General features: G+C 60.7%; 53 protein-coding genes (2 of these 53 cut by a window edge). 22 read left to right on the top strand and 31 right to left on the bottom strand.

Translation table 11 applies throughout. The annotated features are described in order from the left end of the window. Positions 1-2,017, bottom strand: the 5' portion of a protein-coding gene (gene dinG / locus BLV67_RS03880; protein ID WP_069786258.1) for an ATP-dependent DNA helicase DinG. 128 nt of this gene lie to the left of the window's left edge; the window shows 2,017 of its 2,145 coding nt (coding positions 1-2,017); the start codon lies at positions 2,015-2,017; its stop codon lies off the left edge, out of view. Positions 2,018-2,116: 99 nt separating this feature from the next. Between dinG and BLV67_RS03875 the strand changes: the two genes are divergently transcribed. Beyond that, positions 2,117-2,581, top strand: coding sequence for a CopD family protein (locus tag BLV67_RS03875; protein WP_065929007.1), 465 nt, complete (start codon positions 2,117-2,119; stop codon positions 2,579-2,581). A 172-nt stretch (positions 2,582-2,753) separates the two neighbouring features. Here the strand turns inward: BLV67_RS03875 and BLV67_RS03870 are convergent, their stop codons facing one another. The 3 genes from BLV67_RS03870 to BLV67_RS03860 all read right to left on the bottom strand — a co-directional run bounded on the left by BLV67_RS03870 (position 2,754) and on the right by BLV67_RS03860 (position 4,626). After that, positions 2,754-3,512 carry a hypothetical protein gene (locus BLV67_RS03870; RefSeq protein ID WP_056857500.1) on the bottom strand — a complete coding sequence of 253 codons (759 nt, stop codon included), beginning with the start codon at positions 3,510-3,512 and terminating at the stop codon, positions 2,754-2,756. Then, positions 3,505-3,798 carry a DUF1145 domain-containing protein gene (locus tag BLV67_RS03865; protein WP_065929006.1) on the bottom strand — a complete coding sequence of 98 codons (294 nt, stop codon included), beginning with the start codon at positions 3,796-3,798 and terminating at the stop codon, positions 3,505-3,507. Before BLV67_RS03865 ends, BLV67_RS03870 begins: the two co-directional genes overlap by 8 nt. Before the next feature lie 132 nt (positions 3,799-3,930). Then, positions 3,931-4,626 (bottom strand): PA1041 family peptidoglycan-binding anchor lipoprotein, encoded by a 696-nt coding sequence (locus BLV67_RS03860; protein WP_065929005.1) that lies wholly within the window; start codon positions 4,624-4,626, stop codon positions 3,931-3,933. A gap of 190 nt (positions 4,627-4,816) precedes the next feature. Here BLV67_RS03860 and BLV67_RS03855 point away from each other — a divergent pair, with 190 nt between their 5' ends. The 4 genes from BLV67_RS03855 to BLV67_RS03840 are packed head-to-tail and all read left to right on the top strand — an operon-like array spanning position 4,817 to position 6,514. Continuing rightward, positions 4,817-5,314: a DUF6231 family protein gene (locus BLV67_RS03855; RefSeq protein WP_065929004.1), complete on the top strand. Its 498-nt coding sequence runs from the start codon at positions 4,817-4,819 to the stop codon at positions 5,312-5,314. Between the two features lie 4 nt (positions 5,315-5,318). Beyond that, the gene (locus BLV67_RS03850) at positions 5,319-5,789 is read left to right on the top strand and encodes a YchJ family protein (RefSeq protein ID WP_056857503.1); all 471 of its coding nucleotides are present in this window, start codon (positions 5,319-5,321) and stop codon (positions 5,787-5,789) included. Between the two features lie 21 nt (positions 5,790-5,810). Then, on the top strand, positions 5,811-6,293 hold the full coding sequence (locus tag BLV67_RS03845; protein ID WP_065929003.1) for an LEA/WHy family protein: 483 nt from the start codon (positions 5,811-5,813) through the stop codon (positions 6,291-6,293). Beyond that, positions 6,290-6,514 carry an SEC-C metal-binding domain-containing protein gene (locus BLV67_RS03840; protein WP_074854407.1) on the top strand — a complete coding sequence of 75 codons (225 nt, stop codon included), beginning with the start codon at positions 6,290-6,292 and terminating at the stop codon, positions 6,512-6,514. Before BLV67_RS03845 ends, BLV67_RS03840 begins: the two co-directional genes overlap by 4 nt. A gap of 124 nt (positions 6,515-6,638) precedes the next feature. Here the strand turns inward: BLV67_RS03840 and BLV67_RS03835 are convergent, their stop codons facing one another. Further along, a complete protein-coding gene (locus BLV67_RS03835) occupies positions 6,639-8,024 on the bottom strand; it encodes an ATP-binding protein (RefSeq protein WP_069786257.1) in 1,386 nt (461 codons plus the stop codon). Continuing rightward, entirely contained in the window at positions 8,021-8,731 is a 711-nt protein-coding gene (locus tag BLV67_RS03830) for a response regulator (protein ID WP_069786256.1), read from the bottom strand. Before BLV67_RS03830 ends, BLV67_RS03835 begins: the two co-directional genes overlap by 4 nt. Positions 8,732-8,928: 197 nt before the next feature. Between BLV67_RS03830 and BLV67_RS03825 the strand changes: the two genes are divergently transcribed. The 15 genes from BLV67_RS03825 (at position 8,929) to pdeM (ending at position 28,213) form a co-directional block, all read left to right on the top strand. Next, positions 8,929-11,313 carry a TonB-dependent receptor gene (locus BLV67_RS03825; protein ID WP_069786255.1) on the top strand — a complete coding sequence of 795 codons (2,385 nt, stop codon included), beginning with the start codon at positions 8,929-8,931 and terminating at the stop codon, positions 11,311-11,313. Positions 11,314-11,338: 25 nt separating this feature from the next. Continuing rightward, on the top strand, positions 11,339-12,454 hold the full coding sequence (locus BLV67_RS03820; RefSeq protein WP_069786254.1) for an ABC transporter substrate-binding protein: 1,116 nt from the start codon (positions 11,339-11,341) through the stop codon (positions 12,452-12,454). Between the two features lie 74 nt (positions 12,455-12,528). Then, the gene (locus BLV67_RS03815; protein ID WP_069786253.1) at positions 12,529-13,587 is read left to right on the top strand and encodes a FecCD family ABC transporter permease; all 1,059 of its coding nucleotides are present in this window, start codon (positions 12,529-12,531) and stop codon (positions 13,585-13,587) included. Continuing rightward, positions 13,584-14,369 (top strand): ABC transporter ATP-binding protein, encoded by a 786-nt coding sequence (locus BLV67_RS03810; protein ID WP_069786252.1) that lies wholly within the window; start codon positions 13,584-13,586, stop codon positions 14,367-14,369. The genes BLV67_RS03815 and BLV67_RS03810 overlap by 4 nt, the downstream gene beginning before the upstream one ends. Positions 14,370-14,462: 93 nt before the next feature. Continuing rightward, positions 14,463-15,107 (top strand): glutathione binding-like protein, encoded by a 645-nt coding sequence (locus BLV67_RS03805; protein ID WP_069786251.1) that lies wholly within the window; start codon positions 14,463-14,465, stop codon positions 15,105-15,107. Between the two features lie 193 nt (positions 15,108-15,300). After that, entirely contained in the window at positions 15,301-17,742 is a 2,442-nt protein-coding gene (locus BLV67_RS03795) for a penicillin acylase family protein (RefSeq protein ID WP_069786250.1), read from the top strand. 236 nt (positions 17,743-17,978) lie between these two features. Next, positions 17,979-18,983 (top strand): ligase-associated DNA damage response exonuclease, encoded by a 1,005-nt coding sequence (locus tag BLV67_RS03790; RefSeq protein WP_065928994.1) that lies wholly within the window; start codon positions 17,979-17,981, stop codon positions 18,981-18,983. Next, entirely contained in the window at positions 18,980-20,614 is a 1,635-nt protein-coding gene (locus BLV67_RS03785) for an ATP-dependent DNA ligase (RefSeq protein WP_069786249.1), read from the top strand. Before BLV67_RS03790 ends, BLV67_RS03785 begins: the two co-directional genes overlap by 4 nt. 229 nt (positions 20,615-20,843) lie before the next feature. Next, on the top strand, positions 20,844-21,623 hold the full coding sequence (locus tag BLV67_RS03780) for a transporter substrate-binding domain-containing protein (protein ID WP_017137173.1): 780 nt from the start codon (positions 20,844-20,846) through the stop codon (positions 21,621-21,623). Between the two features lie 60 nt (positions 21,624-21,683). Next, complete coding sequence (locus tag BLV67_RS03775) at positions 21,684-22,412, top strand: ABC transporter permease (protein WP_017137172.1); 729 nt, start codon at positions 21,684-21,686, stop codon at positions 22,410-22,412. After that, positions 22,409-23,119 carry an ABC transporter permease gene (locus tag BLV67_RS03770; protein WP_017137171.1) on the top strand — a complete coding sequence of 237 codons (711 nt, stop codon included), beginning with the start codon at positions 22,409-22,411 and terminating at the stop codon, positions 23,117-23,119. The genes BLV67_RS03775 and BLV67_RS03770 overlap by 4 nt, the downstream gene beginning before the upstream one ends. Before the next feature lie 9 nt (positions 23,120-23,128). Next, positions 23,129-24,247, top strand: coding sequence for a succinylglutamate desuccinylase/aspartoacylase family protein (locus BLV67_RS03765; RefSeq protein ID WP_069786248.1), 1,119 nt, complete (start codon positions 23,129-23,131; stop codon positions 24,245-24,247). A gap of 13 nt (positions 24,248-24,260) precedes the next feature. After that, positions 24,261-25,025: an ABC transporter ATP-binding protein gene (locus BLV67_RS03760; RefSeq protein ID WP_017137170.1), complete on the top strand. Its 765-nt coding sequence runs from the start codon at positions 24,261-24,263 to the stop codon at positions 25,023-25,025. A gap of 57 nt (positions 25,026-25,082) precedes the next feature. Next, positions 25,083-27,563, top strand: coding sequence for a ligase-associated DNA damage response DEXH box helicase (locus BLV67_RS03755; RefSeq protein WP_069786247.1), 2,481 nt, complete (start codon positions 25,083-25,085; stop codon positions 27,561-27,563). Beyond that, complete coding sequence (gene pdeM / locus BLV67_RS03750; RefSeq protein ID WP_069786246.1) at positions 27,563-28,213, top strand: ligase-associated DNA damage response endonuclease PdeM; 651 nt, start codon at positions 27,563-27,565, stop codon at positions 28,211-28,213. Before BLV67_RS03755 ends, pdeM begins: the two co-directional genes overlap by 1 nt. Positions 28,214-28,238: 25 nt before the next feature. Here the strand turns inward: pdeM and BLV67_RS03745 are convergent, their stop codons facing one another. Next, complete coding sequence (locus BLV67_RS03745) at positions 28,239-28,439, bottom strand: hypothetical protein (protein WP_017137167.1); 201 nt, start codon at positions 28,437-28,439, stop codon at positions 28,239-28,241. 107 nt (positions 28,440-28,546) lie between these two features. Continuing rightward, complete coding sequence (dcd, locus tag BLV67_RS03740) at positions 28,547-29,113, bottom strand: dCTP deaminase (RefSeq protein WP_017137166.1); 567 nt, start codon at positions 29,111-29,113, stop codon at positions 28,547-28,549. A gap of 389 nt (positions 29,114-29,502) precedes the next feature. Between dcd and BLV67_RS03735 the strand changes: the two genes are divergently transcribed. Further along, positions 29,503-29,712, top strand: a complete 210-nt coding sequence (locus tag BLV67_RS03735; RefSeq protein ID WP_002554837.1) for a cold-shock protein — start codon at positions 29,503-29,505, stop codon at positions 29,710-29,712. A 261-nt stretch (positions 29,713-29,973) separates the two neighbouring features. On the opposite strand, the gene rpoS is transcribed toward BLV67_RS03735, so the two are convergent. The 8 genes from rpoS to BLV67_RS03690 all read right to left on the bottom strand — a co-directional run bounded on the left by rpoS (position 29,974) and on the right by BLV67_RS03690 (position 37,106). Continuing rightward, positions 29,974-30,984, bottom strand: coding sequence for an RNA polymerase sigma factor RpoS (gene rpoS, locus BLV67_RS03725; RefSeq protein WP_056857520.1), 1,011 nt, complete (start codon positions 30,982-30,984; stop codon positions 29,974-29,976). Positions 30,985-31,090: 106 nt separating this feature from the next. Next, positions 31,091-31,933 (bottom strand): peptidoglycan DD-metalloendopeptidase family protein, encoded by an 843-nt coding sequence (locus BLV67_RS03720; RefSeq protein WP_074854404.1) that lies wholly within the window; start codon positions 31,931-31,933, stop codon positions 31,091-31,093. Between the two features lie 209 nt (positions 31,934-32,142). Beyond that, on the bottom strand, positions 32,143-32,778 hold the full coding sequence (locus BLV67_RS03715; RefSeq protein ID WP_169850588.1) for a protein-L-isoaspartate(D-aspartate) O-methyltransferase: 636 nt from the start codon (positions 32,776-32,778) through the stop codon (positions 32,143-32,145). Positions 32,779-32,819: 41 nt separating this feature from the next. Beyond that, complete coding sequence (surE, locus tag BLV67_RS03710; RefSeq protein WP_017137163.1) at positions 32,820-33,569, bottom strand: 5'/3'-nucleotidase SurE; 750 nt, start codon at positions 33,567-33,569, stop codon at positions 32,820-32,822. Next, positions 33,557-34,615, bottom strand: a complete 1,059-nt coding sequence (gene truD / locus BLV67_RS03705) for a tRNA pseudouridine(13) synthase TruD (protein ID WP_069786244.1) — start codon at positions 34,613-34,615, stop codon at positions 33,557-33,559. Before truD ends, surE begins: the two co-directional genes overlap by 13 nt. After that, positions 34,612-35,085 (bottom strand): 2-C-methyl-D-erythritol 2,4-cyclodiphosphate synthase, encoded by a 474-nt coding sequence (gene ispF / locus BLV67_RS03700; protein ID WP_064451170.1) that lies wholly within the window; start codon positions 35,083-35,085, stop codon positions 34,612-34,614. The genes truD and ispF overlap by 4 nt, the downstream gene beginning before the upstream one ends. Before the next feature lie 54 nt (positions 35,086-35,139). Then, positions 35,140-35,985 carry an S-formylglutathione hydrolase gene (gene fghA, locus BLV67_RS03695; RefSeq protein WP_069786243.1) on the bottom strand — a complete coding sequence of 282 codons (846 nt, stop codon included), beginning with the start codon at positions 35,983-35,985 and terminating at the stop codon, positions 35,140-35,142. A gap of 8 nt (positions 35,986-35,993) precedes the next feature. Further along, entirely contained in the window at positions 35,994-37,106 is a 1,113-nt protein-coding gene (locus tag BLV67_RS03690; RefSeq protein WP_069786242.1) for an S-(hydroxymethyl)glutathione dehydrogenase/class III alcohol dehydrogenase, read from the bottom strand. Between the two features lie 109 nt (positions 37,107-37,215). Here BLV67_RS03690 and BLV67_RS03685 point away from each other — a divergent pair, with 109 nt between their 5' ends. Continuing rightward, a complete protein-coding gene (locus BLV67_RS03685; RefSeq protein WP_069786241.1) occupies positions 37,216-38,112 on the top strand; it encodes a LysR substrate-binding domain-containing protein in 897 nt (298 codons plus the stop codon). A gap of 112 nt (positions 38,113-38,224) precedes the next feature. Here the strand turns inward: BLV67_RS03685 and ispD are convergent, their stop codons facing one another. The 15 genes from ispD to bamA all read right to left on the bottom strand — a co-directional run. After that, on the bottom strand, positions 38,225-38,932 hold the full coding sequence (ispD, locus tag BLV67_RS03680) for a 2-C-methyl-D-erythritol 4-phosphate cytidylyltransferase (RefSeq protein ID WP_056857525.1): 708 nt from the start codon (positions 38,930-38,932) through the stop codon (positions 38,225-38,227). Further along, complete coding sequence (ftsB, locus tag BLV67_RS03675) at positions 38,929-39,207, bottom strand: cell division protein FtsB (protein ID WP_017137157.1); 279 nt, start codon at positions 39,205-39,207, stop codon at positions 38,929-38,931. Before ftsB ends, ispD begins: the two co-directional genes overlap by 4 nt. Positions 39,208-39,377: 170 nt before the next feature. After that, positions 39,378-40,667, bottom strand: a complete 1,290-nt coding sequence (eno, locus tag BLV67_RS03670) for a phosphopyruvate hydratase (RefSeq protein WP_065928985.1) — start codon at positions 40,665-40,667, stop codon at positions 39,378-39,380. Positions 40,668-40,824: 157 nt separating this feature from the next. Then, positions 40,825-41,670: a 3-deoxy-8-phosphooctulonate synthase gene (gene kdsA, locus BLV67_RS03665; RefSeq protein ID WP_065928984.1), complete on the bottom strand. Its 846-nt coding sequence runs from the start codon at positions 41,668-41,670 to the stop codon at positions 40,825-40,827. Positions 41,671-41,675: 5 nt separating this feature from the next. Then, positions 41,676-43,307, bottom strand: a complete 1,632-nt coding sequence (locus tag BLV67_RS03660) for a CTP synthase (protein ID WP_056857526.1) — start codon at positions 43,305-43,307, stop codon at positions 41,676-41,678. A gap of 273 nt (positions 43,308-43,580) precedes the next feature. After that, positions 43,581-44,915, bottom strand: a complete 1,335-nt coding sequence (tilS, locus tag BLV67_RS03655) for a tRNA lysidine(34) synthetase TilS (RefSeq protein ID WP_069786240.1) — start codon at positions 44,913-44,915, stop codon at positions 43,581-43,583. Between the two features lie 190 nt (positions 44,916-45,105). Further along, positions 45,106-46,053 carry an acetyl-CoA carboxylase carboxyltransferase subunit alpha gene (locus BLV67_RS03650; RefSeq protein WP_065928982.1) on the bottom strand — a complete coding sequence of 316 codons (948 nt, stop codon included), beginning with the start codon at positions 46,051-46,053 and terminating at the stop codon, positions 45,106-45,108. Positions 46,054-46,182: 129 nt separating this feature from the next. After that, the gene (dnaE, locus tag BLV67_RS03645; protein ID WP_065928981.1) at positions 46,183-49,704 is read right to left on the bottom strand and encodes a DNA polymerase III subunit alpha; all 3,522 of its coding nucleotides are present in this window, start codon (positions 49,702-49,704) and stop codon (positions 46,183-46,185) included. A gap of 77 nt (positions 49,705-49,781) precedes the next feature. Continuing rightward, positions 49,782-50,414 (bottom strand): ribonuclease HII, encoded by a 633-nt coding sequence (gene rnhB / locus BLV67_RS03640; RefSeq protein WP_069786239.1) that lies wholly within the window; start codon positions 50,412-50,414, stop codon positions 49,782-49,784. Beyond that, the gene (gene lpxB / locus BLV67_RS03635; RefSeq protein ID WP_056857530.1) at positions 50,411-51,550 is read right to left on the bottom strand and encodes a lipid-A-disaccharide synthase; all 1,140 of its coding nucleotides are present in this window, start codon (positions 51,548-51,550) and stop codon (positions 50,411-50,413) included. Before lpxB ends, rnhB begins: the two co-directional genes overlap by 4 nt. 2 nt (positions 51,551-51,552) lie before the next feature. After that, positions 51,553-52,329, bottom strand: a complete 777-nt coding sequence (lpxA, locus tag BLV67_RS03630) for an acyl-ACP--UDP-N-acetylglucosamine O-acyltransferase (RefSeq protein WP_056857531.1) — start codon at positions 52,327-52,329, stop codon at positions 51,553-51,555. After that, positions 52,326-52,766 (bottom strand): 3-hydroxyacyl-ACP dehydratase FabZ, encoded by a 441-nt coding sequence (gene fabZ, locus BLV67_RS03625; RefSeq protein WP_003172281.1) that lies wholly within the window; start codon positions 52,764-52,766, stop codon positions 52,326-52,328. The genes lpxA and fabZ overlap by 4 nt, the downstream gene beginning before the upstream one ends. Before the next feature lie 111 nt (positions 52,767-52,877). Then, positions 52,878-53,933: a UDP-3-O-(3-hydroxymyristoyl)glucosamine N-acyltransferase gene (gene lpxD / locus BLV67_RS03620; RefSeq protein ID WP_056857532.1), complete on the bottom strand. Its 1,056-nt coding sequence runs from the start codon at positions 53,931-53,933 to the stop codon at positions 52,878-52,880. A gap of 3 nt (positions 53,934-53,936) precedes the next feature. After that, positions 53,937-54,440: an OmpH/Skp family outer membrane protein gene (locus tag BLV67_RS03615; protein WP_003189173.1), complete on the bottom strand. Its 504-nt coding sequence runs from the start codon at positions 54,438-54,440 to the stop codon at positions 53,937-53,939. Positions 54,441-54,485: 45 nt separating this feature from the next. Beyond that, on the bottom strand, positions 54,486-56,826 hold the 3' portion of the coding sequence (gene bamA / locus BLV67_RS03610; protein WP_065928979.1) for an outer membrane protein assembly factor BamA. Its footprint extends 50 nt past the window's final position; the window shows 2,341 of its 2,391 coding nt (coding positions 51-2,391); its start codon lies off the right edge, out of view — the gene reads right to left on this strand; the stop codon is at positions 54,486-54,488.

The raw sequence follows: 56,826 nt of genomic DNA, 5'->3' as shown, positions 1-56,826 counted from the left end.
AGGCCTGGACCAGCTTCAAGGACGCATCCGGCACCGAGATTTCCATGAACGGGTTACCGCCCCGCGCCTCGATCCACTCGGCCAAGGCTGCCTCGACCGGGTCATCCGGTACCGAGAACGGAATCTTGGCAATCACCACGTGCTCGCAATAGGCGCCGGGCAAGTCCACGCCTTCGGCAAAACTGGCGAGGCCGAACAGCACACTGGAATCGCCGCCATCAACCCGCGCCTTGTGTTTGTTGAGGGTTTCCTGCTTGGACAGGTTGCCCTGGATAAACACTTGTTTGCGCCAGTCGCGGTCTAGGCCGTCGAACACGTCCTGCATCTGTTTACGCGACGAAAACAGCACCAGCGTGCCGCGTGAACCTTCGACCAGCGCCGGCAAGTCGCGAATAATCGCCGCCGTGTGCGCGGCCGCATCCCGTGGGTCGGCCTTGAGGTCCGGCACGCGCAGCACGCCGGCATCGGCGTGATGGAACGGGCTCGGCACCACGGCCGTCACCGCTTTTTTCGGCAGCCCGGCGCGCATGCGGAAGCGGTCGAAAGTGCCCAGGGCCGTCAGCGTGGCCGAGGTCACCAGGCAGCCATAAGCCACGTTCCACAGGTTACGGCGCAGCATTTCGGCGGCGAGGATGGGACTGGCATTGACTTCGATATCAAACAGCGCACCGCTTTCGGAGAGGGTGAGCCAACGCGCCATCGGCGGGTTGTCTTCCGGGTCTTCGACGGTGAAGGCGGTCCACAACTCCCAGTTGCCCTGGGAGCGCGACAACAGGCTGCCGAACAGTGGGTACCATTCCTCGGCCTGGTTGCTGGCGATGCCGATATTGACCTCGCCGTCCATGCCTTCCTTGAGCAAGTCGGTGAGGCGTGTGAACAGGTCGGTGAGGCGTGAAAAGCCCTTCTTCAGCTCAATGCCCATTTCGCGCATATGCTCGGGGATCAACCCGCCGACAAAGCGGTGGCGTGGCCGCTCACGGCCCTCCACGTCTTCACCGGGCTTGAAGTCGGCGACTTGCTCGCAGGCGCTGAACATGAATTGCTGCTGAGTCTTGATCTCCCGCGCCAGCTCCGGCACTTGCTCGATCAATTTGCCCAAATCGCCGGGCAGCGGGTGCTGGGCCAGCAGTTTGGTGAGGTTCTTGGCGGTGGTTTCCAGCCAGTCGGCCGTGGAACGCAGCCGCGTGTAGTGGGCGAAGTGGCCGATGGCCTTGTCCGGCAGGTGGTGGCCTTCGTCGAATACGTAGAGGGTGTCGCGTGGGTCGGGCAATACCGCGCCGCCGCCCAGGGCCAGGTCGGCCAGTACCATGTCGTGGTTGGTGACGATCACGTCGACCTTGCCCATGCCTTCGCGGGCCTTGTAAAAGGCGCACTGGCCGAAGTTGGGGCAATGGCGGTTGGTGCACTGGCTGTGGTCGGTGGTCAGGCGTGCCCAGTCCGCATCTTCCAGGGCAGTGGGCCAGCTGTCGCGGTCGCCGTCCCATTTATTGCCGGCCAGCTTCTCGATCATGCTGGTAAACAGCTTCTGGCTGACTTCATCCACTTCGACCTTGAAGCCTTCTTCTTCGAACAAGGAGGCAGTGGCGGTTTGTGCGTGGCCTTCCTGCAACAATACGTCGAGCTTGGACAGGCACATGTAGCGCCCACGCCCCTTGGCCAGGGCGAAGGTGAAGTTCAGGCCGCTGTTGCGCATCAGGTCGGGCAGGTCTTTGTAGACAATCTGTTCCTGCAGGGCGACGGTGGCGGTGGCGATCACCAGGCGCTTGCCGGCGGCCTTGGCGGTCGGGATCGCGGCCAGGCTGTAGGCCACGGTTTTACCCGTACCGGTGCCGGCTTCGACGGCTACGATCGCAGGGTCGCCACTGCGCCGCCCTTCGTCGTCGGTGTCGATATCTCCGAGGACCTTGGCCACTTCGGCGATCATCAGGCGTTGGCCGTAGCGCGGTTTCAAGCGCTTGGCTTCGAGAAAACGCGAATAGGCGCCCTGGATCGTGGTTTTGAGTTCAGTGCTGATCATGGATAGTCGGGCGCAAAAAACGCTGGATAAATTTTCAGTGGTTCGGATCGGCCGCTATCATACCCCGCTAATTAATCCCGCGCAGAACGGAGTACCACAATGACCGCGTTTAGCCTCGCTTACACCCTGCATGTACTGGCCGCCCTGGTTTGGGTCGGCGGTATGTTTTTCGCCTGGATGATCCTGCGCCCCGCCGCCATGGCGGCACTTGAGGGCCCCGCCCGGCTCAAGCTGTGGGCAAATGTGTTTCAACGTTTTTTTGTGTGGGTCTGGGTCGCGGTGCTGATTTTGCCGATCAGCGGCATCGGCCTGTTGCAACTGCGGTTCAGTGGTTTTGAGACCGCGCCGCGCTATGTACAGGTGATGATGGGTTTGTACCTGGTGATGACGGCGCTGTTTATCCGCATCCAGGCACTGAAGTTCCCGGAACTGCGCACAGCGGTGGCGGCTGAGGATTGGCCGACGGGTGCGGCCGCGCTGGGGCAGATCCGCAAACTGGTGGGGATCAATTTGATTGTGGGGTTGGTGGTGGTGGCGATTGCTTCGGCGCGGCCGATGTTCTGACCCCCGCGCCTGTGACGAGCGGGCTTACTGTGGCGAGCGGGCTTGCCCCGCGTTGGGCTGCGCAGCAGCCCCAATAATGTCACTGCGTTTTTTCCGACAAATTGCGGCGTCTGGTTTTAGGGCTGCTGCGCAGCCCAACGCAGGGCAAGCCTGCTCGCCACAAAAGCCAGGATTAGAGCCGCTGAATGGTCACAGCACCCGCAGGCCCAGCCGGCCCCGGCTGGCCTTCCAACCCTGGCCGGCCTTTATCGCCGCCATCGGCGCGGTACACCAGGCAACCTTTGGACTGCCCGCCTTTGCCCGGCTTGCCCGCCGTACCGGCCAAGCCACCCGGCCCGCCGTCGACCCAGACCTTGATCTGCTCAGCCGGGAAGCTCTGCGGCAGCTCGACCCGCACAGTCGCCCCCGACGCGCCCGGCAGACCGTCGCCGCCATTATCGCCATTGGCACCACGCCCGGCGGAACCCCAGGTGCAACCCGGGTCAACGCCGTTGGCGCCATCCAGGCCGGCATAACCTTGGGCACCGGCGCCGCCACGGGCGTCCACCGAGAGTTCATCGGCGGTCAGCGCGTTAATGCGCAGCACCAGGTCACGTCCGGCCTTGGCCGGCCTTTCGTGGGTACCGGGAGCCCCGCGCGACGTGATCTGGCTGCCATGCTCCAGCTGCGCATTACGCACCTGCAATTGCAGCGCGGTATTGCCGGGGGCGATGGTGATGCGCGCCTCACGGCCCAGGTGCAGCTCATCCACGGTCACTTGGCTGATGGTCGCCGGCACCAGCAACGTGCCGTAGTCCGCCACATCCAGGCGCTCCAATTGCAACACGCTGGTGCTGCTGGGCAGACGCATCAACGAGTTGGTTTCAACACTGACGCTCTGCGCCAGAGCAATGGGGCTGACCAACAGGGCCAACAGAAAAACCTTATGCATGATTGGCCTCCTTGTTCGTTTCATTAACCGTTGCAGGCGCCGACAGGCCCCGCACATGGAACATCCCCACCAGCAGAATCTGCAAGCGGTCACGCCAAGGGTGGGCACGGTGTTTCACGCTGCTGTTGAACAACAGCAATTCGAGCAGGTGGGTAAGCAACAACAGACTGCCGGCCAGGCTGACCAACAGGTGAAACGGATTGGTCAGCGGCCGGAACAGGTTGACCAGCACCACCACCCAGAACAGCAACGTCAGAAACTTCCCCAGCCCCCAAAACACCTTCATCCCGCATGCCCCTGCCTATTATTCTTTGGGCGCACAGTACCGACTTCTGCAGGCGATATGCCAGTGAAGGATGAAAAAACTTGCCAGGGCTCGCCGGCAATGCCCCTGCGGCGCCCGCAGGGGCAAGGGCTGTCAGCGGTTGATCTGGATTTCCACACGACGGTTCAACGCACGCCCTTCAGCGGTTTTGTTGTCGGCCACCGGGTGGCTTTCGCCGGCACCGGTCACCGAGACAAAGTTGCTGCGAGGCACACCGGAGCTGACCAGGTAATCCGTCACCGAGTGGGCGCGTTTTTCCGAGAGCTTCTGGTTGTAGGCATCCTTACCGACGCTATCGGTATGGCCACTGACCCGCAACTGCGCGCCTGGGGCTTCTTGTTTCAGGCGGGTGGCGACGGTGTCGAGCTTGGTTTTGTCCGCGGCCGTCAGCTTGGCGGAGTCGAACTGGAAGTGCACATCACGAATCACGATGGTTTCTTCCTTGACCACCACCACTTCCTCAACCACTGCGGCCGGCGGTGCGGGTGGGCAACCGTTGGCATCGACCTGCACGCCTTTTGGCGTGCCAGGGCACTTGTCGCGGCTGTCCGGCACACCGTCACCATCTTCGTCGCCATCACCATGCACCCAGCAATAGGCGCCGGCCATGCCGCCGATCAGCAACGCGCCTGCGCCTGCGTAGGCTGAACTTTCAGTCGCGCCAATGGCAGCGCCCGTCACACCACCGACTGCAGCACAGGTGGGCCAATCGGTTTTTTGCAACCCTGCGCAACCTGTCAATACTCCGGTTAGCAGAACCAAGGGTAGAGCTGTCCGCATGATGCTCATGTGATTTCTCCTGAGGGTATCGGCGGGGGCCGACAGGTGGAGTAAAGACCGCTCTTTTCATCTGCGCCAGTACGCCACACCCCCGGTTTCATTGAGGATCGCCGCACTTGCAGGACTTTTCACCGCCGCCCGCTCTAGGCCCGCACGCTCAGCCGCGCTAGTCTCTAGGGTTCTGATGTGAGGATCTGTGATGACCGCTGGTATTTCTTCCCGTACACCCCAGCAAGCCCTGGCGGCTTTGCTCGATTTGCACCGGCCCAAACGCCTGTTGCTGTTGGGCGCCAGCCAGTTCCCGGCGCTGGAGGCGTTTCAAGCCGAGCATCCTGACACCGTGGTCGCCGTCGCCCCGCCCGGGCCGTTACCGCCGGAACTGGCGGCGCAGCGTTTTGACCTGGCGCTGGTGGTCGACTGCCTGGAGCACCTGTCAAAACCGCAAGGCCTGACCCTGCTCGGCGGCATTCGCAACCTTAATAGCAGCCGCATTGCGGTGCTGGCAGACCTGAACGCCTGCGACTGGAAGGAAACCGATTTCTTCTCCCTCGCACTGCAAGCCGGCGAGCGTTTCCAGCGTGATGAGCAGGTGCTGACGCTGTTTACCTATGATCTGCTTGACTATAAACAGGTGCCCGACTGGCTCAACGCCCGTTTCTGGGCCAACCCGGAAAATTTTGGAAAGTATTGGTGGTAACCCGATGAGTACATCCATTTGCCCCTGCGGCAGCGGCAACCTGCTGGATGCCTGCTGCGGCCACTATCACGCCGGCCACCCCGCGCCCTGCGCCACCGCGCTGATGCGCTCGCGCTACAGCGCCTACGTGCTGGGCCTGGTGGACTACCTCGTGGCCACCACCTTGCCCGCGCAGCAAGCCGGCCTGGACCGCAACGCGATCAGCGCGTGGAGCGCGCAGAGCACCTGGCTGGGCCTGGAGGTGGAAAGTTCGGAAGTGTTCGGCGGCCAGCCGGAACATGCATTCGTGACCTTTACCGCACGCTGGCATGACAGCACCGGCGAACACAGCCACCGTGAGCAGTCTTCTTTCGTACAGAATGACGGGCGCTGGTACTTCATCGACCCGACGGTTGAGGTGAAGGCCGGGCGCAATGATGTATGTTTGTGCGGCAGCGGCCAAAAATTCAAGAAGTGCTGTTCCAGCTACCTCTAATTACCTCACAGGGAAAACGCCATGCTTCGGATGTACAGCTTGATGCTGGCGTTAACCCTGAGTCTCAGCGGCTGCGCGTCGTGGTTCGAAGACGATACACCTACGCCCCACGTCGCCCTGGTGAAAGTCGAGGTGGTGCGGGCCAAGCTGCTGGAGCAGAAATTCAAACTGTGGTTTCGCGTGGATAACCGCGACGACGCCGACCTCACGGTGCGCGGCCTGATCTATAAGGTCAGGCTGGGCGGTTTTGTGCTCACCGAAGGCGAGTCCAATGAATGGCTGACCATACCGCCGCACGGCCATGGGTTTTTTCGGGTGAAGGTGCGCACCAACCTCTGGCCGCAGATACGCGATGTGGTGCAAATGCTCAAAAACCCGACCAAACCCGTGCCCTATCGCCTGGAAGGCGAGCTGAAAACCGGATTATTCATCGGTAATGACGTGCAGGTCGCCCACAATGGCGAGATAATCCCCGGCGACTTTATTCCGGAGCGACATCGATGACTCAGCAACCCCATGTCCATGGTCCTGACTGCAACCACGATCACGATCACCATGATCACGGCCATGATCACGGCCATGATCACGACCATGGCCATGTCCACGGCCCGAACTGCGGCCACGCTCACCAGGAGCCGGTGCGCAACGCGTTGAAGGACGTGGGTCGCAACGATCCTTGCCCGTGCGGCAGTGAGAAGAAATTCAAGAAGTGCCACGGGGCCTGATGCCCTGAATGCAGTCAGTGTGGGAGCCGGCTTGCCTGCGATAGCGGTCTGACAGATAAACCTGTGTCATCTGACCCACCGCCATCGCAGGCAAGCCAGCTCCCACATTGGATCGTATTGCAGCTCAGGATTTGCGTTGGAACTGCAACACCACCTCCAGCCCGCCGCCTTCCCGATTACTCAAACTCAATCGCCCCTCATGCGCCCGCGCAATGGTGTGCGCAATGCTCAGGCCCAACCCATACCCGCCCGTGTCGGCGTTGCGTGAGCCTTCGACCCGGTAAAACGGCTCCATCACCTGCTCCAGTTGTTCCTGGGGAATCCCCGGGCCACGGTCACTGATGACGATTTTCAAACTGTCCGCCTGATCCTCCACCCGCACCACCACGTCTCGGCCATAACGCACCGCGTTTTCCAGCAGGTTCTGCACACAGCGCTTGAGGCTGCGCGCGTACCCCGGCAACGGTTGCCTGGCGCGCCCCACAACGGTCACGCTTTCGCCCACGTCTTGCAGGTCGGCCTGCAGGCTTTGCAGCAAGGCGTTGATGTCGATGTTCTGCCGCGTCTCGTTGATTTCGCCGCTGCTGACAAAATCCAGAGTGCTGGAGACCATGTGTTCCATTTCTTCCAGGTCGCTGCGAAAACGCTCCTTGGTGCGCGTGTCTTCGAGCATCTCGGTGCGCAGGCGCAGGCGTGTGATCGGCGAGCGCAGGTCGTGGGAAATCGCCGCCAGAAAGCGCGTGCGCTCGGCAATATTGGCAATCAGCCGTTGCTGCATCGCATTAAACGCCTGGGCCGCGCGGCGCACTTCGGTGGGGCCGTCCAGCGCTAACGGCGGGCGCTGGATATCCCGGCCCAGGGCTTCGGCGGCCCTGGCCAAGGCGTTGAGCGGGCGAATGGCCAGGCGCACCGCCACCAGCGCGATGATCACCAGCACCAGCACGCGCAGCAAATAGATGCGCATCACGTAGTCGAACAGCAAGTCCAGCGGCGACGTGCTGGTCCAGCCCTGCTCTTCGCTGGCGTCCACCTGCAACCAGCGCCCATCGGGCAGGCGCAGGTCGATCAGGAACTGCCCGACTACCGGCCTGGAGCTGAGCAAAGTCGAGAGCCCGGCGCTTTGCCCTTCGCCATCGACCAGAGACAGGCGCAATAACATCAGGGTCTGGGCATAACCGGTTTTCTCCCACAGCACCTGCTTGATCAGCCGCTCGGTGGGCCGGTCGCTGTCGGTCAACGTGCTGGGCGTGTGACTGGCCTGATCGCTCAATGTCAGCTGAAAGTGCGGCGTGTTGAGCAACTTGATCAACTGGTCGGCCTGCTGCGGGTCGCTGTGTACCAGGCGCACCACGTCTGCCAGGCGCGTGGCGATCAGCCGTGCAGGAATTTCCAGCACCTGGCCATGCCGACGGTCGTACCAGATGCTGCTGGTCAACGCCTGGGCCGCGAGCATGCCGCTGACCAGAATCAGCACCAGCCGCCCGAACAGCGAACGCGGCAGCAGTCTCACGGCTCCAGCACCACATCATCGGCGGTGAGCATGTAACCCTCGTTGCGCACGGTTTTGATCAGCCCCGCCGGCAGCTGCGAGCGCAGGCGGCTGACGCACACGTCGATGGAGCGGTCGAACGGCGTGCTGTCCTTGTCGAACACATGGTTGAGCAAAAAGTCGCGACTCAACGGGCGGTTGGGGTGCTGCAACAACAGGCGCAGCACGCGGTAGTCGGAGTTGCCCAGGCTCACCACTACGCCCTCGGGCGTGAGCAATTGCCGCGCCCGTGTGTCGAGCTGCCAGCCGGCAAACCGGATGCTCGGCGCCTCGTCCAGCCGCGCGCGGTCCGGAAAGCTCTGCACCCGGCGCAACACCACTTTGATCCGCACCAGCAGCTCACGCGGGTCGAACGGTTTGGGCAGGTAGTCGTCGGCGCCGATTTCCAGGCCGACGATGCGGTCGATCAACGAGCCTTTGGCGGTAAGCATCACCACCGGCGTGTTGGAACTCACGCGCAGTTCGCGGCACAGGCTCAGGCCGTCTTCGCCGGGCAGCATCACGTCGAGCACGATCAGGTCGATCACATTCAGCGCCAGGCGGCGGCGCATTTCCTTGCCGTCGGCGGCGGTGGACACCTGAAAACCCGCGTCGCTCAAGTAGTCGCAGAGCAACTGACGGATTTGCGGGTCATCATCAACGATCAGCAGGTGGTCAAGCTTGGCCATGGGCAGTCAATCCGAAAACGCAAAACGCAGGAGATAGCCGAACGTTCATCCAGCGATACACGCAAATGTAATGGAATGTTGTGGGGAACCATAATCACGCATCAGCGATACAAAGCCAGGGCATGGCAGGCGGAATCGCTCTTTAGACTACCGAACCTGAATGAGAGTAATTGTAATTTAGACTCGGATCATCACCTATGTCACTGCCCACGCCCCAACGTCACACGCTGCACACCACCCTGGCACCGATGTTCGGTTTCCTCGCTGCCGGCAGTGTTGCGCCGACCGCCTGGGCCGATGCGCCGGCCGCCGCGCCGAATGATTCGGTGGTGAGCCTGCCGCAGATCACGGTCGACGGCCAGGAAGCCAGCTCCACCTTCAAAGTCGACCGTGTGACCTCGGCCAAAATCAGCCAGCCGCTGCTCGACGCCCCGCAAAGCGTGACTATCGTGCCGCAGCAGGTGCTCAAGGAGCAGAACGCGCAGACCCTGCAGGAAGTGTTGCGCAACGTGCCGGGCATCACCTTCATGTCCGGCGAAGGCAACCTGGGCTGGGGCGATCTGTTTTCGATTCGCGGGTTTTCCTCCGAGCAAAGCCTGACCGTCGACGGCGTGCGCGATGCGGGCATGTCCACGCGCACCGACACTTTCAACCTGCAACAGGCCGAAGTGTTCAAGGGCACCGGCTCGATTGAGTCGGGCGTTTCCGCCGTGGGCGGCAGCGTCAACCTGGTGAGCAAAGAAGCGCACCTGGGTGATGCCAACAAGGTGTCGGCCGGGATCGGCACCGACAGCTACCGTCGCCTCACCGCCGACCTCAATAAACAGCTGAACGACACCACCGCCGTGCGCATCAACCTGATGAAGCACTACAACCAAGTGGCCGACCGCGACGACGTGGACTATGACCGCTGGGGCGTCGCCACCTCGTTCGGCTTCGGCCTGGGCACCGACACGCGTTTCTTCGTCGACACCTTCTACCAGAAAGACACCAACACCCCTGACGGCGGCGTGCCGATCCAGCGCGGCACCGACGGCCACCGCATGCCCGGCGTCAAACGCTCCAACTGGTACGGCGACTCCAGCCTGTATACGCAGGAGAACGAAACCACCTCGCTGACCGCCCGCTTCGAGCATGACTTTGACTGGAACGAGGCCCACCTGCGCAACCAGACCCGCTGGGAACGCAGCGACAACTTCGCCGTGCTGTCCCCGGCACGCTTCTTCGCCGCCGATGCCAGCGGTAAAAAAACCTGCACCGGCGCCCGCTGTGCGACCTTGGGCTACACCGGCACAGGCCCAATCAGCCAAGTGCCCGGCAGCACGGTGAATGCCTACACCGACTACGTAAACAACAGCAACACCGGCTACGGCATCCTGCGGGGCGGCGACTTCGGCTTGTCCAAGCGCTACACCATCCTGGATAACCAGACCGACTTCAGCTTCACGTTCAACACCGGCAGCCTGCAGCACGCCGTGGTCAGCGGCCTGGAGTTCTATCACGAGACGTATGGCGGCCTGAAACGCAACGCCGAAGTGCCGGCCGGCGACCTGTTCTTCAACATGAACGAGCCCAGCCACAGCTTCGCCAGCACCTACGTAACCAAGGGCGAAGGCGACCCGCGCTCGGTGATCGATAACGCCGGTCTCTACGCGGGCGACACCGTCACCCTCAACGAGCAATGGCAAGTGCTCGGCTCGCTGCGCTACGACAACTGGCGCGCGCAAACCCGCCAGCGCGGCCAGGCCGACATCAGCAGCACCGACGGTGCGGTGAGCGGTCGCGTCGGCGCGGTGTACAAGCCATTGCCGAACGGCAGCGTCTACGTGTCCTACAGCGAGGCGGCGCAACCGTCGGCGCTGGGCGCGTCCACCAACAACCAGATCTACGGCGCGTCCACCACCCGCAACTACAGCCCGGCCAAGTCGAAAACCTACGAGATCGGCACCAAGTGGGACATTGCCCACGACAGGCTCAATGTCACGGCGGCGATCTTCCGCACCGAACTGGACAACGCCTGGGAATACCAGGACGGCGAATCCGCGCCGGTGCGCGCCCTGCCCGCCAAGCGTGTGGACGGCATCGAACTCGGCCTGCAAGGCAACATCACCCCGCGCTGGACCGCCTACACCGGTTTTTCGGCGCTCAAAAGCACGCAGACCAAAGGCATCAACAAGGGTGCCGAAGCCAAGAACGTCCCCGACCTGACCGCCAACCTGTGGACCACCTACGCCGTCACCGACGCCCTGAGCCTCAGCTACGGCGAGCAGTACGTGGGTCGTCGCCGCTACAGCGACAACAACTATGTCGGCGGTTTGAACAACAACAGCAGCTACGCCAATGGCCCGTCCGGTGTGTATGCGATCTACACCCGCGACCACGAAAAAGCCCCGGGTTACTGGCTGAGCAACCTGGCGGCGCAATACAAGGTGAACAAGGACACCAGGGTCAACCTCAACCTCAACAACGTGTTTAACAAGTTCTATTACAGCCAGGTCGGCGCGTCCCTTGACGGCTTCCAGCTCTACGGCATCCCAGGTGCCGGTCGCACGCTCACCGCCAGTGTCGATTATGAGTTCTGATTGCCCCTCACCCGGAGTCCTTTCCATGTTCAAACCTCGTAACGTGCTCAAGCTCGGCGTGCTGTGCGCCGCGCTGGTCCTCGGCCACGCCGAAACGGCCGCCGCCCACGAAGTCACCGACGTGCTGGGCCGCAAGGTCGACGTCAAAGACGACGTCAAACGTGTGGTACTGGGCGAAGGCCGCTTGATTTCGGCGTTTGCCTTGCTCGACAAGGACGCACCGTTCCAGCGCATCGTCGGCTGGCAGAATGATTTGAAGCTGCTGGACCAGCACACTTACAACGCCTATGTGGCGAAGTTTCCTTCGGTCAAAAACATCCCGTTGATCGGGCAAGCGTCCGAGCAGAGTGTCAGTGCCGAGGAAATTCTCTCGCTGAAACCGGATCTGGCGGTGTTCAGCATTTCGGGCCACGGCCCGACCGAGCACAGCGCGGTGGCGGACGTGCTGGCCAAAGCCGGCATCCCGGTGTTGTTCGTCGACTTTCGCATCAACCCGGTGCAGGGCACTCACACCAGCATGAACGCGCTGGGCCAGGCCTTGGGCCGTGAAGCCCAGGCCAAGGCGTTCCTGAGGTTCTATGACCAGCACATCAAGGCCATCACCGACGCCGTTGCCACCTTGCCTGCCGGCCCGCGCCCGAGTGTGTTCCTCGAATTGCTGGCCGGTGCCTGGCAGGCGCCGGGGCACACCACCGGCAAAAGCGGCATGGGTGAAGTGATCAAGCTGGTCGGCGGGCGCAATATCGCCGCCGACGTGGTGCCGGGTGCGCTGGGGGACATCAGCGTTGAATACGCACTTAAAGCCGACCCGGATGTGTACGTGGCCACCGGCAATCACACACCGGGGCTGATTCTCGGCGCTGGCGTGAGCACCGATGAAGCCCGCGAGGCGTTCGATCGTGTGCTGGCGCGGCCGGAGTTCGCCAACCTGCGTGCCATCCGCGCGGGCAATGCCCACGGCCTGTGGCATGACTTCTACAACTCGCCATACAACTTGCTGGCGATTGAAGCATTGGCCAAATGGGTGCACCCGGAGCTGTTCGCCAAACTCGACCCGCAGGTGACTATGCAACAGATCAACCAGCAGTTCCTGGGCATGCCATTGCAGGGTGCTTATTGGATTGACGCCAACACCCAGTAACCCCAATCGCCCTGCAGGAATGCAGTCAGCTCCCAAATGTGGATTTTCGTTGTTTTCAACATTGCGTGAGCCCCATGACCACTCAAACCCTCGACCTTGCCAGCGCCACTCACGGCTATCGCCGCTTGCTGGCCCGGCGTGCCTGGCTGCTGGCGCTGCTCGGCATCGCGCTGGTCTGCGCCATTCTGGTGGACCTGGCCAGCGGCCCGTCGGGCATGGGCCTGCCGGCGTTGCTTGACGGCGTCCTGCATCCGTCGCACCTGAGCGCCACCGACCAGGTGATCATCTGGAACGTGCGCCTGCCCTACGCGCTGATGGCGGTGCTGGTGGGTTGCGCGCTGTCGCTGGCCGGGGCCGAGATGCAGGCGATCCTCAATAACCCGCTGGCCAGCCCGTTTACGTTGGGCGTGTCGTCGGCGGCGGCCTTGGGCGCGTCGTTGGTCATCGTGTTTCCGGTGACCACGCTGTGGGTGTCGGCCAACACCGCGATTTCCATCTCGGCGTTTATCTTTGCCGCCGCCTCGGTGTTTTTGCTGCAAGCCATGTCACGCCTGCGCGGTGCGGGGGTGGAAAGTTTGGTGTTGTTCGGCATCGCGCTGGTGTTCAGTTGCAACGCCGTGGTGGCCTTGCTGCAACTGGTGGCCACCGAAGACGTGTTGCAACAGTTGGTGTTCTGGACCTTGGGCAGCGTGACCCGCGCCAACTGGGACAAGCTCGGCATCCTCGCCTTTGTTGTCGCCGTGGTGCTGCCGTTTTCCTTCGCCGCCGCGCCGCGCCTGACCCTGCTGCGCATGGGCGAAGACCGCGCACAAAGCTTTGGCGTGGACGTGAAGCGCCTGCGATTTTTCTCGTTGCTGCGTATCAGCCTGCTGTCAGCCACCGCCGTGGCGTTTGTAGGCACCATCGGTTTTATCGGCCTGGTGGGGCCGCATATTGCGCGGATTCTGGTGGGTGAAGACCAGCGTTTTCTGCTGCCCGCCAGTGCGTTGACCGGCGCGTTGCTGCTGGCGCTGTCGTCGATTGCCAGCAAACTGATCATGCCCGGCGTGATTGTGCCGGTGGGCATTGTCACCGCCCTGGTGGGCGTACCGATTTTTGTGGTGTTGGTGTTCAAGCGCGGGAGGCAGTTATGAGTGCGGGGTTATCGGTACACAACGCCAATGTCAGCTACGGGCGCCGACAGATTGTGCATGAGCTGAGCTTGCCGACCCTGCCCCACGGCAGCCTCACCGCCTTGATCGGCCCTAATGGCGCGGGTAAATCCACGCTGCTGCGGGCCATTGCCGGGCTGGAAAAGATGCAAGGCGTGGTCAGGCTGGGTGACCTCGACCTGTCGGCCATGTCGGTGGCCGAGCGAGCGCGACGCGTGACGTACATGCCGCAAAACCTGCCGCCAGGCCTGAGCCTCAGCGTGATGGAAAGCGTGATCGCCGCGCTAAGGGTGGCCAATGTGGACGGCATTCCATTGTCCAGCGAGGCCTGTCTGCGCGAAGCCTTCGAAGCGTTGCAGCGTATCGGCATCGCGCATTTGGCCGATCAACTGTTAAGCACCTTGTCTGGCGGCCAGCGCCAATTGGTCAGCCTCGCGCAGCTGATTGCGCGGCGCCCGCAAGTGATGTTGCTCGACGAACCCACCAGCGCGCTCGACCTCAATTACCAATTAAAAGTCATGGACTGCGTGCGCGCGCTGGTGCGCGAACACAACTTGATCGCCGTGGTGGTGCTGCACGACATCAACCTGGCTGCACGCTTCGCCGACCATATCGCCGTGCTGCGCCAGGGCCGGTTATACGCCAGCGGCGTGGCGGAGGAGGTGCTCGACCCGGCATTGTTTGCGCAGGTCTATGGCGTACAGGTGCGCATTGAGCGCTGCTCGCAGCAGTCATTACAGGTGTTGGTCGATGGGGCGGTGTGATGGGCTTCTAAGGTTAGACGTAAATGTTTGATTGAATTATTGCCCTGCAATCATCACCTATAGAGACAGGCATTCGCTCATTTGGAGAGCTTCATGATCGACCTGTACTACTGGACCACCCCCAACGGTCACAAAGTCTCGCTGTTCCTGGAAGAAGCCGGCCTGCCCTACACGGTGCACCCGATCAACATCGGCCAGGGCGAGCAGTTCAAGCCGGACTTCCTGAAGATCGCTCCCAACAACCGCATCCCGGCCATCGTCGATCACAGCCCGACCGACGGCGGCGCGCCGATTTCACTGTTCGAATCCGGCGCGATCTTGCTGTACCTCGCGGAAAAAACCGGCCAATTCATCCCCAAGGACCTGCGCGGCCGCCAGGAAGCGCTGCAATGGCTGTTCTGGCAAATGGGCGGGCTGGGGCCGATGGCGGGTCAGAATCATCATTTCAGCCAGTTCGCACCGGAGAAAATTCCCTACGCCATTAAACGTTATGTGGATGAAACCGCCCGTCTGTATGGCGTGCTGGACCGCCGGTTGGCCGACCGCGCGTTCGTGGCGGGTGAGAACTACAGTATCGCCGACATGGCGATCTACCCGTGGATTGTTTCCCACAAGTGGCAGAGCCAGCGTCTGGAGGATTTCCCCCACGTGCAGCGCTGGTTCAACCGCATCAAGGAACGGCCGGCGACGGTTCGGGCCTACGAGCTGGTGCAGAAAGTGAATCCGCCAAAGTCCTGATTAGCCGAGGATCGTTCCCACGCTCCGCGTGGGAATGCCGCCCCGGACGCTCCGCGTCCCCCCCAAAAAGCGTGACGCCGAGCGTCACAAAATGCATTCCCACGCAGAGCGTGGGAACGATCCTGCTTGCGTCGTTTCGCCGCGCTCACTAACGTAGCGCCTTTAATGACGCTACCCCCGCAGGAGCTTTGCCATGGCCTCGCCAGCCCTCTCACATTTTATCCCCCGGTTCGGCGTTGCCGCGGCAGTGGCCAGTGCTTTAAGCCTGGCCGGTTGCCAGCTCCAGAGCACCCAGGACACCCTGCCGCCGGTGGCCGGTGTGCAACCGATCAAGGGCCTGGCACAGAATGTGTCGGTGCGCCGCAATGCCCAGGGCATGCCGTTGATCGAAAGCAACACCTTCCATGACGCGCTGTTCAGCCTCGGTTATGTACACGCCAGCGACCGCATCACGCAGATGGTCACTTTGCGCCTGCTGGCTCAAGGCCGCCTGGCGGAGATGTCCGGGCCGCAGGTGCTGGATGTCGACCGTTTCATGCGCGCGGTCAACCTGAAAAAAAGCGCCGGCGAGCTGTATAACGCTTCGTCGCCGCGCCTCAAGCGCTTCTTTGAAGTGTATGCCCGCGGCGTCAATGCCTATCTGTTCCGCTACCGCGACAAGCTGCCGCCGGACCTGGCCCAGACCGGCTACAAGCCCGAGTACTGGAAGCCGGAAGATTCGGCACTGTTGTTCTGCCTGCTGAACTTCAGCGAGTCGAGCAACCTGCAGGAAGAACTCTCGTCGCTGGTACTGGCGCAGAAAGTCGGCGCCGACAAGCTCGCCTGGCTGACGCCGAGTGCGCCGGACGAGCCAATCCCGATGGACGAAGCCGACAAACTCAAGGGCGTGAACCTCAGCCAGGTCACCGGCCTTGCCGGGCTTGAAAGCGTCGGCCAGCAGTTGAACAGCCTTAACGCACTGGCCGTCACCACCTCCAACAATTGGGCGATCGGCCCGCAACGCAGCCGCAGTGGCAAAAGCCTGCTGGCCAGCGACCTGGCAGCCCAGCCACAAGCGCCATCGCCGTGGAACTACGTGCAGATCCGCGCCCCGAAATACCAGGCGGTCGGCGTCTCGATTGCCGGTTTGCCGACCCTGCTGTCCGGCTTCAACGGCAAAGTGGCGTGGAGCATGAGCGCGGTCAAAGGCGACACCCAGGACCTGTTCCTAGAGAAGGTCAAACGCCAAGGCAGCGCGTTGTACTACGAGAACAACGGCAAATGGCTACCGGCCGTCGTGCGCAACGAAACCTACTTCGCCAAGGGCCAGCGGCCGATTCGCGAAGTGGTGTACGAAACCCGCCACGGCGCCCTGCTCAACAGCAGCCAGGCACTCACCACCGGGTTCGGCCTGGCCCTGCAAACCGCCGACCTCAAGGACGACAAGAGCCTGGACGCATTCTTCGACCTGTCCCGCGCCCAAAGCGCCGGCAAGGCCTCGGACGCGACCCGGGAAATCCGCGCCATCGCCCTCAACATGATGTTTGCCGACGCGAGCAGCATTGGCTGGCAAGTCACCGGCCGCTTCCCCAACCGCCGCGAAGGCCAGGGCCTGCTGCCCTCGCCGGGCTGGGACGCGCGCTTTGACTGGGACGGCTACGCCGACGCGATGCTGCACCCTTACGATCAAGACCCGGCCCAAGGCTGGATCGGCACGGCCAACCAGCGCACCGCGCCACGCGGTTATGGCATGCAGTTGTCCAACTCCTGGGACGCCCCGGAGCGCAGCGAGCGCCTGGCGCAACTGGCCAACGCCGGCAAGCATGACAGCCGCAGCATGATCGCCATGCAGTACGACCAGTCCACTACGTTTGCCGCCAAGCTCAAGACCATGTTCCAGGCGCCGGGCATGGCCCAGCCGCTGAGACAGGCAATCGATGCGCTGCCGGCAGCCGACGCCGTGAAGGCCCGCGAAGCGCTCAATCGCTTGATGGCCTTTGACGGTCGCCTGGCACCGACCTCCGCCGATGCGGCGATCTATGAGCTGTTCCTGCAGGAAAGCACCAGGCAGATCTTCCTCGACGAACTCGGCCCGGAAACCAGCGCCAGCTGGAAAGCCTTTGTCAGCAACGCCAACCTGTCCTATTCCGCCAACGCCGACCACCTGCTGGGCCGTGAAGACAGCCCCTTCTGGGACGACGTACGCACCGCGCAAAAAGAAGACAAACCGGCGATCCTCGCCCGCAGCCTTGCCGCCGCCATCACCGCTGGCGACAGCCAATTGGGTGGCGATCACAAGGCCTGGCAGTGGGGCAAACTGCACACCACCACCTGGAAAGACACCAATGGCCAGGTGATCCGCGGCCCGTTTGCCAGTGGCGGCGACCACAACACCCTGAACCCGGCGCCCTACAGCTGGGGGCAGGATTTTGTCACCACCCAAGTGCCGGCGCTGCGCATGATCGTCGACTTCAGCCAAATCGAACCGATGATGGGTCAAGGTGGCATCGGCCAATCCGGCAACCCGGCGAGCCCCAATTATGCGAACGGCATCGATGCGTCGCTCAAGGCGCAATACCTGAGCTTCCCGATGCAGCCGCAGAACTTTGACAAGGCGTATGGGAAAACCCGCTTGACCCTCACACCCGGCAAGTAACCCGGTGATCGTTCCCACGCTCTGCGTGGGAATGCATCCTGTGACGCTCCGCGTCACGCCATCAAAATGTGGGAGCTGGCTTGCCTGCGATGAGGCCGTGTCAGTCACTGATCAAGTGGCTGATGCACCGCCATCGCAGGCAAGCCAGCTCCCACATTTGATCGCCTGAATTTAGATAGAACTTCTCCAGTCTCATTCCCCTCATACCTGATAAGCCCATCGCCCCCGGCACGCCCATGGACCTTGTCATCGCCCGCCCCGAAGGCCTCTATTGTGCTGCGGGAGATTTCTACATCGACCCCTGGCGCCCGGTGGACCGCGCCGTCATCACCCACGCCCATGGCGACCACGCCCGCACCGGCAACCAGCATTACCTGGCCGCCGCTCCAGGCGAAGGTATCCTGCGCTCGCGACTGGGCCAGGACATCAACCTGCAAACCCTGGCCTACGGCGAAAAGCTCATTCACCACGGCGTCACCCTGAGTTTCCACCCCGCCGGGCACGTGCTCGGCTCCGCTCAGGTGCGCCTGGAATACCAGGGCGAAGTCTGGGTCGCCTCCGGCGACTATAAAGTCGAACCCGACGGCACCTGTGCGCCCTTTGAGCCGGTGCGTTGCCACACCTTCATCACCGAATCCACCTTCGGCCTGCCGATTTACCGCTGGCAGCCCCAGGCGCAGATTTTTGCCGGCATCAATGACTGGTGGCAGGCCAATATCGCGGTCGGCAAGGCCAGCGTGTTGTTCTGTTATTCCTTTGGCAAAGCCCAGCGCATCCTGCATGGCATCGACGCCAGCATCGGCCCGATCCTCAGCCATGGCGCGGTGGAACCGCTGAACCGTGTGTACCGCGAGGCCGGCATTTATATCCCTGAAACCCTGTATGCCGGTGACTTCAAAAAGACCGACCCATTGCTGCGCCAGGCACTGATCATCGCTCCGCCGTCTGCCGGTGGCAGCAGTTGGATCAAGCGCTTCGGCGACTACAGCGACGCTTTCGCCAGCGGCTGGATGCGCCTGCGTGGCACGCGACGGCGGCGCGGTGTGGACCGAGGCTTTGTGCTCTCGGACCACGCCGATTGGCCCGGATTGCTGTGGGCCATCGAACAGACCGGCGCCGAACGGGTGATGGTCACCCACGGTTCTGTCGGCGTTTTGGTGCGTCATCTGCGCGAAAAGGGCCTGGATGCTCAGGGTTTCACCACCGAATACGGCGATGACGAAGAAGAGGCCACGGCATGAAAGCCTTCGCCGAGCTGTACGCCAACCTCGACGCCACCACCTCCAGCAATGCCAAGCTGGCCGCACTGCAAGCCTACTTCCGCCAGGCGCCACCCGAAGATGCGGCCTGGGCCGTGTATTTCCTGTCCGGCGGCCGACCTCGGCAATTGGTGCCGACCCGCTTATTGCGCGACATGGCCACCGCAGCGTCGGGTATCGAGCCGTGGTTATTCGAAGAGAGTTACCAGTCGGTGGGCGATCTGGCCGAGACCATTTCGCTGTTGTTGCCCGAATCCTCCTATACCTCGGAGGACGGATTGGCGGTGTGGCTGGAAGACAAGTTGCTGCCGCTGCGTGGCTTGCCGCCGCTGGAATTGGCCGAGCGCCTGCCCGCGTTATGGGCACAGCTCGATCAACCGAGCCTGATGGTGTGCATCAAATTGATCACCGGCAGTTTTCGCGTCGGCGTGTCCAAACTGCTGGTCACCCGCGCCCTCGCCGCCATGGCCGACCTGGACAGCAAACGTGTGGCCCAGCGCCTGGTGGGCTACACCGACCTGTCCAACCGGCCTACGGCCGAAGGCTACCTCAAGCTTATCGCCGCCGAATCGTCTGACGAGCATGCGCAACGCGGCGGGCAGCCGTATCCATTTTTTCTGGCCCATGGGCTGGCGCAACCGGTGGAGCAATTCGACGCCTTGCTCGGCGCAACCGCCGACTGGCAGGTGGAATGGAAGTGGGATGGCATTCGCGCGCAACTGGTCAAGCGCGAAGGTCGCCTGTGGGTTTGGTCGCGCGGTGAGGAGTTGGTCACCGAGCGCTTCCCCGAACTACACAGCCTGGTCAGCGGCCTGCCGGATGGCACGGTGATCGATGGCGAAATTGTGGTGTGGAAGGACGCGGTGCAACCCTTCGCCCTGCTGCAACAGCGCATTGGCCGTAAAACCCTGAGCAAAAAAGTCCTGGAGGATGCGCCGGTGACTGTCCTCGCCTACGACTTGCTGGAATATCAGGGCGACGACTGGCGCAACCACACCCAGGCCGAGCGCCGCGCCCAGCTTGAGCAAGTGATTGCGCAGTGCAACCAGCCCGTGCTGTTGCCATCGCCCTTGCTGACGGGCGCGAGCTGGAAGGACCTGGCTGAGCAACGCGAAGACTCTCGCCGCCTCGGCGTGGAAGGCATGATGCTAAAAGCCCGCGATGGCCTGTACGGCGTGGGCCGCACCAAGGACATGGGCGTGTGGTGGAAATGGAAGGTCGACCCATTCAGTGTCGACGCCGTATTGATCTACGCCCAGCGCGGCCATGGCCGACGCGCCAGTTTGTACAGCGATTACACCTTTGCGGTGTGGGACGGCCCACCCGGCACTGAGCGCACGCTGGTGCCATTCGCCAAGGCGTATTCAGGGCTGACGGACGAAGAAATGCGCAAGGTCGACGCCATTGTGCGCAAGACCACGGTGGAGAAATTCGGCCCGGTCAGCAGCGTGACGCCAAGCATGGTGTTTGAGCTGGGGTTTGAGGGGATTGCCTTGTCCAAACGCCACAAGAGCGGGATTGCGGTGCGGTTTCCCAGGATGTTGCGGTGGCGGCAGGATAAGGCAGTGGAAGAAGCCGACAACCTCGGGACCTTGCAGGATTTGTTGACCTGACATAAATCCCCCTCCCACATTTTGATTTCCATTTGTTTCAGAATGGTGCACTGATTTTTCCATGCCCATTTTCGGGCATCTCCTACACTCACATCTCCCTTATCCCACCTTTTAAAACAATCATTCGGAACTATGGTGCAGAAATTGCTACTTGTGATCCGTCTGACACCGCTCAGTAACAGTCCTAATCGCGCCACAAGCGCTTATCTTGGTTTTTAGGGATTACATAATGAAAAAAGCATTGCTGACCCTTTCTGCACTGGCTCTGTGCATGGCTGCTGGTACCGCGCTGGCCAAGGAATACAAGGAGTTGCGTTTTGGTGTCGATCCTTCCTACGCGCCATTCGAGTCCAAGGCCGCCGACGGCAGCCTGGTAGGCTTCGATATCGACCTGGGCAATGCGATCTGCGCCGAGCTGAAAGTGAAGTGCAAGTGGGTTGAAAGCGACTTCGACGGCATGATTCCAGGCCTGAACGCCAACAAGTTCGACGGCGTGATTTCCTCGATGACCGTGACTGAAGCCCGTGAAAAGGCGATCGATTTCTCCAGCGAGCTGTTCTCCGGCCCGACGTCCCTGGTGTTCAAAAAGGGCGCGAACTTCTCCACGCCTGAGTCCCTCAAGGGTAAATCCGTGGGCTACGAGCAAGGCACCATCCAGGAAGCCTACGCAAAGGCCGTGCTGGACAAGGCCGGTGTGACCACCAAGGCCTACGCCAACCAGGACCAGGTTTACGCCGACCTGACTTCGGGCCGCCTGGACGCTTCCGTGCAGGACATGCTGCAGGCCGAACTGGGCTTTTTGAAGTCGCCGGCCGGCGCTGACTACGAAGTCAGCAAGGCCATCGACGACCCACTGCTGCCATCGAAAACTGCGGTCGGTATCAAAAAAGGTAACAAAGACCTCAAGGCTCTGCTCGATAAAGGTATCAAAGCGTTACACGATGATGGCACCTACGCCACCATCCAGAAGAAACACTTCGGCGACCTGAACCTCTACAGCGGTAAATAACACCCCGGCGCCCACCGGTTTGCGGTGGGCGCTTTTTTATCGCCATTAGGTCCTGAATTCATGTTTGAAGATCTTTTGCAAACCCTGGGGCTGGGTGCCTTCAGCTTGAAGGGGTTCGGCCCGCTGTTGCTGCAAGGTACGTGGATGACCGTGAAACTGTCGGTCGCCTCCCTGGCCGTCAGCGTCCTGCTGGGCCTGCTCGGCGCCAGCGCCAAACTGTCCAGCGTCAGCCTGATACGCATCCCTGCCCAGCTCTACACCACCTTGATTCGCGGTGTGCCCGACCTGGTGCTGATGCTGCTGATTTTTTACAGCCTGCAAATCTGGCTGACCGGCTTTACCGACTTTATGGAATGGGACTACATCGAAATCGACCCATTCAGCGCCGGGGTCATCACCCTGGGCTTCATCTATGGCGCCTATTTCACCGAGACCTTTCGCGGCGCGATCCTCGCCGTGCCCCGTGGCCAACTGGAAGCGGCGACCGCCTACGGGCTCACGCGCGGTCAGCGGTTTCGCTTCGTGACCTTCCCGCAGATGATGCGCTTTGCCTTGCCGGGCATCGGCAACAACTGGATGGTGATGCTCAAGGCCACCGCGCTGGTGTCGATCATCGGCCTGGCGGACTTGGTCAAGGCCGCGCAGGATGCTGGCAAGAGTACTTATCAGCTGTTCTATTTTCTGGTCATCGCTGCGCTGATCTACCTGCTGATCACCAGTGCATCCAACGTCGTCCTGCGCTGGCTTGAGCGCCGCTACTCCGCTGGGTCCCGGGAGGCCGTGCGATGATCGAACTTATCCAGCAATACTGGCGGCCGTTCCTTTATAGCGACGGCCAGCACATCACCGGGCTGGCGATGACCATGTGGCTGCTCAGCGCGGCGCTGGTGATCGGCTTTCTGGTCTCGATCCCACTGTCCATCGCCCGCGTCTCGCGCAAACGCTCCATACGCTGGCCGGTGCAGTTCTACACCTACCTGTTTCGTGGCACGCCGCTGTATATCCAACTGCTGATTTGCTACACCGGCATCTACAGCATCGCCGCCGTGCGTGCGCAGCCGGTGCTGGATGCGTTCTTTCGCGATGCGATGAACTGCACGATCCTCGCCTTCGCGCTTAACACTTGCGCGTACACCACGGAAATTTTCGCCGGCGCGATCCGCAGCATGGCCCATGGGGAAGTCGAAGCGGCCAAGGCGTACGGCCTGAGCGGCTGGAAACTCTATGCCTACGTGATCATGCCGTCGGCCCTGCGCCGCTCGCTGCCCTACTACAGCAACGAAGTGATCCTGATGCTGCACTCGACCACCGTGGCTTTTACTGCGACGGTGCCGGACATTCTCAAGGTAGCGCGGGACGCCAACTCGGCCACCTACATGACCTTTCAATCATTCGGCATCGCCGCGCTGATCTACCTGACCGTGACCTTCGCGCTGGTCGGGCTGTTTCGTCTGGCGGAGCGCCGCTGGCTGGCCTTTCTCGGGCCGAGCCATTAAGGAGTCGCGATGCGTCATCAGGTACATGATCTGATCGCGCCTGTGCCCGGCACTGCGCGGCAGGTTCACAGTTTCCACTTCGGCCCGGAACAGGCTGAGGGCAAGGTTTACATCCAGTCATCACTGCATGCCGATGAGCTGCCGGGCATGCTGGTGGCCTGGCACCTGAAGCTGCGCCTGGCAGAGCTGGCAGCGGCCGGGCGCCTGCGCAGCGAGATCGTGCTGGTGCCCATCGCCAATCCGGTGGGGCTTGAGCAGGTGTTAATGGACATTCCATTGGGCCGTTACGAGCTGGAAAGCGGGCAGAACTTCAATCGCCTGTTTGTCGATCTCAGTGAGGCAGTCGGCAATCAGGTCGAAGACCTGCTGGGCGACGACCCCACGCACAACGTCGAGCTTATTCGCGACGCCCTGAGCCTGGCCCTTGCGGCGCAAACGCCCGCGACCCAGCTGCAATCCCAGCGCCTGGTGCTGCAACGCCTGGCCTGTGACGCCGACATGGTGCTGGACCTGCATTGCGACTTCGAAGCGGTGGCGCACCTGTACACCACGCCCGAGGCCTGGCCGCAGGTGGAGCCGCTGGCGCGCTATATCGGCTCGGAGGCCAACTTGCTGGCGACCGACTCCGGCGGGCAGTCGTTCGACGAATGTTTCACCTTGGTGTGGTGGCAGTTGCAGCAGCGTTTCGGTGAGCGCTTCCCGATCCCGATGGGCAGTTTTTCGGTGACCGTCGAACTGCGCGGCCAGGGCGACGTCAACCACGGCCTGGCGGCGCTGGATTGCCAGGCGATCATCGATTACCTGATTCACTTCGGTGCCATTACCGGTGACGCGCCGCCGCAGCCCGAGCTGCCTTACCCGGCCACGCCACTGGCGGGCGTGGAACCGGTGGCCACACCGGTCGGCGGCTTGCTGGTGTTCAGCGCCCTGCCCGGTGAATACCTGGAAGCCGGGCAACTGATCGCCGAAATCATCGACCCCATTACTGACCGCGTAACGCCTGTGCACTGCCAACATGCCGGCCTGCTTTACGCCCGTTCGCTGCGGCGCATGGCCACTGCCGGCATGGTGATCAGCCATGTTGCCGGCACGCAGGCCTATCGCAGCGGCTACCTACTTTCGCCTTGAGGATGCACGCCCCATGTACAAATTGACCGTTGAAGGCCTGCATAAAAGCTATGGCGACAATGAAGTGCTCAAAGGTGTTTCGCTCAAGGCCAACACCGGTGACGTGATCAGCCTGATCGGCGCCAGTGGTTCGGGCAAAAGTACCTTTTTGCGCTGCATCAACTTTCTGGAAACGCCCAACGATGGCGCCATGACCCTTGATGGTCAGCAGATCCGCATGGTCAGCGACCGCCACGGCATGCGCGTGGCCGACGACGCCGAACTGCAACGCCTGCGTACGCGGCTGGCGATGGTGTTCCAGCATTTCAACCTGTGGAGCCATATGAGCGTGCTGGAAAACATCACCATGGCGCCGCGCCGGGTACTGGGTTGCAGCAAGAAGGACGCCGAAGACCGTGCCCGTCGCTATCTCGATAAGGTCGGGCTGCCGGCACGCGTGGCCGATCAATACCCGGCGTTTCTCTCTGGTGGCCAACAGCAACGGGTGGCCATCGCCCGCGCCCTGGCCATGGAGCCGGAGGTAATGCTGTTTGACGAACCCACCTCGGCCCTCGACCCGGAACTGGTCGGCGAGGTGTTGAAGGTGATCCAGGGCCTGGCCGAGGAAGGCCGCACCATGATCATGGTCACCCACGAGATGAGCTTTGCGCGCAAGGTGTCGAACCAGGTGCTGTTCCTGCACAAGGGTCTGGTGGAAGAGCAAGGCACGCCCGAAGATGTGTTGGGCAACCCCAAGAGCGAGCGCCTGCAGCAATTTCTGAGCGGTAACTTGAAGTAAACCTTTGCCACGCCTGGAGGGTCTCTGACATAGAGCCTCCAGAGCGTCAGCCGCCGAATGGCAAAACCCCTCGACTTCGCCAAAAAATGGTTTGCCGCCAAGGGCTGGAAGCCGTTCGCCTTTCAAAAAGCGGTGTGGGCGGCCGTTAAAGAAGGCCAGTCAGGCCTGCTGCACGCCAGCACCGGCGCGGGCAAAACCTATGCGCTGTGGTTTGCCGCCCTTAACCGCTTCGCCGTCACTCGCCCGCCCGCTACCGGTAAACGCAAAATACCCGCCGAGCCGCTGACGGTGTTATGGATCACACCTATGCGCGCCTTGGCCGCCGACACGGCACGTGCCCTGGAGGCGCCACTGGCGGCACTGGAGATTCCCTGGAGCGTCGGCCTGCGCACGGGGGATACCAGCAGCAGTGAACGCGCACGCCAGACCCGCCGCCAGCCCACCGCGCTGGTGACCACACCGGAAAGCCTGACACTGATGCTTGCGCGTGCCGACAGTGAGACGAGCCTTACGCACCTGCGCATGGTGATCGTGGATGAGTGGCACGAACTGATCGGCAATAAGCGTGGCGTGCAGTTGCAATTGGCGTTGGCGCGCTTGCGGCGTTGGCATCCGGATTTGATGGTGTGGGGGATTTCCGCGACGTTGGGCAACCAGTCCCACGCCCTTGAGGTTCTGGTCCCGCAAGGCGGCGCAATCAATGTGCAGGGGCAGACGGCTAAAGAACTGAAGGTCGACACCTTGTTGCCGCCCACTGTCGAGCGTTTTCCCTGGGCCGGGCATATCGGCTTGAAGATGCTCCCGCAGGTGGTGGCCGAAGTGGAGGCCAGCAGCAGTTGCCTGGTGTTTACCAATACCCGCGCACAGTCGGAGATTTGGTACCAGGCGTTGCTGGAAGCGCGCCCGGATTGGGCCGGCGTGATTGCCCTGCACCATGGCTCACTGTCGCGTGAAACACGCGACTGGGTGGAGCGCGCCCTGAAAGACGGTCAGCTCAAAGCGGTGGTGTGTACCTCGAGCCTGGACCTGGGCGTGGATTTCCTGCCGGTGGAGCGCGTGCTGCAAATCGGCTCGGCCAAAGGCGTAGCGCGCCTGATGCAACGCGCCGGGCGCTCTGGCCATGCGCCAGGCAGGCCATCACGGGTGACGTTGGTGCCGACCCACAGCCTGGAACTGGTGGAGGCCGCCGCCGCCCAGGATGCGATAGCGCAGCGGCGCATCGAAGCTCGCGAATCGCCCTACAAGCCTTTGGATGTACTCGTACAACACTTGGTGAGCATGGCCCTGGGCGGTGGTTTTACCCCGGATGCGCTGTTGGCAGAGGTGCGCGGTGCCTGGGCTTATCGTGACCTTACTGACGCCGATTGGGCCTGGGCGCTGGGGTTTGTGCGCCATGGCGGCCTGTCGTTGACGGCCTATCCGGATTACCGCCGAGTGGAACCCGACGAGCATGGCGTGTGGCGCGTGCCGGATGCGCGCCTGGCGCGGCGCCATCGCATGAGCGTGGGCACTATCGTCAGCGATGCGAGTATCCAGTTGAAATTCTGGAGCAAGGGCGGCGGCGGCAAGAATCTGGGCAGTGTCGAAGAAGGCTTTATCGCCCGGCTCAAGCCTGGCGACGGTTTTTTGTTTGCAGGGCGTTTGCTGGAGTTGGTGCGCGTGGAAAACATGACGGCGTATGTACGCCGCAGCACCGCGAAAAAGGCTGCCGTGCCGCGCTGGAATGGCGGGCGCATGCCGCTATCCAATGAATTGGCGCAAGCGGTGGTCGAGCGCTTTGATGCAGCCGCCCACGGTCACTTTGACGGCCCTGAGATGCGCGCGGTGCAACCTCTGCTACAAACCCAGTTGCGCTGGTCAGGTCTGCCGACACGTGCGCGCTTGCTGGCGGAAGCCCTGAAGTCGCGGGAGGGCTGGCACCTGTTTCTCTACCCGTTCGCCGGGCGCCAGGTGCATCTGGGGCTGGCGAGCCTGCTGGCGTGGCGGGTCAGCCAAGGCCAGCCGGTGACCTTTTCGATTGCGGTGAATGATTACGGCCTGGAACTGTTGAGCGCCACCCCGGTGGACTGGCCGGTGTTGTTGAACGAAGCGCTGCTGAGCCCGGCCAACCTGCTGGTGGATGTAGCCGCCAGCTTGAACGCAGGGGAACTGGCGCTGCGCCGCTTCCGCGAAATCGCCCGCATCGCCGGGCTGGTGTTTGCCGGTTACCCCGGTGCGCCGAAAAGCACGCGGCAGGTGCAAGCTTCCAGCGGCTTGTTCTTTGAGGTGTTCAAACAATATGACCCAGAGAACCTTTTACTGACCCAGGCCGGGGAAGAAGTCCTGCGTGATGAGTTGGATATTCGTCGGCTTGAAGAGACACTCAGCCATCTGTCGGCACTGAAACTCGACCTGCATGTAATCGAACGGCCGACGCCGCTGGCTTTTCCCCTGCTGGTTGAGCGAATGCGCGAGAGCATGAGTTCGGAGAAGCTGTCCGAGCGCATTGCACGCATGGTCAAGGACCTGGAAAAAGTCGCGGATAACGGGAAACGCTGATGCATCATTCGCTGACGCTTGAGGGTGAGGAGCTGTGGCTGCTGCCGGAAAAGGCGATTTACTGGCCCGCCCGCCAGTGCCTGCTGATCGCCGATGCGCATTTTGGCAAGGCCTCGGCGTATCGCAGCCTCGGGCAACCGGTGCCGCAGGGCACCACCACCGAAAACCTGCAGCGCCTGGACCGTCTGTTGTCGGCCCTGCCGTGCACGTGGGTGATCTTTCTCGGCGACTTCCTGCATGGCCCTGGCTCACACGCCAGCGGCACCCTGAGCGCCTTGAGAGCCTGGCGCGCGCGCAATCACGAACTGAACCTGACCTTGATTCGCGGCAATCACGATAAACGCGCTGGCGACCCGCCTGCCGACCTGAGGATTGAAGTGGTGGCCGAGCCGCTGTTGATGGGGCCGTTCGCGCTGCAGCATGAGCCGGATGCCCACCCCAGCCACCATGTGCTGGCCGGGCATGTGCATCCGGTGTACCGGCTGCGCGGCAAAGGCCGCCAGAGTTTGCGACTGCCGTGCTTTCAGATCGGCTCGCGGATCAGCTTGCTGCCGGCGTTCGGAGCTTTTACCGGCGGCTATTCCGTGGAGAAAAGCGATGATCAGCAGTTATTTGTGATCGGCGATCAAGACGTATGGCCGGTGCACTGAAGCGCCAGCCATGTCTTTTGATAAATCAGGCGACAGGCGCTGGAGGCGGCTCATCGGGAAGGACTGGCTCACCGGGCTCGGTGGGCTGCTGTGGCCAATCTTCGTCAGGTTGACCAGGGATGCCGCCCGCATATGCAGGGTCGGCCATCAGGGACCAGGCCAAAACACCAATCTGGTTGGGTTCAAGCCGGGCGAGTTCGGCGCTGATTCGCGGGTCGATCTTCATAAAGTACTCCTCAAGCGTGGCTCGGCGCGTTTTGCACGCGCCGAGGCAGTACACCCAATAGAGTCACTTCACGCAGACTAATTCCCTTTACGTGTAAGACCTTTCGATCAAGCGCGTGGGAGAGTGACGCCGCGCTGGCCCTGGTACTTGCCGGCACGGTCTTTATAAGACACTTCACAGGCTTCGTCGGATTGCAGGAACAGCATCTGCGCCACGCCTTCGTTGGCGTAGATCTTGGCCGGCAAGGTGGTGGTGTTGGAGAACTCCAGGGTCACGTGGCCTTCCCACTCCGGCTCAAGCGGCGTCACGTTAACGATGATGCCGCAGCGTGCGTAGGTGCTTTTACCCAGGCAGATGGTCAGCACATCACGGGGAATCCGGAAGAATTCCACGGTGCGCGCCAGGGCAAAGGAGTTTGGCGGAATGATGCACACGTCGCTTTTAACGTCGACGAAGCTCTTTTCGTCGAAGTTTTTCGGGTCGACGATCGCCGAGTTGATGTTGGTGAACACCTTGAATTCATCGGCACAGCGCACGTCGTAGCCGTAGCTGGACACACCGTAGGAAATCACGGGAGCCGCGCCTTCGCCACGGATCTGGCGTTCAACGAAGGGTTCGATCATGCCGTGTTCTTGCGCCATGCGGCGAATCCACTTGTCCGATTTGATGCTCATGGCGGGTGTCCTGAATAGCGAGGTGGAAAAATTCTGTTGGGCATCTTACCGGGGCCGGCCTTGGGGTTCAAAGGGCGCGGGGCATTTGTTGATGAATGTGCTGCCTGCCATAAGCGGCCGCCACTGTGGCCGGGGCCGACGCAGCAGCGCCAGGCGACTGTAAATACCACCGCCAGTCACGAAAATAGAGAAACCTTCGGAAATACCATTGGCACGTTCGGTAAAAACGGTTAAGGTGACGTCACTGTGTTGCTTGTGTCACTGAGAATCTCTACACGATATGTTGAATTTCGATCCAACCATCTCCAAGAATTTTTCCTGCTCTTTGCACTCAGTCTCGGCCAGGGCTTTTCCTGAGTCGCAGTTAACTTTGTTCAAGGAGTTACACCATGTCTAATCGCCAAACTGGTACCGTTAAGTGGTTCAACGATGAAAAAGGCTTCGGCTTCATCACTCCACAATCCGGTGACGACCTGTTCGTTCACTTCAAAGCTATCCAATCCGACGGCTTCAAAAGCCTGAAAGAAGGCCAACAGGTTTCTTTCATCGCTACCCGCGGTCAGAAAGGCATGCAAGCTGAAGAAGTTCAAGTTATCTAACTTGTACTGACTTAGTCGAAAAAACCCCGCCCTTAAAAGCGGGGTTTTTTTATGCCTGATCGTTCCCACGCTCTGCGTGGGAATGCCTCTTGTGACGCTCTGCGTCACGCTTGGGGACGCTCTGCGTACTGGGCTGCGTTCCCACGCAGAGCGTGGGAACGATCAGGGCAGGTACAAAAAAAATGTGGGAGCAGACTTTATGTGGAAGCTGGCAAGCCAGTTCCTACATAAAGTCTGCTCCCGCATTTTGTTCAGCGTCGCTTATTGGAACAACGACTCACTCGACAAGCCATTCTTCTCAAGGATCTCACGCAAGCGTTTGAGGCCCTCTACCTGGATCTGCCGCACCCGCTCACGGGTCAGGCCGATTTCCAGGCCTACATCCTCCAGGGTGCTGCTCTCATGGCCGCGCAGGCCGAAGCGGCGAATCACCACCTCGCGCTGCTTGTCCGTGAGCTCCGACAACCACTGGTCAATGCTTTGGGAAAGATCATCGTCCTGCAACAGCTCACAAGGATCTGTCGGGCGATCATCCGTCAGGGTGTCCAGCAGGGTTTTATCCGAATCAGGACCCAGCGAGACATCGACCGAAGACACGCGCTCATTCAAGCCGAGCATGCGCTTGACCTCTCCCACCGGTTTTTCCAGCAGGTTGGCGATTTCTTCAGGCGAAGGTTCATGATCGAGTTTTTGTGTCAGCTCACGTGCCGCCCGCAGGTAGACGTTGAGCTCCTTGACCACATGGATCGGCAACCGGATCGTGCGGGTCTGATTCATGATCGCCCGTTCGATGGTCTGGCGAATCCACCAGGTGGCATAGGTAGAGAAGCGGAAGCCCCGCTCAGGGTCGAACTTCTCCACCGCCCGGATCAAGCCCAGGTTGCCCTCCTCGATCAGGTCCAGCAGCGACAGGCCACGATTGACGTAGCGTCGGGCGATTTTCACCACCAGCCGCAGGTTGCTTTCAATCATGCGCTTGCGCCCAGCCGGATCGCCCTTTTGCGACAAGCGCGCAAAATGGACTTCTTCTTCGGGAGTCAGCAAAGGGGAAAAGCCGATTTCATTGAGATACAGCTGCGTGGCGTCGAGCGCCCGCGTGTAGTCAATGTACTTGTGTTGCTTCAACGCGGTGGAGTTCTTGGATTTGGTGCGAACTGAAGGAGTTGGAGACCCTTCATCATTCGACATCGATTCCTTTTCGGTGAGTATCTCCATTTCAAGGAGAACCTCATCGTCGATGTCAAACTCCGGCGCTTCTTTACTGAGAGCCATTGTTATAGTCCTTTGGTGAGTTCGACCTCAAGCTCAAGCGACGCCTTTATCCTTGGCAACGCTGGAGCCTGTTCCTTCTACGTGAGGGAACAGGCTGTGCAACACATCAACGACGGGGTAGGAATTGCAGCGGGTCTACAGGTTTCCCTTGGCGGCGAATCTCAAAGTGCAGTTTCACCCGGTCTGTACCAGTTGACCCCATTTCGGCAATTGTCTGTCCGACTTTGACCTGCTGCCCCTCCCGAACCAACAGCCTGCGGTTATGACCGTAGGCACTGACGTAGGTATCGCTGTGTTTGATGATGACCAGCTCGCCGTAGCCCCGTAAACCACTCCCGGCGTAAACCACTGTCCCATCAGACGCAGCTAAAACAGGCTGTCCCAAATCCCCGGCGATATCAATGCCTTTATTCAAACTACCGTTTGAAGAGAATTTTCCAATCAGCACCCCGTTTGAAGGCCATCCCCAACCGGTCGGCGCCGGCCCGGCAGGTGGCAACGGCGCAGTTGCCGGCTTGCTCGCAACCGCAGGCGCGGCGGTGCCTGCAGGCCTGGTAATGATCGTGGTTTTGCTTGAAGACGAGGCCGAAGATCCGGACTTTGTCACAACTGCCGTCGAGGCCGAACCGGTACGCCCATCGAAACGGATGGTTTGCCCCGGATGTATCGTATAGGGCACAGGAATATTGTTACGAGCTGCGAGCGCCTTGTAATCCCAGCCGTAACGGAAGGCGATCGAGAACATCGTGTCCCCCTTTCGCACTACATATTGCCCGGTGGTGACCGTCGGTTTTTGCGGCACGGCGCTGGCACCGCTTCGATCGACAACCCGAGCGCCACTGGACGGAGAGCTTGAGCAACCCACCAATAAGGAACTCAAGACGAGGCCAAGCACCAGTCGCTGAAAACTTGTTTTACTCATACGCTGCGCAAGACCTGTGAGACTCACCCGCCGCTCCCTTTGTGCTGGCCGAACATGAATGCCTGTATCAGGCTTGAAATATGTCGCAAGTATAACTGGGCATTGGCTTTTTACCGGTACACGACTGAAACGAAAAATTCATCGTGTTTAAACCCGGCGTCCAATCATGTTGACTCAATAAGCCCCGCCGTAAGACACATCCCCATCAACAGAATTCACTGTTTACAAAGAAATGATCAGGCCAGCGGGCCATTGAGCAGCGGAACGAAGCGCACGGCACCCAGTACATGCCGGGAAAAACCTTCGTCCTCACGGATAATGAGCATCAATTGTTGCACTTCGCCAGAGCCCACCGGGATGACCAGGCGCCCGCCGGGGGCGAGCTGATCGAGCAACGCCTGGGGTACGTCGGTGGCGACCGCCGTGACGATAATGCCGTTATACGGCGCCAGCGCCGGCCAGCCTTCCCAACCGTCGCCCCAACGAAACACCACGTTGCGCAGGTTGAGCTCCACCAGGCGCTCCTTGGCGCGGTCCTGCAGGACCTTGATGCGCTCCACCGAGAACACTCGTTCCACCAGTTGCGAGAGCACAGCGGTCTGGTAACCCGAGCCGGTGCCGATCTCCAGCACCTTGTCCAACGGCCCCGCCGCCAGCAACAGCTCACTCATGCGTGCAACCATATAAGGCTGCGAGATGGTCTGGTTGTGGCCAATCGGCAACGCAGTGTCTTCATAGGCGCGATGCGCCAGCGCCTCATCCACGAACAGATGCCGAGGCGTGCGCCGGATGACTTCCAGCACCTGGGCGTTGGACAGGCCTTCTTCATACAGACGCTGGATCAAACGCTCCCGGGTACGCTGGGAGGTCATCCCGATACCACGACGCAACAGGTCGTCTTGTTCACGCGCCATTAACGCAGCCCCTCAAGCCAACCATCCAGACTACTGAAGGCATCACTGAAGGTGCGATCGAGCTGCAACGGGGTAATCGAAACATAACCTTGCATCACCGCATGAAAGTCGGTGCCGGGGCCGCCATCTTCGGCATCGCCGGCGGCAGCAATCCAGTAACCTTCCTTGCCACGCGGGTCGACCACCTTCAACGGCGCTGCCGCACGGGCGCGATGGCCCAGGCGGGTCAGCTGAATGCCGCGGATATGGTCGAGGGGCAAATTGGGAATATTGACGTTGAGCACCGTGCGCGGCGGCAAGTCCAGGGAGCCGTGGGCCTCCACCAGCTTGCGGGCGAAGTACGCCGCCGTCGCCAGGTTATCCAGTTGCCGTGAGGCAAACGAAAAAGCGAACGAAGTGCGCCCCAGGAAACGCCCTTCAAGGGCCGCCGCCACGGTGCCGGAATACAGCACGTCATCGCCCAGGTTGGCGCCCAGGTTGATGCCCGACACCACCAGATCCGGCTCCTGGTCCAACAAGCTGTTGATTGCCAGGTGCACGCAGTCGGTGGGGGTGCCGTTCACGCTGATAAAGCCATTGGCCAGAACCTGCGGGTGCAGCGGACGGTCGAGCGTCAGCGAACTGCTGGCGCCGCTCTTGTCCTGGTCCGGGGCAACCACCACGCACTCGGCGTAATCCTGCAGCGCAGCATAAAGCGCGGCAAGACCGGGTGCGGTGGCACCGTCATCGTTTGATATCAGAATACGCATGGGTTGTCCGTCGGCCCCACCGGCACCAGATCAACAAGCTCGCGCACCAACACAGTGGCGAAGCATCCGGCCGGCAGGACGAATTCCAATTGCAGAATGTCAGGACCGGGATAATGCCACGTCAACCCGCCAATGGGCAGTCGCAGAATGCGACGTTCCTGGCTCATGCCGGCGCTCACCAGCCAATCGCGCAGCTCTGGCTCGCTGGCGGCAATGGTTTGCTCAAGCGTATGGGTCGCGCCGCCGGCCGGTGAATCACCCTCGCCCCACTGCGGGCCGGTGGGGTGCAGGTCCAGAATCGCCAGGCGCGGGTCGCTGCATTCAGCCTCGCCCGCCGGGAAAAAACTGCGACTGTCGGTAAACGCCAGCAGGTCACCGACCTGGGCACGCTGCCAGGAGCCGTCCGCAACCCGCGCCGCCAACACTTTGTTAAACAGAAAGCTGCGCGCGGTCGACAGCAGCCTCGAACGCACATTGCGCTGTTCCGGCAACGCCTTGCGCGCCGCCCAATCACGGGCATCCACGACATTGCCGCCGTTATGGCCGAAACGCTGGGCGCCGAAGTAGTTCGGGATGCCGTGCCGGGCGATCAGCTGCAAGCGTGCGTCAATGGCGGCGGTATCGCCGGCCAATTGGGTCAGGCGCAGGGTAAAGCCGTTGGCCGAATGCGCGCCGCGTTGCAGCTTGCGCCTGTGGCGGCCCATCTTAAGAATCTTGAGGGTGTCGTTTTCGGCGCCGCTCATGTCCGGGTCGGCCTTGCCTGGCAATTGCACGCTGAACCACTGACGGGTCAACGCCTGACGATCCTTGAGCCCGGCGTAGCTGACGGTGCGCAAGGGCACGCCGGCAGCCTTGGCGATACGGCGCGCAGCCTCTTCGGTATTCAGGCCGCGCTTTTCGACCCACAGCCACAGGTGCTCACCGTCGCCGCTCAGGGGAATGTCCAGCACTTCGTCGACCTGGAAATCTTCAGCCGTCGCTTTCAAAACCGCGCGGCCCAGGGCCTCGCCATAGGCACGCGGGCCCAGCAATTGCAGATCATTCATGCGCGCAGCAACAAGGCGACGGAGTGCACCGCGATGCCCTCTTCCCGGCCGGTAAACCCGAGCTTTTCGGTGGTGGTGGCTTTCACGTTGACTTGATCCAATTCAATTTGCAGGTCGGCGGCAATCAGCGCGCGCATCGACTCGATATGCGGGGCCATTTTCGGTGCCTGGGCCACGATGGTGTTGTCGACGTTGCCGACCTTCCAGCCCTTGGCGTGGATCAGGCCGACCACATGGCGCAACAACACACGGCTGTCCGCGCCCTTGAAGCTCGGGTCGGTGTCTGGAAAGTGCTTGCCGATATCGCCCAACGCGGCCGCGCCGAGCAGAGCATCGCTCAAGGCGTGCAGCACAACGTCGCCGTCGGAATGAGCCAGCAACCCATGGTGGTGTGCAATGCGCACGCCGCCCAAGGTGATGAAATCGCCTTCAGCGAAACGGTGCACATCATAGCCGTGGCCAATACGCATAAAAAAACGCCCCGATTTAATTCAGGGCGTGATTCTACCTACTTTTGCCTCACATTAACCGAGCAAAGCACGACCATGATGTCGCAAATGGTCTTCGATGAAGCTGGCGATAAAGAAGTAGCTGTGGTCATAACCCGGCTGCAGGCGCAGTTCCAGCGGATGGTTGGCGGCCTTGGCCGCTTGCTGCAACGCCTCAGGCTTAAGCTGCACGGCAAGGAAATCGTCGCGATCACCCTGTTCTACCAGCAACGGCAGCTTTTCCGAGGCTTCGCTGATCAGCACGCAGGCATCCCACTCGCGCCATTTGGCGCGTTCTTCGCCCAGGTAACGGGAGAAGGCTTTCTGGCCCCACGGGCAATCCATCGGGTTGTTGATCGGCGAAAACGCCGACACCGATTGGTAACGCCCCGGGTTGCGCAAGGCACACACCAGCGCACCGTGACCGCCCATGGAGTGGCCGCTGATGCCGCGCTTGTCCGAAGCCGGGAAATGCGCTTCAACCAAGGCAGGCAATTCCTGCACGACATAGTCATGCATCCGATAGTGCTTGGCCCAGGGTTCCTGCGTGGCATTCAGGTAGAAGCCGGCGCCGAGGCCAAAGTCCCAGGCGTTGTCCGGGTCGCCCGGCACACCCGGCCCACGCGGGCTGGTGTCGGGTGCGACGATGATCAACCCAAGCTCGGCGGCCATGCGCTGGGCGCCGGCCTTTTGCATGAAGTTCTCATCGGTGCAGGTCAGCCCCGACAGCCAGTACAGCACTGGCAACTTGCCGCCCTGCTCCGCCTGTGGCGGCAAGTAGACGGCGAACGTCATGTCGCAACCGAGCACATCGGAATGATGCTTGTAGCGTTTATGCCAGCCGCCGAAGCTCTTCTGGCACGACAGGTTTTCCAGGTTCATGGCCGACCTCAGAAGTGGATGACGGTACGAATGCTCTTGCCTTCATGCATCAGGTCAAACGCTTTGTTGATGTCTTCCAGGCCCATGGTGTGGGTGATAAAGGTGTCCAGCGGGATCTCGCCGGTCAGGGCCATTTCCACATAGCTTGGCAATTCGGTGCGGCCGCGCACGCCGCCGAACGCCGACCCGCGCCAGACGCGGCCGGTGACCAGCTGGAATGGGCGGGTGGAAATTTCCTGGCCGGCACCGGCCACACCGATGATCACCGACTCGCCCCAGCCTTTGTGGCAGCACTCAAGCGCGGCGCGCATCAGTTGTACGTTGCCGATGCACTCAAAGGAGAAGTCCACGCCGCCGTCGGTCAAGTCGACGATCACGTCCTGGATTGGGCGGTCGTAGTCTTTCGGGTTAATGCAGTCGGTGGCGCCCAGTTGCTTGGCGATTTCGAACTTGGCCGGGTTAATGTCGATGGCAATGATGCGACCGGCCTTGGCTTTCACCGCGCCGATCACCGCCGACAGGCCGATGCCGCCAAGGCCGAAGATGGCCACGGTGTCGCCTGGCTTGACCTTGGCGGTGTTGATCACTGCACCGATGCCGGTGGTAACGCCACAGCCCAGCAGGCAGACTTTTTCCAGCGGTGCTTCTTTAGGGATCTTGGCCACGGAGATTTCCGGCAACACGGTGTACTCGGAGAAAGTCGAGGTACCCATGTAATGGAAAATCGGCTGGCCCTTGTAGGAGAAACGCGTGGTGCCGTCGGGCATCAGGCCTTTGCCCTGGGTGGAGCGGATGGCCTGGCACAGGTTGGTCTTGCCCGACAGGCAGAATTTGCACTTGCCGCATTCCGGGGTGTACAGCGGGATCACGTGGTCGCCAACCGCGACCGAGGTCACGCCCTCGCCGATCGCTTCAACCACCGCACCGCCCTCGTGACCGAGGATCGACGGGAAGATGCCTTCCGGGTCGGCGCCCGACAAGGTGTAGGCGTCGGTATGGCACACGCCGGACGCAACCACACGCAACAGCACCTCGCCGGCCTTGGGCATGGCGACATCCACTTCAACAATCTCAAGGGGCTTTTTCGCTTCGAAGGCTACGGCGGCGCGAGACTTGATCATCCGGGTTTCTCCAGGGAGTTAAAAACTGAGGCAGTGAGTGTAAAACATGGCTCAGTGATGAATAATCCAGGCAAAAGCAAAACATTATTGCCATACAGGGATAATCAACATGCTGGAAAACCGCTGGGAAGGCATCGATGAGTTCGTTGCTGTGGCCGAGTGCAGCCAGTTCACGGCGGCGGCCGAGCGCCTTGGGGTTTCTTCATCGCATATCAGCCGGCAGGTGGCGCGCCTGGAAGAACGGCTGCAAACGCGCTTGCTCTACCGCAGTACGCGCAAGGTAACCCTGACCGAAGCCGGCCAGACCTTTCTGCAACATTGCCAGCGCTTGCAGGATGGTCGTGAAGAAGCCTTGCGCGCGGTGGGCGATCTAACCAGCGAGCCAAAAGGCATGTTGCGCATGACCTGTGCGGTGGCGTATGGGGAGCGCTTTATCGTGCCGTTGGTCACGCGGTTCATGGGGCTGTACCCGCAACTGCGCGTGGACATCGAATTGAGTAATCGCCAGTTGGACCTGGTGCACGAGGGGCTGGACCTGGCGATTCGCCTGGGGCGCTTGCAAGACTCACGCATGGTCGCCAGCCGCCTGGCGCCTCGGCGCATGTACCTGTGCGCGTCGCCGTCCTACCTGGCGCGGTATGGTCGGCCACATAGTTTGTCGGAATTGAGTCGGCATAACTGCCTGATCGGCAGCTCGGATATCTGGCAACTGGCTCAGGATGGGCGGGAATTTTCCCAACGGGTGCAGGGAAACTGGCGCTGCGACAGTGGGCAGGCGGTACTGGACGCGGCGCTGCAAGGGGTTGGGTTGTGCCAACTGCCGGATTATTACGTGCTGGAACATTTGCACAGTGGCGCGCTGGTGTCATTGCTGGAGGCGCATCAACCGCCGAATACGGCGGTGTGGGCGTTGTATCCGCAGCAGCGGCATTTGTCGCCGAAGGTTCGCAAACTGGTGGACTTTTTGAAGGCAGGATTGGCTGAAAGGCCGGAGTACTGTGGCTGATTATTCGGCGCCTGTACCGGCCTCATCGCGGGCAAGCCCGGCTCCCACAAGGGAATGCATTTCAAAGGTGGGAGCTGGCTTGCCTGCGATGAAGTCGACACGGTTTAACTGACTACCTGCGGTTAGCCCACCGCAACCTGAGCCATTCAAGATCTTCCGGCCGGGTCACCTTGATGTTGTCCGATCGCCCCTCGATCAAGCGCGGCGCTTGACCGGACCATTCCATGGCCGAGGCTTCATCGGTGATCACCGCATCGGCCACCAGGCTGTCAGCCAAGGCGCGGTGCAAGGCGCCAAGGCGAAACATCTGCGGCGTATACGCCTGCCAGATCAGGCTGCGGTCGACGGTTTCGACCACACGGCCATGCTTGTCGACGCGTTTGAGCGTGTCGCGAGCCGGCACGGCCAGCAGGCCACCAACGGGATCATCGGCCAGTTCAGCCAGGAGTTTGTCGAGGTCATCCCGGCTCAGGTTCGGCCGCGCTGCGTCATGCACCAGCACCCAGTCATCATCACTGGCGCCCAGGGCGTTGAGTTGCAACAACGCATTGAGCACCGAGCCCGAGCGCTCGTCGCCGCCGTCCGCACGCACGATGCGTGGGTCGTTGGCACACGGCAGGTTTGGCCAGTAAGGATCATCAACAGCAAGACTGACCACCAGCCCCTTGAGGCCTGGATGGTCGAGAAAACAGCCAAGGCTGTGTTCCAGAATAGTGCGTCCGCCCAGTTGCAGATACTGCTTGGGACGGTCCGCAGCCATACGGGCACCCACGCCCGCGGCAGGAATCACGGCCCAGAAGGCCGGTAAAGACTCAATCATTGGGCCAACTGGTAGAGGGTTTCACCCTCCTTGACCATGCCCAACTCATGGCGAGCCCGCTCTTCAACGGTCTCCGTACCTTTTTTCAGCTCAAGCACTTCGGCATCGAGGACGCGGTTGCGCTCCAGCAGACGTTCGTTTTCGGCATGCTGGTCGGCAATCTGCTGGGTCAACTCTTTTACCTGCGCAAAGCTGCCATTACCCACCCATAGGCGGTATTGCAGGCCAGCCAGCAACAAGAGCAAGACGAGGAACAACCAATTGGGACTGCGCATCGAAATCCGGGTATCCAGTAAAAAAAGACAGCCATGTAAAACTTTTACAGCAACTGATAGCACGAAGCCTGGAAGACCCAGGCTTGTGCTTGATAGCCGTCAGATTAGCGCCGAAATACACACTGTCGTGAACTTTCCGACACAATCCTTAGACTTTTACCACTTAACAATCAGCCGCGAAACTCGCTGCGACCGTTGTACTTGGCCTTACCTGCCAGTTGCTCTTCGATACGCAGCAATTGGTTGTACTTGGACACGCGGTCGGAACGGCACAGCGAACCGGTCTTGATCTGGCCTGCCGAGGTGCCCACAGCCAGATCGGCAATGGTCGAGTCTTCGGTTTCGCCGGAGCGGTGCGAGATCACGGCAGTGTAGCCCGCAGCCTTGGCCATCTGGATGGCTTCCAGGGTTTCGGTCAGGGTGCCGATCTGGTTGAACTTGATCAGGATCGAGTTGGCGATCTTTTTGTCGATGCCTTCTTTCAGGATCTTGGTGTTGGTGACGAACAGGTCGTCGCCCACCAGCTGGATTTTCTCGCCGATCTTGTCGGTAAGGACTTTCCAGCCATCCCAGTCGGACTCGTCCAGGCCATCTTCGATCGAGATGATCGGGTAGCGCTCGGTCAGGCCTTTGAGGTAGTCGGCAAAACCTTCCGATGTGAACACGTGGCCTTCGCCGGACAGGTTGTATTTGCCGTCTTCGTAAAATTCGCTGGCCGCGCAGTCCAGGGCCAGGGTCACGTCGGTGCCCAGCTTGTAGCCGGCATTGGCCACGGCTTCGGAGATGACTTTGAGTGCATCTTCGTTGGACGCCAGGTTCGGCGCGAAACCACCTTCGTCACCGACCGCAGTGCTCAGGCCACGGGCCTTCAGCACAGCCTTGAGGTGATGGAAAATCTCGGTACCCATGCGCAGGCCTTCGGAGAAGGTCTTGGCGCCCACCGGCTGCACCATGAATTCCTGGATGTCGACGTTGTTATCGGCGTGCTCACCACCGTTGATGATGTTCATCATCGGCACCGGCATCGAGTAAACACCCGGGGTGCCGTTCAGGTTGGCGATGTGCGCGTACAGCGGCAGGTCCTGGTCCTGTGCAGCAGCCTTGGCAGCGGCCAGGGACACGGCGAGGATGGCGTTGGCGCCCAGGCTGCCTTTGTTTTCGGTGCCGTCGAGCTTGATCATCGCGTGGTCCAGGGCTTTCTGGTCCAGCGGGTCTTTGCCCAGCAACAGGTCACGGATCGGGCCGTTGATGTTGGCTACAGCTTTGAGTACACCTTTGCCCAGGTAACGGCTCTTGTCGCCATCGCGCAGTTCCAGCGCTTCGCGCGAACCGGTAGACGCACCGGACGGCGCGCAGGCGCTGCCGATGATGCCGTTATCGAGAAGCACGTCGGCTTCGACGGTGGGGTTGCCACGGGAGTCGAGAACTTCACGACCTTTGATGTCGACGATTTTTGCCATTGTTGTAAACACTCCAAAGTTGACGAAAACGACGCAGCTGTAGGAAATCTTTTGACCGACCGCAAGGGTGGAACAACAGGGCAGGCTTGCAGGCGACAAGGCTCAGGCCCGCAGGCCTGAGCGTTTAGCGTGGGATACTTTACCGGAGAAACGCGGCTTACGCGGTCTCTACCGTCGGAAAACTCTTGACCAGTTCGTCCAACTGCTTCAACTGGGCCAAAAACGGCTCCAGCTTGTCCAGGCGCAGGGCGCAAGGGCCGTCGCACTTGGCGTTGTCCGGGTCCGGGTGAGCTTCCAGGAACAGGCCCGCCAGCGACTGGCTGATGCCCGCCTTGGCCAGGTCCAGCACCTGGGCACGTCGCCCGCCAGCGGAATCGGCGCGACCACCGGGCATTTGCAGCGCGTGGGTCACGTCGAAGAACACCGGGTATTCGAACTGTTTCATGATGCCGAAACCGAGCATGTCCACCACGAGGTTGTTGTAGCCGAAGCTCGAACCGCGTTCGCAGAGGATCAACTGGTCGTTACCCGCTTCCACGCACTTGTTCAGGATGTGTTTCATTTCCTGGGGCGCGAGAAACTGGGCTTTTTTGATATTGATCACAGCGCCGGTCTTGGCCATCGCCACGACCAGATCGGTCTGGCGCGACAGGAAGGCCGGCAACTGGATGATGTCGCACACCTCGGCGACCACGGCAGCCTGTTCAGGCTCGTGGACGTCGGTGATGATCGGCACGCCGAAGGCTTGCTTGATGTCCTGGAAGATCCGCATGCCTTCTTCGAGGCCGGGCCCACGATAGGAGGTCACGGACGAGCGGTTGGCCTTGTCGAAGCTGGCCTTGAATACGTAAGGGATACCGAGCTTCTCGGTCACTTTTACGTACGCTTCACAGACCTGCATCGCCATGTCACGGCTTTCCAGCACGTTCATGCCGCCGAACAGCACCATGGGCTTGTCGTTGGCAATCTCGATGTCGCCTACGCGAATGATCTTCTGGGCCATCAGGTTTACGCCTTCTTCTGATGTTGCGTCAGTGCTGCTTTAACGAAACCGCTGAACAACGGGTGACCGTCGCGCGGGGTCGAGGTGAACTCAGGGTGGAACTGGCAGGCCACGAACCACGGATGATCCGGTGCCTCGACCACCTCAACCAGCTTGCCATCACCGGAGCGACCGGAGATTTTCAGGCCGGCTTCTTTGATCTGCGGCAGCAGGTTGTTGTTCACTTCGTAGCGGTGACGGTGACGCTCGACGATCACGTCCTTACCGTAGCAGTCGTGAACCAGCGAACCCGGCTCCAGCAGGCAGTCCTGCGCGCCAAGGCGCATGGTGCCGCCCAGGTCGGAGGTTTCGGTGCGGGTTTCAACGGCGCCGGTGGCGTCTTCCCACTCGGTGATCAGGCCCACGACCGGGTGGCCGCTGGTGTGATCGAACTCGGTGGAGTTGGCGTCTTTCCAGCCCAGCACGTTACGGGCGAACTCGATAACGGCCACTTGCATGCCCAGGCAGATACCCAGGTATGGCACTTTGTTTTCACGGGCGTATTGAACGGCAGTGATCTTGCCTTCCACGCCACGCAGGCCGAAACCGCCGGGTACGAGGATCGCGTCAACACCTTCGAGCAGCGCAGTGCCCTGGTTCTCGATGTCTTCGGAGTCGATGTAGCGCAGGTTGACCTTGGTACGGTTGCTGATACCGGCGTGGCTCATCGCTTCGATCAACGACTTGTACGCGTCCAGCAGTTCCATGTACTTGCCGACCATGGCGATGGTGACTTCGTGCTCAGGGTTGAGCTTGGCGTCGACGACCGCTTCCCATTCGGAGAGGTCGGCACTGCCGCACTGCAGACCGAAGCGCTCGACCACAAAATCATCCAGGCCTTGCGCATGCAGGATGCCCGGGATCTTGTAGATGGTGTCGGCGTCTTCCAGGCCAATCACCGCACGTTCTTCAACGTTGGTGAATTGCGCGATCTTGCGACGCGAGGAAATGTCGATCGGGTGATCGGAGCGACAGATCAGTACGTCCGGCTGCAGGCCGATGGAACGCAGTTCCTTGACGGAATGCTGGGTCGGCTTGGTTTTGGTCTCGCCGGCGGTGGCGATGTACGGCACCAGGGTAAGGTGCATCAGCATCGCGCGCTTGGCGCCGATTTCGAAACGCAGTTGGCGGATGGCTTCGAGGAACGGTTGGGATTCGATGTCACCTACAGTGCCACCAATCTCGACCATTGCCACGTCGGCATCGCCTGCACCCTTGATGATGCGGCGCTTGATTTCGTCGGTGATGTGCGGGATCACCTGGATGGTTGCACCCAGGTAGTCACCACGACGCTCTTTGCGCAGCACGTGCTCGTAGACACGGCCGGTGGTGAAGTTGTTGTTCTGGGTCATGGTCGTGCGGATGAACCGCTCGTAGTGGCCCAGGTCCAGGTCGGTTTCGGCGCCGTCGTGAGTGACGAACACTTCACCGTGCTGGAACGGGCTCATGGTGCCCGGGTCAACGTTGATGTACGGGTCCAGCTTGAGCATGGTGACCTTAAGTCCCCGCGCCTCCAGGATGGCCGCCAATGAAGCGGAGGCAATGCCTTTCCCCAATGAAGAAACAACACCGCCCGTGACGAATATGTAGCGCGTCATGAAAAACCCTAGAAGTCTGCGTTAAAGCGGTCCGAGCCGCCGGGGAAAGCGAAGGAAGGCCGAAGCCCCCGATCACCTGCATTAATCACAGTGCACCTTTCAAAAAAACCGCCGCGTGGTGACAGACCAGCAATGAAACACCGGTACGTTGATCGCTACACATTTTTTGGAATCGCCCAGCAAAGACTGCTTGGTAATCGGCAACTGCTGCGATTCAGCTGAATCCACAGAAGTTGTATCAAGAAGGGAGCGTAGTCTACCGGAAAGCCTCTATCAGCTCAAACCTTGATCGCATGTCTGTGGCATCCAATGTAATTGCCAGTTGCCCGTCGAGCTGGCCCATAACCCCGCGAGGGTTGGGACAGCGAGCAATTGCTCGCCCTGATAGAGCAGCGGCAATCTGCCACGCATGAAGCCTGGCAAGCCACTTTCATTCAGCAGGCGCTTCAGGTCGCGCCGGCCTCGACCTGGCACATCGATGATTTCGCCACCTTGGCGATAACGAATCACCAACGGGCCTGCGGGCGCCTCACCACTCAATCTCAACTGACCATTACCGGGTAACTCTAGTGGGTTTTGCGGATGGGGCCAGCTCACCGGCGTGTCGGAAAACTCTGAGTAGGTGGAAGGCAGCCACCACACGCGCTCGCCGCTGCGGTGCAACTGACCATCGGCCAGGCGCCACAGCGGTTGCGCATCACCCTTGGCATCCCGCAAGGCATACCAACCGGCCCAGTGGTCGCTGTCGGGTAAACGCGTCAGCGGCGTCAGCCAATGGCGCAGGGCATTGCGCTGGCGGGCGTCGGAAAGCCCGCGCAAGGGAGCGAGGGCCAATGACGGCAAGGCCAGCCAGGGAAACGGCGAAGGTGGGTCGGCGGCTTGCAGGTCAATGACGGCCAATTCGTCGAGCAAGGCCTGGGCTTCGCTCAAGTGCTCGGCAGTACGGGCCAGGCTGGCGACGGCTTGGGGCCAGCGCTCGGTCAGCAGCGGGAACACACGATGGCGCAAGTAATTGCGTGCAAACCGGGAATCGGCGTTGGAAGGGTCTTCGATCCACTGCAACTGATGCTGCTGCGCATAGGCTTGCAGCTCGGCGCGTGAGACATCCAGCAACGGCCGTACCAAGTGTCCGTCAGCCAAGTGCGCCCCCGCCAATGGGCGATGCGCCGGCATGGCCGCCAAGCCTCGCACCCCCGCGCCGCGCAACAGGCGAAACAGCAGGGTTTCGGCTTGGTCGTCACGATGCTGGCCGGTGAGCAGCACCTGCCCTGCCCCGGTCACCTCGGTAAACGCCCGGTAGCGCGCATCACGCGCTGCACGTTCAAGGCTGGCACCCGACTGGACTTGCACGCGCATCACCTGCAAAGGCACGCCCAGCTCGTCACAGACGGCTTGGCAATGACCTGGCCAGGCATCGGCGGCCGCTTGCAGGCCATGGTGAACATGGATTGCGCTGAGGGGCGGCAGGGTTTCGGTGTTTGCCAGGGAGGCCAGGAAGTGCAGCAGGACGGTGGAATCAAGGCCGCCAGAAAAGGCGACATGCCAGGCGGGGGCGTTGCGCCAAGGGGTGAGGTTTTGCAGGAGTTTGGCGGTCAGGGTGGGCTTCATAGCAAAGTACGCCATCAATCTGGAAAGCGATAACCCAGCATACACAAAGCAAATGTGGGAGCGGGCTTGTGTGGGAGCCGGGCTTGCCCGCGATGCAGACAACTCGGTTTATCTGTTACACCGAGTTGATGCTATCGCAGGCAAGCCAGCTCCCACATAAGCCAGCTCCCACATTGGGTACTGCGTCGACTTAGAGGCCGTAGCTCATCAGGCGCTCATAACGACGCTTGAGCAGCGCTTCATTGTCCAGCTTCTTGAGCATCGCCAGTTGCGAACCCAGCTCGGCACGGATAGTCGCAGCAGCGGCAGCCGGGTCGCGATGGGCGCCGCCCAATGGCTCGGCGATAACCTTATCCACGATGCCCAGGCCTTTGAGGCGATCGGCGGTGATACCCATGGCTTCGGCAGCGTCCGGGGCTTTTTCGGCGGTTTTCCACAGAATCGAGGCGCAACCTTCCGGCGAAATCACCGCGTAGGTCGAATATTGCAGCATGTTCAGTTGGTCGCAGACGCCAATGGCCAGCGCACCGCCGGAACCACCTTCACCAATCACGGTGGCGATGATCGGGGTTTTCAAGCGGGACATCACACGCAGGTTCCAGGCAATCGCTTCGCTCTGGTTGCGCTCTTCGGCGTCGATACCCGGGTAGGCACCCGGGGTGTCGATGAAGGTCAGGATCGGCATCTTGAAGCGTTCGGCCATTTCCATCAGGCGGCAGGCCTTGCGGTAGCCTTCCGGGCGCGGCATGCCGAAGTTGCGACGCACCTTTTCACGCACTTCACGGCCTTTCTGGTGACCGATCACCATCACTGGCTGGTCGTCCAGGCGAGCGATACCGCCCACGATGGCTGCGTCGTCAGAGAAGTGGCGGTCGCCATGCAGCTCGTCGAACTCGGTGAAAATGTGCTGAATGTAGTCCAGGGTGTACGGACGGCGCGGGTGGCGGGCCAGGCGCGCGATCTGCCAGCTGGTCAGCTTGCCGAAGATGTCTTCGGTGAGCGAGCTGCTCTTGTCTTGCAGGCGAGCGATCTCATCGCCGATATTCAGCGAATTGTCATTGCCGACCAGGCGCAGTTCTTCAATCTTGGCTTGCAGGTCAGCGATCGGCTGTTCGAAATCAAGAAAATTCGGGTTCATAAGCGTCCGTCTTGGGTCGACGGCCAGGGAGTGCCTGGCCAGCCGGTTGTCTATTCGCGCCCTACCTTAAGGGAGAGGCGCGTTTAGGTCGAGATTAAATGTTCAGCCGAGATCAGACTTATCTGACCGTCAGCGGTATTGGAGGAAGACGTTGTCTCGCCCGAACTGGTCACGCAAAGCTTGAATCAAGCCATCAGCGGGATCAATTCGCCACGTCTCGCCAAACTGCAACATCGCCTTGGCGTCGTTGCCGGTGTACTCCATGGTCACCGGGCACGCGCCGCGGTGACGTTTGAGCAGGTCACCCAACCAGCGTAGCTGATCGCCTTTGAGGGCTTCGGTCTTGACCTTCAGGCGCAGGCTTTCGGCCAGGTTGGTGCGCGCATCTTCCATGCTCATCACCCGCTTGATCCGCAGGCGCAGGCCGCCGGAGAAGTCATCGTTGCTGACCTCACCCTCCACCACCACCATGGCATCGGTCTGCAGCAGCGACTGCGCGGAGTGGAACGCATCGGCAAACAGCGACGCCTCGATGCGACCCGAGCGGTCATCAAGGGTAATAAAGCCCATTTTGTCGCCCTTCTTATTTTTCATCACCCGCAGGGCGATGATCATGCCGGCGACGGTCTGGGTATCGCGCGCCGGCTTCAGATCGATGATGCGCTGGCGGGCGAAACGGCGTATTTCACCCTCGTACTCGTCAATCGGGTGACCGGTCAGGTACAGGCCCAGGGTGTCCTTCTCACCTTTGAGACGCTCCTTGAGGGTCAGTTCCTTGGCCTTGCGATGGTTGGCATAAACGTCGGCATCTTCCTCGACAAACAGCCCGCCAAACAGGTCGGCGTGGCCGCTGTCATGGGTGCGGGCGGTCTGTTCGGCGGCCTTGATCGCTTCTTCCATGGCGGTGAGCAGCACCGCACGGTTGCGGTCGATATTCGCCTGGTAAGCCTTGGGCTCATCATGGAAATACGGGCCGAGACGGTCAAGTGCCCCACTGCGGATCAAACCATCGAGGGTGCGCTTGTTGATACGCTTAAGGTCGACCCGTGCGCAGAAGTCGAACAGATCCTCGAACGGCCCGTGCTGACGCGCCTCGGTGATCGCTTCGACCGGGCCTTCGCCCACGCCCTTGATGGCGCCCAGGCCATAGATGATGCGGCCTTCGTCGTTCACCGTGAACTTGAACTCCGAGGCGTTCACGTCCGGCGCGTCGAGGCGCAGCTTCATGGTGCGCACTTCCTCGATCAAGGTCACGACCTTGTCGGTGTTGTGCATATCCGCCGAGAGTACCGCCGCCATGAACGGCGCCGGGTAGTGGGCTTTCAGCCACGCGGTCTGGTACGACACCAGGCCGTAGGCGGCAGAGTGGGATTTGTTGAAGCCGTAACCGGCGAACTTCTCTACCAGGTCGAAAATGTTACCGGCCAGGTCCGCGTCGATATTGTTGGTGGCGCAACCCTCAATGAAACCACCGCGCTGCTTGGCCATTTCCTCGGGTTTTTTCTTACCCATGGCGCGACGCAGCATGTCTGCGCCGCCGAGGGTGTAACCCGCCATCACCTGGGCAATCTGCATCACCTGTTCTTGATACAGGATGATGCCGTAGGTCGGTGCCAGTACCGGCTTGAGGCCTTCATACTGGTAATCGGAGTGCGGATACGCCAGTTCGGCGCGGCCGTGCTTACGGTTGATAAAGTCGTCCACCATGCCCGATTGCAGCGGGCCAGGACGGAACAGGGCCACCAGTGCGATCAAGTCTTCCAGGCAGTCGGGCTTGAGCTTTTTGATCAGCTCTTTCATGCCGCGCGACTCAAGCTGGAACACCGCCGTGGTTTCGGCTTTTTGCAGCAGCTGGTAGGTAGGTTTGTCATCCAGCGGGATAAACGCGATATCCAGCGGCTCCTCGTCGACCTTGGCGCGTTCGCGGTTGATGGTCTTGAGCGCCCAGTCGATGATCGTCAGGGTTCGCAGGCCGAGGAAGTCGAACTTCACCAGGCCGGCCGCCTCCACATCATCCTTGTCGAACTGGGTGACCAGGCCATCGCCTTCTTCATCGCAATAAATCGGCGAAAAATCAGTGAGCTTGGTCGGCGCAATCACCACACCGCCGGCGTGTTTACCGACGTTACGCACCACACCTTCGAGTTTGCGCGCCATGTCCCAGATTTCGGCGGCTTCTTCATCGACCTTGATAAAGTCGCGCAGGATTTCTTCCTGCTCATAAGCCTTCTCAAGGGTCATGCCGACTTCAAACGGAATCATCTTCGACAGACGGTCCGCCAGGCCGTAGGACTTACCCTGCACCCGCGCTACGTCGCGGATTACGGCCTTGGCCGCCATGGAACCGAAGGTGATGATCTGGCTCACGGCGTTGCGGCCGTATTTCTCGGCCACGTACTCGATCACACGGTCGCGACCGTCCATGCAGAAGTCGACGTCGAAGTCGGGCATGGAAACCCGTTCCGGGTTCAGGAACCGTTCGAACAGCAGGTCGTATTCCAGCGGGTCAAGGTCGGTGATCTTCTGCACATAAGCCACCAGCGACCCGGCACCCGAACCCCGGCCTGGGCCTACCGGCACGCCGTTGCTCTTGGCCCACTGGATAAAGTCCATCACGATCAGGAAGTAACCGGGGAACCCCATCTGGATAATGATATCCAGCTCGAAATTCAGCCGGTCAACGTAGACCTGGCGCTTGGCCTCATAGTCTTCGGTGGTGTCCTTGGGCAGCAGAACGCTTAAGCGCTCTTCCAGGCCGTCGAACGACACCTTGCGGAAATACTCGTCGATGGTCATGCCATCGGGAATCGGGAAGTTGGGCAGGAAGTGCTTGCCCAGCTTCACTTCAATATTGCAGCGCTTGGCGATTTCGACCGAGTTTTCCAACGCCTCAGGCAGGTCGCTGAACAGCTCGGCCATTTCATCGGCACTTTTGAGGTACTGCTCTTCGCTGTAGTTCTTGGAGCGACGCGGGTCATCCAGGGCCCGGCCTTCGCCGATGCACACACGGGTTTCGTGGGCCTCGAAATCTTCTTTCTTGATAAAGCGCACATCGTTGGTCGCAACCAGCGGCGCGCCCAGCTTGTCGGCCAGGGCCACGGCGGCGTGCAGGTGCTCTTCATCGTTGGGGCGGTTGGTGCGCTGAACTTCCAGGTAGAAGCGATCGGGGAAGACGTCCATCCACTCGCGAGCCAGCACTTCGGCTTCCTGGGGGTTGCCGCCCAGCAGCGCGATACCGATCTCACCTTCCTTGGCGGCCGAGAGCATGATCACGCCCTCGCTCGCCTCGGCTACCCATTCACGCTCGATAATGATCGAGCCGTTGCGCTGGCCGTCGATAAACCCGCGGGAGATCAATTCGGTGAGGTTGCGATAACCCACGCCATTCATCGCCAACAGGCTGATGCGACTCAGTGGGTTATCCGGGTCTTTGTTCGACAGCCACAGGTCGACGCCACAGATCGGCTTGATGCCGGCGCCCATGGCGTTTTTGTAGAATTTGACCAGGGAACACATGTTGTTTTGATCGGTAACCGCCACCGCAGGCATGTTCATGCCCACCAGGGTTTTGACCAGCGGTTTGATCCGTACCAGGCCGTCGACCAGGGAGTATTCAGTGTGCAGGCGCAGGTGAACGAATGAAGCCGGCATAGTGATCCTGTCTAAAAACTTAGAAACAACAAGGCCCGGGATTGTACCGGGCCTTGAGCAAAACATCAGCCTCGCGACTAAACCCCGATCAGGCTCTCGCGCGCCTCGTAAGCCTGGCGGACCGGGGCGAACGAGCGACGGTGGATCGGCGTCGGGCCCAGGCGAGTCAGGGCTTCCAGATGAACGGGCGTCGGGTAGCCTTTATGACCACCGATGCCATAACCCGGATAGATCAATTCGAACGCCGCCATTTCGCGGTCGCGGCTGACCTTGGCCAGGATCGAGGCGGCGGCAATCGCCGGAACCTTGCTATCGCCCTTGACCACGGCCTCTGAAGGCATCGCCAGTTTGGGGCAGCGGTTGCCGTCGATCATCGCCATTTTCGGCGTGATGTGCAGCCCTTCGACGGCGCGCTGCATGGCCAGCATGGTCGCGTGAAGGATGTTCAGTTCATCGATCTCTTCGACTTCAGCCCGGGCGATGTGCCAGCTCAACGCTTTTTCGCAGATCTCGTCGTAGAGCTTTTCACGGCGTGCTTCGGTGAGTTTTTTCGAGTCATTGAGACCGAGGATCGGGCGATTTGGGTCGAGGATCACCGCCGCCGTCACCACCGCGCCACACAACGGGCCGCGCCCTACTTCATCCACACCGGCGACCAGTGCGTCGGCGTGTGCGACCAGACTGAAATCCAGGCCCATTTGCGTGGTCATAAAGCGTCCTGTTTTTGCCCGATCAAGGTCAATACGGCATCGGCCGCCTGGTTCGATGCATCACGCCGCAGGGTGCGGTGGATGTCGTCAAAACCACGGGTCTGCTCTTCGCCGCCGTCGATCAAGGGTAGTAGGGTTTGTGCCAGGGCTTCGGGCGTCGCATCGTCCTGCAACAACTCCGGCACCAGCAGGCGTTGGGCCAGCAGGTTAGGCAAGGAGATGTAAGGGCTCTTGACCATGCGCTTGAGAATCCAGAATGTCAGCGGCGCCAGGCGATAAGCCACCACCATTGGGCGCTTGTACAGCAGCGCCTCCAGGGTCGCGGTGCCCGAGGCAATCAGTACCGCATCACAAGCGGCAAGTGCCAGGTGCGACTGGCCGTCGAGCAAGGTCAACGGCAGAGTGCGGCCTTCGAGCAACGTCTCGATTTGTGCACGCCGTTGCGGGCTGGCGCAAGGCAACACGAAACGCACGCCTGGCTTCAAGGCTTGCAGGCGTTCGGCAGCCTCGAAAAACACACTGGCCAGACGCCCGACTTCACCGCCACGACTGCCCGGCATCAGTGCCACCAGCGGACCGTCGGGCAAGCCCAGCTCGGCACGCGCGGCGGCGCGATCAGCTTGCAGTGGGATAGTGTCGGCCAAGGTATGCCCGACAAACCGCACCGGCACGCCCTTCTCTTCGTAAAACCTGGCCTCGAACGGCAGCAAGGTCAGCATCAAGTCGCAACCCTCACGGATCTTCAGCACGCGCTTCTGCCGCCACGCCCATACGGACGGGCTGACGTAATGCACGGTCTTGATGCCGGCCTGACGCAACTTGAGCTCGATATTGAGGGTGAAGTCCGGCGCATCGATGCCAATAAAGACGTCGGGCTTTTCTTCGATCAGGGTTTGAATCAGCAGCTTGCGGCGCGCCAGCAACTCACGCAGGCGGCCCAGCACCTCCACCAGCCCCATGACCGACAGGCGCTCCATGGGAAAGTAGGAGGTCAGACCTTCGGCCTGCATTAGCGGGCCGCCCACACCGATAAACTCCACTGCAGGATGCTGGGCCTTGAGTGCCCGCATCAGGCCAGCGCCCAGAATATCGCCGGAAGCTTCACCGGCCACCAGCGCGATTCGCAGATTAGCCATGATCAGCGGGTGATGCCGCGGGTCGATGCCTGGATAGAGTCACGGAACACCGCAACTTCCGGGAACAACGCTGCCGGCTCGGTCAGTTCAGTCAGGGCCTGTTCAACCGTCAGCCCCTGACGGTAAACCGTCTTATAGGCGCGGCGCAGGGCGTGAATCGCATCTTCGCTGAAACCACGACGGCGCATGCCTTCGAAGTTCATGCTGCGGGCTTCGGCAGGGTTGCCGAACACCGTGACAAATGCAGGAACATCCTTGCCGATCGCGGTGCCCATGCCGGAAAAGCTGTGGGCGCCGATATGGCAATACTGGTGAACCAGGGTGAAGCCGGACAGGATCGCCCAATCGTCAACGTGCACATGGCCGGCCAGCGCCGTGTTGTTGACCAGGATGCAATGGTTGCCGATCACACTGTCATGGCCGATATGCGCATAGGCCATGATCAAATTGTGGTCACCCAAGGTGGTTTCGGCACGATCCTGCACAGTGCCCCGGTGAATGGTCACACCTTCACGGATGATGTTGTGATCACCGATTACCAGGCGTGTCTCTTCACCCTTGTACTTCATGTCCGGGGTGTCTTCGCCTACCGAGGAAAACTGGTAGATGCGATTGTGTTTGCCAATGCGGGTCGGACCTTTGAGGATCACGTGTGGCCCGATGACAGTCCCCTCGCCGATTTCAACACCTGCGCCGACGATCGACCAGGGGCCGACCTCAACGTCGGCGGCCAGAACGGCCGACGGATCGATGATTGCGCGAGGGTCAATCAAACTCATAGTTTGCGTTCCGCGCAGATGATCTCGGCGGAGCACACCGGCTTGCCGTCCACCGAAGCCTGGCATTCGAACTTCCAGATCTGGCGCTTGCAGCTGATGAACTTGGCTTCCAGGATCAACTGGTCACCCGGGGTGACCGGGTTGCGAAAGCGCAATTTGTCGGAGCCCACGAAATAGTAAAGCGTCCCGTCGGCAGGCTTGAGGTCGAGCATTTTGAAACCAAGGATACCGGCAGCCTGGGCCATCGCCTCGATGATCAGCACGCCCGGCATGATGGGATGCGCGGGGAAGTGACCATTGAAGAACGGTTCGTTGATGCTGACATTCTTGTAGGCACGAATGCGCTTTTCCTCGACGTTGAGGTCCACTACTCGGTCCACCAGCAGGAACGGGTAACGGTGAGGCAGGTATTCGCGAATCTCGTTGATGTCCATCATTTCGGGGGGAAGCCTGTAATAAAGATTGGGGGCGGGCGAACTAAACGCACGCCCCGCTAGCAAATCAAGGAGGCAGTCTAGCGGCTGTGCACACTTGATATGGAAATGGTATCAGCCTTCTGATGAAGCATTACCGCCAGGGGTCACGTCCTCGACACGCTTTTCGACCTGCTTGAGGCGTCGGGCCATGTCGTCGATCTTGCGCAAACGTGCCGCACTTTTGCGCCATTCAGCCGCCGGCTGCATGGCCGTACCGGAAGAATAGGAACCCGGCTCGGTAATCGAGTGGGTCACCATGGTCATGCCGGTGATGAAGACGTTGTCGCAAACTTCAATATGACCCACCAGGCCTACGCCACCGGCGAGCATGCAATGCTTGCCGATCTTGGTACTGCCGGAGATGCCTACACAGGCCGCCATGGCGGTGTGATCGCCAATCTGCACGTTGTGGGCGATCTGGATCTGGTTGTCGAGCTTCACGCCGTTACCGAGCACGGTATCGGCCAAGGCCCCGCGATCCACAGCGGTGTTGACACCGATTTCCACGTCATCGCCGATCAATACGCCGCCGACCTGGGCAATTTTGTGCCAGATGCCTTTGGCGTTGGCAAAACCGAAACCTTCACCACCGATCACGGCGCCCGACTGAATCACCACCCGCGCACCAATACGCACGTCGTGGTACAGGGTAACCCGCGGTGCCAGCCAACCATCGGCGCCGATTTCACAGCGCGCACCGATAAAGCAATGAGCACCCACCGTGACGCCGGCAGCAATGCGCGCACCACTCTCGATCACCGCAAACGCACCAATGCTGGCCGCAGGATCAACCTGGGCATCATCGGCAATCACGGCCGAAGGATGTATACCAGCCGCCGCCTTGGGTTTTGGATCGAACAGGTGCGACGCCCGGGCATACGCCAGGTAAGGGTCGGCAACCACCAGCGCATCCCCGGCAAACCCTTCGGCGTCAGCGGCCTTCAGCAACACGGCTGCGGCTTGGCTGTCGACCAGGTATTTACGGTATTGGGGATTTGCGAGGAAGCTCAACTGAGCTGGGCCAGCCTCCTGCAAGGTGGCTAGCCCAGTGATTTCTTTCTCCTTGGAGCCACGCAAGGTGGCCCCCAGGAACTCGGCCAACTCGCCGAGCTTGATAGTCGCGGTCATGGCTTACTTCAGCTGGTTCATGCGCTCGATCACCTGGCGGGTGATGTCGTATTGAGGCTTGACGTCAATCACGGCGCCGCGCTCGAACACCAGGTCAAAGGCACCTTTCTTGATGACTTCTTCCACAGCGCTGTCGAGCTTAGGCTTGAGCTGCTTGAGCATTTCACGGTCAGCAACGGCTTTGGCTTCGTTCAGCTCCTTGGATTGGAACTGGTAGTCGCGGGCCTTTTGCTTGAACTCAAGCTCCAGACGCTCACGCTCGCCTTGCTGCATTTTGTCGCCACCGGCTACCAGACGATCCTGGATACCCTTGGCACTGCTTTCCAGCGTCTTGAGCTTGGTCAGTTGCGGACCGAACTTCTTCTCGGCATCCACGGCGTAACGCTTGGCCGCGTCGGATTCCAGCAGGGCCATCTGATAGTTCAGGACGGCGATTTTCATTTCGGCGAAGGCCGGTGTGGTTACCAGCACGGTGGCCAGCAGAACCAATTGAGTCAACTTACGCACGATGTACTCCTACAGAATCCGTTGTCGTTATCTTGGGTCAGACGCTTAGAACGTCTGGCCGAGGGAGAATTGGAAAATCTGGGTTTCAGCGTTATCCGGTTTCTTGATCGGCATGGCCAAAGCAAAGCTCAATGGGCCAAGTGCGGTCACCCACGTCACACCCACACCAACGGAGCTGGCGAGGTTGCTCAGGCTGACGTCGTTGCACTGGGTCTGGGACACAGAACCAGGAGCCGGGTTGTTGACCTGCTGGCACTTGGAGTCGAACACGTTACCCACGTCCCAGAAAACCGAAGTACGCAGCGAACGCTGATCTTTGACGAATGGCAGTGGGAACAGAAGTTCAGCACCACCCTGGATCAGTACGTTACCACCGAATGCCAGAGCGTCATTGTTGGAATCAGGGAGCGTGCCTTGGTTACCGGTTACCGCTTGACCACGACTCGGCGTACCGCGCGGGCCCAAGGTGCTGTCCTTGAAGCCACGAACCGAGTTGAAACCACCTGCATAGTAGTTCTCATAGAACGGCAGACCACTGGTCGAACCATAACCGTCGCCATAACCCAGTTCGGTGTGCAGGCGCACGGTGTAGTTGTCGCTCAGGGGCTGGAACAACTGGCCACGGTAGTCGAGTTTGAAGAACGACAGGTCGCTGCCCGGCGTAGTGGCTTCAGCAGTCAGGCTTTGGGAATGGCCACGGGTCGCCAATACACCTTTGTTCAGGGTCGATTCCGACCAGCCAACCGACGCCTTGAAGTTCAGGAACTGGTCACCTTCACGACGCACGAAGTCGAAAATCTCGTCCGTGGTGTACACACCAGTCTTGATTTTGTCCTGTTGCGCAGTAAAACCGAAGGTCAGACGCGAAGTCTCGCTGATCGGGTAACCGATGTTGACACCGGCGCCGAGGCTGTCGATCGCGTAGCTGGCAACGTCAACGTTAAGGTCTTTGTAGTCGGTGGTGCGGTAGAAGGCGTTGTAGCCAAGGCTCACACCGTCAGCTGTCCAGTAGGGATCGACATAACCGAAGTTATAGCGGCTCTGGTATTCGCTTCGGGTCAGGCCGATGGAGACCTTGTTACCGGTACCGAGGAAGTTGTTCTGGGTGATCGAACCACCGAGGATCAGACCGGCACTCTGTGCAAAACCGACGCTGGCGGTGATCGAGCCCGACGCTTGTTCTTCAACGGCGTAGTTCACGTCAACCTGGTCATCCACACCCGGTACGGCCGGGGTTTCGACGTTGACTTCCTTAAAGAAGCCCAGGCGCTCAAGACGGGTCTTGGACTGGTCGATCAGGTAAGTCGACGCCCAGCCACCTTCCATCTGACGCATCTCGCGGCGCAGCACTTCGTCCGCAGACTTGGTGTTGCCACGGAAGTTGATGCGGTTCACGTAAGCACGCTTGCCAGGGTCGACAACGAAGGTGATGTCCACGGTGTGGTCTTCATCGTGCGGGGTCGGCACGCCGTTGACGTTGGCAAAGGTATAGCCTTCGTTACCCAGGCGACGGGTGATCAGTTCGGACGTGGTGGTCATCAGCTTGCGCGAGAACACCTGGTCTTTCTGCACCAGCAACAGCGACTTCACCTGGTCTTCAGGGACTTTCAGGTCGCCGCTGAGCTTGACGTCACGCACGGTGTATTTCTCACCCTCGTTGACGTTGACGGTGATGTAGACGTGTTTTTTGTCCGGGGTGATGGACACCTGGGTCGAAGCGATATCCATGTTGATATAGCCACGGTCCAGGTAGTAGGAACGCAGACGTTCCAGGTCACCGGAGAGTTTTTCACGGGCGTACTTGTCATCGTTCTTGAAGAACGACAGCCAGTTGGTGGTCTTGAGTTCGAACAGGTCGATCAGGTCGTCATCAGCAAACTTGGTGTTACCCACCACGTTGATGTGCTGGATGGCCGCCACGGTGCCTTCGTTGATCTTGACCTTGAGGCCAACACGGTTACGAGGCTGCGGGATCACTTCGGTTTCCACGGACGCGGAGTAGCGACCCTGGGCGACGTACTGACGTTGCAGTTCGTTACGCACACCCTCGAGGGTGGCGCGCTGGAAGATCTCGCCTTCGGCCAGGCCGGATTGCTTGAGACCCTTCATCAAGTCTTCAGTGGAGATCGCCTTGTTACCCTCGATCTCGATACTGGCGACGGAAGGTCGCTCAACGACGGTGATGACCAGGACGTTACCTTCGCGACCCAGTTGGATATCTTGAAAGAACCCGGTTTTGAACAGCGCACGAGTGGATTCCACCAGGCGACGATCATCCGCCTGTTCCCCGACGTTCAACGGCAAGGCACCAAAGACGCTACCGGCGGAAACCCGCTGGAGGCCGTTGACGCGAATATCGGAGATAGTGAAGGACTCGGCGTGAACT

The organism is Pseudomonas salomonii (genome assembly GCF_900107155.1).
GTDB lineage: Bacteria > Pseudomonadota > Gammaproteobacteria > Pseudomonadales > Pseudomonadaceae > Aquipseudomonas > Aquipseudomonas salomonii.
The sequence above is the reverse complement of the archived record's forward strand: the minus strand, read 5'-3'. Positions and strand labels throughout refer to the sequence as shown.

What these genes read in the sequence shown, in the direction of transcription:
- BLV67_RS03875 (WP_065929007.1), top strand. Translation starts at nt 2,117, where the DNA reads ATGACCGCGTTTAGCCTCGCTTACACCCTGCATGTACTGGCCGCCCTG.
- BLV67_RS03870 (WP_056857500.1), bottom strand. Translation starts at nt 3,512, where the DNA reads ATGCATAAGGTTTTTCTGTTGGCCCTGTTGGTCAGCCCCATTGCTCTG.
- BLV67_RS03865 (WP_065929006.1), bottom strand. Translation starts at nt 3,798, where the DNA reads ATGAAGGTGTTTTGGGGGCTGGGGAAGTTTCTGACGTTGCTGTTCTGG.
- BLV67_RS03860 (WP_065929005.1), bottom strand. Translation starts at nt 4,626, where the DNA reads ATGAGCATCATGCGGACAGCTCTACCCTTGGTTCTGCTAACCGGAGTA.
- BLV67_RS03855 (WP_065929004.1), top strand. Translation starts at nt 4,817, where the DNA reads ATGACCGCTGGTATTTCTTCCCGTACACCCCAGCAAGCCCTGGCGGCT.
- BLV67_RS03850 (WP_056857503.1), top strand. Translation starts at nt 5,319, where the DNA reads ATGAGTACATCCATTTGCCCCTGCGGCAGCGGCAACCTGCTGGATGCC.
- BLV67_RS03845 (WP_065929003.1), top strand. Translation starts at nt 5,811, where the DNA reads ATGCTTCGGATGTACAGCTTGATGCTGGCGTTAACCCTGAGTCTCAGC.
- BLV67_RS03840 (WP_074854407.1), top strand. Translation starts at nt 6,290, where the DNA reads ATGACTCAGCAACCCCATGTCCATGGTCCTGACTGCAACCACGATCAC.
- BLV67_RS03830 (WP_069786256.1), bottom strand. Translation starts at nt 8,731, where the DNA reads ATGGCCAAGCTTGACCACCTGCTGATCGTTGATGATGACCCGCAAATC.
- BLV67_RS03825 (WP_069786255.1), top strand. Translation starts at nt 8,929, where the DNA reads ATGTCACTGCCCACGCCCCAACGTCACACGCTGCACACCACCCTGGCA.
- BLV67_RS03820 (WP_069786254.1), top strand. Translation starts at nt 11,339, where the DNA reads ATGTTCAAACCTCGTAACGTGCTCAAGCTCGGCGTGCTGTGCGCCGCG.
- BLV67_RS03815 (WP_069786253.1), top strand. Translation starts at nt 12,529, where the DNA reads ATGACCACTCAAACCCTCGACCTTGCCAGCGCCACTCACGGCTATCGC.
- BLV67_RS03810 (WP_069786252.1), top strand. Translation starts at nt 13,584, where the DNA reads ATGAGTGCGGGGTTATCGGTACACAACGCCAATGTCAGCTACGGGCGC.
- BLV67_RS03805 (WP_069786251.1), top strand. Translation starts at nt 14,463, where the DNA reads ATGATCGACCTGTACTACTGGACCACCCCCAACGGTCACAAAGTCTCG.
- BLV67_RS03795 (WP_069786250.1), top strand. Translation starts at nt 15,301, where the DNA reads ATGGCCTCGCCAGCCCTCTCACATTTTATCCCCCGGTTCGGCGTTGCC.
- BLV67_RS03790 (WP_065928994.1), top strand. Translation starts at nt 17,979, where the DNA reads ATGGACCTTGTCATCGCCCGCCCCGAAGGCCTCTATTGTGCTGCGGGA.
- BLV67_RS03785 (WP_069786249.1), top strand. Translation starts at nt 18,980, where the DNA reads ATGAAAGCCTTCGCCGAGCTGTACGCCAACCTCGACGCCACCACCTCC.
- BLV67_RS03780 (WP_017137173.1), top strand. Translation starts at nt 20,844, where the DNA reads ATGAAAAAAGCATTGCTGACCCTTTCTGCACTGGCTCTGTGCATGGCT.
- BLV67_RS03775 (WP_017137172.1), top strand. Translation starts at nt 21,684, where the DNA reads ATGTTTGAAGATCTTTTGCAAACCCTGGGGCTGGGTGCCTTCAGCTTG.
- BLV67_RS03770 (WP_017137171.1), top strand. Translation starts at nt 22,409, where the DNA reads ATGATCGAACTTATCCAGCAATACTGGCGGCCGTTCCTTTATAGCGAC.
- BLV67_RS03765 (WP_069786248.1), top strand. Translation starts at nt 23,129, where the DNA reads ATGCGTCATCAGGTACATGATCTGATCGCGCCTGTGCCCGGCACTGCG.
- BLV67_RS03760 (WP_017137170.1), top strand. Translation starts at nt 24,261, where the DNA reads ATGTACAAATTGACCGTTGAAGGCCTGCATAAAAGCTATGGCGACAAT.
- BLV67_RS03755 (WP_069786247.1), top strand. Translation starts at nt 25,083, where the DNA reads ATGGCAAAACCCCTCGACTTCGCCAAAAAATGGTTTGCCGCCAAGGGC.
- pdeM (WP_069786246.1), top strand. Translation starts at nt 27,563, where the DNA reads ATGCATCATTCGCTGACGCTTGAGGGTGAGGAGCTGTGGCTGCTGCCG.
- BLV67_RS03745 (WP_017137167.1), bottom strand. Translation starts at nt 28,439, where the DNA reads ATGAAGATCGACCCGCGAATCAGCGCCGAACTCGCCCGGCTTGAACCC.
- dcd (WP_017137166.1), bottom strand. Translation starts at nt 29,113, where the DNA reads ATGAGCATCAAATCGGACAAGTGGATTCGCCGCATGGCGCAAGAACAC.
- BLV67_RS03735 (WP_002554837.1), top strand. Translation starts at nt 29,503, where the DNA reads ATGTCTAATCGCCAAACTGGTACCGTTAAGTGGTTCAACGATGAAAAA.
- rpoS (WP_056857520.1), bottom strand. Translation starts at nt 30,984, where the DNA reads ATGGCTCTCAGTAAAGAAGCGCCGGAGTTTGACATCGACGATGAGGTT.
- BLV67_RS03715 (WP_169850588.1), bottom strand. Translation starts at nt 32,778, where the DNA reads ATGACCTCCCAGCGTACCCGGGAGCGTTTGATCCAGCGTCTGTATGAA.
- surE (WP_017137163.1), bottom strand. Translation starts at nt 33,569, where the DNA reads ATGCGTATTCTGATATCAAACGATGACGGTGCCACCGCACCCGGTCTT.
- truD (WP_069786244.1), bottom strand. Translation starts at nt 34,615, where the DNA reads ATGAATGATCTGCAATTGCTGGGCCCGCGTGCCTATGGCGAGGCCCTG.
- ispF (WP_064451170.1), bottom strand. Translation starts at nt 35,085, where the DNA reads ATGCGTATTGGCCACGGCTATGATGTGCACCGTTTCGCTGAAGGCGAT.
- fghA (WP_069786243.1), bottom strand. Translation starts at nt 35,985, where the DNA reads ATGAACCTGGAAAACCTGTCGTGCCAGAAGAGCTTCGGCGGCTGGCAT.
- BLV67_RS03690 (WP_069786242.1), bottom strand. Translation starts at nt 37,106, where the DNA reads ATGATCAAGTCTCGCGCCGCCGTAGCCTTCGAAGCGAAAAAGCCCCTT.
- BLV67_RS03685 (WP_069786241.1), top strand. Translation starts at nt 37,216, where the DNA reads ATGCTGGAAAACCGCTGGGAAGGCATCGATGAGTTCGTTGCTGTGGCC.
- ispD (WP_056857525.1), bottom strand. Translation starts at nt 38,932, where the DNA reads ATGATTGAGTCTTTACCGGCCTTCTGGGCCGTGATTCCTGCCGCGGGC.
- ftsB (WP_017137157.1), bottom strand. Translation starts at nt 39,207, where the DNA reads ATGCGCAGTCCCAATTGGTTGTTCCTCGTCTTGCTCTTGTTGCTGGCT.
- eno (WP_065928985.1), bottom strand. Translation starts at nt 40,667, where the DNA reads ATGGCAAAAATCGTCGACATCAAAGGTCGTGAAGTTCTCGACTCCCGT.
- kdsA (WP_065928984.1), bottom strand. Translation starts at nt 41,670, where the DNA reads ATGGCCCAGAAGATCATTCGCGTAGGCGACATCGAGATTGCCAACGAC.
- BLV67_RS03660 (WP_056857526.1), bottom strand. Translation starts at nt 43,307, where the DNA reads ATGACGCGCTACATATTCGTCACGGGCGGTGTTGTTTCTTCATTGGGG.
- tilS (WP_069786240.1), bottom strand. Translation starts at nt 44,915, where the DNA reads ATGAAGCCCACCCTGACCGCCAAACTCCTGCAAAACCTCACCCCTTGG.
- BLV67_RS03650 (WP_065928982.1), bottom strand. Translation starts at nt 46,053, where the DNA reads ATGAACCCGAATTTTCTTGATTTCGAACAGCCGATCGCTGACCTGCAA.
- dnaE (WP_065928981.1), bottom strand. Translation starts at nt 49,704, where the DNA reads ATGCCGGCTTCATTCGTTCACCTGCGCCTGCACACTGAATACTCCCTG.
- rnhB (WP_069786239.1), bottom strand. Translation starts at nt 50,414, where the DNA reads ATGACCACGCAAATGGGCCTGGATTTCAGTCTGGTCGCACACGCCGAC.
- lpxB (WP_056857530.1), bottom strand. Translation starts at nt 51,550, where the DNA reads ATGGCTAATCTGCGAATCGCGCTGGTGGCCGGTGAAGCTTCCGGCGAT.
- lpxA (WP_056857531.1), bottom strand. Translation starts at nt 52,329, where the DNA reads ATGAGTTTGATTGACCCTCGCGCAATCATCGATCCGTCGGCCGTTCTG.
- fabZ (WP_003172281.1), bottom strand. Translation starts at nt 52,766, where the DNA reads ATGATGGACATCAACGAGATTCGCGAATACCTGCCTCACCGTTACCCG.
- lpxD (WP_056857532.1), bottom strand. Translation starts at nt 53,933, where the DNA reads ATGACCGCGACTATCAAGCTCGGCGAGTTGGCCGAGTTCCTGGGGGCC.